This is a genomic window from Microbacterium sp. HD4P20 (genome assembly GCF_019449275.2).
In the GTDB taxonomy this organism is placed as follows: Bacteria; Actinomycetota; Actinomycetes; order Actinomycetales; family Microbacteriaceae; genus Microbacterium.
This window is the reverse complement of sequence record NZ_JAHZQZ020000019.1, coordinates 115,344-161,133: the sequence shown is the minus strand read 5'-3', so window position 1 is coordinate 161,133 and position 45,790 is coordinate 115,344. Positions and strand designations below refer to the sequence as shown.

Genomic DNA, 45,790 nt, shown 5'->3' with positions numbered 1-45,790 from the left:
GGGGGCGGGGGCCGCGGGGCGGGGGCGCGGGGCGGGGGCGGGGCGGGGAGGGAACGGAGGGGGGAGGGAACAAGAGGGATAGCCTGAGGCGCATGGCGCGGGGGCGGAGTGACGAGACGGTGCCCTCGGCGCGACTGTCGGACGGGACGCTCGCACGAGTCCTACCCTCGACCTTCGGCGGCGGGTTCGAGCTCGAGGTCGACGGCACACCTCAGTCGCACATCGACCTCGACGATCCCACCCACCTGCACTTCGAATACGTCGCGCGCATGGGCGCGGTCATCGACAGACTCCGGATGCCGGGGCAGCCGCTCACCGCGATCCACCTGGGAGCGGGCGCACTGACCCTTCCGCGGTACGTCGAGGCGACCCGGCCGGGCTCGCGGCAACAGGTCGTCGAGCTCGAGCCGGCTCTGTGGGATCTCGTGCGCGAGAACCTTCCACTGCCCCGTGGCGCCTCGATCCGGATGCGGATCGGCGATGCGCGCGAGGTGCTGGCGCGCTTGCCCGCCGGCCTCGTCGGCGCCGCCGACCTGGTCGTGTCGGACGTGTACTCGGGGGCGCAGACCCCCGCGCACCTGACCACGGTGGAGTTCTTCACCGCCGCGGCGCGCTTCCTCGCCCCCGACGGCGTGCTGCTGGTCAACGTCGCCGACGGCGCCGGGCTGGCATTCGCCCGCCGCCAGGTCGCCACCGTGCAGGCGGTGCTCGATCATGTCATCGTCCTCGCCGAGGTGCAGACCCTCAAGGGGCGCCGCTTCGGCAACCTCGTGGTCGCGGCATCCCGAGCCCCGCTGCCGACGGAGTGGCTCCCGCGGCTCCTCGCGGCCGGGCCGCACCCGGCGAAGGTCGCGGAGGGGCGCGAGCTGGACGACTTCGCGCGCGGCGCGCGCGTCGCCACCGACGCCGACGCGACGCCTTCACCCCGGCCGGCGGCATCCGTCTTCGACCGCTGACCGGCGTGGCACGACCGGCACCGGGCGTGCCAGCGGGCACACTGGAAGGGCGATCGGCAGCGCGTGTGAAGGGAGTCTTCGTGAGCTACATCAAGGGATACGACCCCGTCACCCTGCACGAGATGGTCGACCCCCGGCAATGCAAGGAGCGGCTCGACGAGATCGGCGATCAACGCAGCCTTCCAGCCCTCCTGGAGCGGGTCTGGCTGTTGAAGGTGCTCGACCGCAGCGAGGACGCGCTCATCATCTCGGAGCAGTCCGTCCGCGTCGCGCGCATGGCGGGTACCCGCAAGGACCTGTTGCGCGCCCGCATCCTGCACGCCACCGTGCTGCAGGCGCGTGGCGCCTTCGCCGCCGCCGAGCAGGAGCTCACCACGTGCGCCGAAGAGGCCGAGGGTCAGGGCTGGGCGAGCATCGCCGCCTTCGCGTATCAGCACCGCGGCAAGGTGAACTTCGACGGCGGCGACTTCGAGTCCGCGCGCAAGGACTTCAAGCGCGCGCTCTTCCTGCGCCAGGACTCCGGCGCGACCGAGGATCAGCTCGAGTCCACGCTGCTCGCCATCGACGCGGCCGACCGGCGCCGGGCCGCGGCATCCGTCGCAAGCTGACGGTGGCTGCGCGAAGCCCGAGTGTCGTAGATATCTTCTAGCCTGACTCCATGTCGGAACTGCATCGCGTGCGGCACTGGGCCGAAGCCCTCATCGACGCCCACCTCGACTCGTCCTGGACCTTCGCGTTCGACAACGCCAAGCGCCGCGCAGGCCTGTGCGACTACACGCACAAGCGCATCAGCGTGTCGCGCTACCTCGCCGCGCGGTACGACGACGACACCAATCACCAGACCCTGCTGCACGAGGTCGCCCACGCCCTGGCAGGCGCCGCGGCCGGCCACGGTCCGCGGTGGAAGGCCGTCGCGCGCGAGCTCGGCTATGTCGGCGGCACCACCCACGGCGGCGAGACCGCCACCGAGCTGGCGCCGTGGATCGGGGTGTGCCCGTCCGGGCACGTCGCCTACCGTCACCGCAAGGCGGTCCGCCCGACGTCGTGCGCGAAGTGCGCGCGCGTCTTCGACGAGCGGTTCCTGTTCACGTGGACCCGGCGCGAGATCACCCCGGCCGTCCGGCTGGCCGCGATGACGCCGCGGTAGCCCGCGCGGATCAGTAGGCGGCGAAGATCCCGTCGCGCAGCACAGGGACGACGGATGCCGCGACCCGCGCGATGCTCGTCGGTCCGGCCGTGCCCGGCGGAGTCTCGCGATGCGCGGGCTCAGCCGCGTCCACCGCTGCGGCGCTCAGCACCTCGTGGCGGGCGCCGCGCTCGATCAGCTCCTGACCAGACCCGCTCGCGGTGAGGAGGTGGCGCATCGCGCCGCGCAGGCCTCGGAAGGACTCGCACGCCGCGGCGGCCTCGGGCGACGTGTGATCGACACCGAGCGCGCCGAGCGCGTCGATGATCGCCCCGGCACCGAGCTGATCCTCGACCGCGAACCGCAGCGGCGCCGAGGGCTCGCGCCCGGCGAGTTCTCCCGCCGCGATGACCGCGATGCTGGTGCGGTCGCCGCGGCGCTGCTGCTCGGCGAGGATCGCGCGAGCAACGGCCGACGCATTGCGCAGGCATCCGAGCATCACGACCGCGTCCGACACGGCTGCCGCTTGCGCGACGGCCGCACCGTTGAGCGAGACCGCATGCGCCGCCGCGTCCAGCGGCACCGTGTCACCGCGGCCGACGGCATCCGTCACCGTCGTGCTGAACCGCAAGACGTCGACCACCACGATCACGTCGGCGGGTGCGAGTCGGACAAGGCCCGCCGCGCCCCACTCGAAGCGGACCTGGTACCGGCGCTGGTCGAACGGGCTCTCGGGCATCGGTCCAGCCTAGATCCGCGCGCCCCGCGCCCGCCGTCGAGACCGCATGTCCTCGCCGAGACCGCACGTCCTCGGCGTCGAGAACCTACGTCCTCGGCGAGACCGCACGTCCTCGACGTTGAGAGCCCGCGCCGCCCAGACCGCACGTCCTCGACGTTGAGAGCCCGCGCCCGTCGAGACCGTACGTGCTCGCCGCGCCCGCACATGCCCCACGTGCCCGCACGTGCCCGCGAGCCCGCACCCGTCGAGACCGTACGTGTTCGCCGAGACCGCACGTCGTCGGCGTCGAGAACCTACGTCCTCGGCGAGACCGTACGTCCTCGACGTTGAGAGCCCGCGCCGGCCGCGCCCGCACATGCCCCGCGTGCCCGCACGTGCCTGCGAGCCCGCACCCGTCGAGACCGTACGTGCTCGCCGAGACCGCACGTCGTCGGCGTCGAGAACCTACGTCCTCGGCGAGACCGCACGTCCTCGACGTTGAGAGCCCGCGCCGGCCCAGACCGTACGTGCTCGCGGCGCCCGCACGTGCTCGCAGAGCCCGCGCCCGTCGAGACCGCACGTCCTCGCCGAGACCGCACGTCCTCGGCGTCGAGAACCTACGTCCTCGGCGAGACCGCACGTCCTCGACGTTGTTGAGAGCCCGCGCCGGCCCAGACCGTACGTGCTCGCCGCACCCGCACGTGCTCGCAGAGCCCGCGCCCGCCGTCGAGACCGCACGTCCTCGACGTTGTGGAGAGCCCGCGCCGGCCGCGCCCGCACATGCCCCACGTGCCCGCACGTGCCCGCGAGCCCGCGCCCGTCGCGACCGTACGTGCTCGACGAGACCGCACGTCCTCGACGTTGTTGAGAGCCCGCGCCGGTCCAGACCGCACGTCCTCGACGAGGGGGGTGGGCCGAGGGAACGGGGTGCGAGACTGGAGCATGCGGATCCTGCTGAAGATCGTGATCGAGTGCGACCCGGATGCTGCCTGGCGGGCGGTGCACTCGCCCCGCGCGGTGGCGCAGCTGTACGGTCCGCTGCTCGGCCTCGAGCCGCTCGTGCCCGACGGCCTGCCGACGGCGTGGAGCCCGGGTGACGACATACCGGTTCAGCTGTCCGCGTTCGGAGCGGTGCCGATGGGTCGCCAGTTGATCCACGCGAGCGAGCGCACCGTGCCGGGGCCTGACGGTGCGGTGCGGATCTTCCGTGACAGCGGCATCCCGCTCACCGGTCCCCTCGCCAGTCTCGACGTGTGGGACCACCAGATGGCGATCTCGCCGGCACCCGGCGAGCCCGCGAAGACGCTGTGGCGTGACCGGCTCGTCATCGGCGGGCCGACGGCGCCCGCGCTGTGGCCGGTGCTGTGGGGCATGTGGCAATGGCGAGCTGCTCGCATCCGCGCGCTCGCGCCGACGTGGGCTCACGACCCCGAGACCCGGCCCGACTCCGAGACTGCGCAGAACCCATCGAGCGAGGCGGCTCCCGCGGGCGAGCGGAATGGGTGACGTCACCGTCCGCACCGCGACCGCCGATGATGCGCTCGCGATCGCGCGGGTGCACGTGGACACGTGGCGCGAGACCTATACCGGCAAGCTCGCCGACGACGTGATCGAGGGGCGACCGATACCCGAGCGCGCGGCGGCTCTCGCGCGCCTGCTCGCCGGCGAATCCACGCTCGGCCCGCAGACGCTCTGGGTCGCCGAGCGCGAGGGCGCGATCGTCGGGTTCGCGTGGGCCGGCGCCTGCCGCGACGCCGATCGCGAGGATACGACCGAGCTGTACTCGATCAACGTGCTGCGGGCGCATCATGGCAGCGGCGCCGGCCAGCTCCTGCTCGACGCCGCGCTCGGTGGCGGCCCGGCATCGCTGTGGGTGCTCGAAGACAACCCCCGTGCCCGCGCCTTCTACGAGCGCAACGGCTTCGCACCCGACGGCACGTCGAAGGACGACGAGCGCCTCGGCGGCGCCCACGAGATCCGCATGGTCCGGGGCGATCGACGGGACGTCAATCGCCGGGGATCACCGTGAGCACCCGTCCGGTGTACTGCAGGAACTTCGCCATGAACGCGCGCAGGAATTCCTCCACCTCAGGATCGGTGACGGTGCCGTCGTCCTCGATCAGCCCCGGCGTGACCTGGATGTAGGCCTCGGGCGAGGTCATCTGGCGGGCATTGAGGTAGCTGAGAGTGCTGCGCAGGGTCTGCTGGGCGACCGCGGTGCCGATCTTGCCGGGCGAGGCGCCGATGACGGCGGTGGGCTTGTCGTCCCACGCGTTGTCGCCGTACGGCCGGCTCCCCCAGTCGATCGCGTTCTTCAGCGGGCCGGGGATCGACCGGTTGTACTCGGGCGTCACGAACATCACGGCGTCTGCGGACTGGATCGCGACCTTGAGGTCGCGTGCCGACTGCGGATAGTCCTCGTCGAGGTCACGGTTGTACAGCGGAAGCTCGCCGTACGTGATCTCGAAGAACTCGAACTCACGCGGTGCGACCCCCTGCAGCGCCGACGCCAGGCGTCTGTTGATGGACTCGCGCGACAGGCTCCCGATGACGATGCCGACGCGATAGGGCGGCTCATGGTCGATGATGTCGATCTCCATGCCCCCACCTTCCTCGGCCTCACCGGCATGCGCACCCCCCTTGCGCGCCGTCGCGAGATGGGTCAGGCGACGGATGCCCCGGCGCGAAGCCTGCGCCGTGTGCCCACGTGCCACGCCCTCTCCATGCAGCGCGCAGCGACGCGTGGAGAGGGCGTGGGGAGCATCCGTCCCCGCCATCCGGCTCAGTCGGCGAGCGCCTCCACCGGCACGACGCGCGTCGCCAGTCGCGTCGGGACGACCGCGGCCACGAGGGTGAGCACCGCGGTGGCGACCACGATGATCACGACCGGGAGCCACGGCACGGCCGGGGCCACGAGGGTCGGCGCCGAGAACGACGGCGGCAGGCGCACCGACCCCAGCACCGACTGCGCGCCCGCCCACCCGTACGCGATGCCGAGCACCAGGCCGGTCGCGGTCGCGGCGATCGTGATGTGCGCGGCCTCGAGCAGCACCATGCGGCGCACCTGGCCGGTCGAGACGCCCAGCGCACGCAGCAGGCCGAGCTCGCGACGACGCTGCACGACGCCGAGCGTCAGCAGGTTCACCAGGCCCACGGCGGCGATCACCGCCGACACGGCGACGAGCCCCATCATGATGCCCGCGAACGTGTCCATGAGCGCCGTCATCTCGTCGGGCAGCGGGCCGTCCGCCGACGCGGCGAACACGGCCTTCACCGTCTCGAGCGCCACGGCGAACATCGTGACCAGCGTGACCCCCATCACCACGCCGATCGCCATGCGGCTCGAGCGCTCCGGATAGCGCAGCGCGTTCTCGGCGGCGAGCCGCGCGGTCGCCGAGCGGCCGAACGCCCGCCCCACCAGCCGCAGCACCGGCGGCATGATGAGCGTCGCCCCCATGGCCAAGCCGGTGAACGAGAAGATGCCACCGAGGAACGCCACCACCACTCCGAGCGGCGTGATCATGCCCAGTGCGATGCCCGCGGCCAGCAGCGCGCCGCCGATCGCGAACAGCGTGATCGCGACGCCGTTGCGGCCGCGACGCGCGGCGAAGGCGTCGTGGGAGGCCTCGACCGAGCCGCCGAGCGCCTGCAACGGCGTGACGGCCAGCACGCGGCGCGAGCCCGCCCAAGCCGCCGCCCACGTGGTGAGCGCGACCACGACCGCGGGAACGACGAGGACCGGCTGCACCACGGCGTACGCGAGATCGTCGATGCCGAGCAGCGCCTCGGCGAGCAGGATGCCCACCCACGACAGGAGCGTTCCGCCGACCAGACCGATGGCGGCGCCGATGACACCGACGACCAGGCCCTGCCGGGCGATCTCGGATCGCTGCGAACGCGCCGATGACCCGATCAGACGCATGAGCGCGATGCGGCGGGTGCGGCCGGCGACGACGGTCGCGAAGGTGTTGGCCGTCACGATCGACGCGACGTACACCGCGACCCCGACGAGGATCACCGACATGAGCGCCAGGACGATCGCGAGCGTTCCGCTGTCGCCGATGTACGGGTCGGCGCGCATGAGCGCGGCGATGTATCCGGTGGCACTGAGCAGCACCGCGCCGAAAGCGCTCGAGATCGCGGCGACCAGGATGCTCGCGCCCATGCCGCGTTCGCGCAGCCAGCCGAGCGGGGCCGCCCTGGGTGAGGTGGGGATGCCGCCCGCCGCAGCCCGCGGCCGCTCCGCTGCGGTCTCGGTGATGAGGCTCACGACGCCACCGCCGCGGCGGTCGTGGAGCCCAGTTCGGAGGCGAGCATGTAAGCCGAGATCTCTTCGGCGCTCTGGCGGGGCTTGTCGGCGACGATGCGGCCGTCGCCGAGGAACAGCACGCGGTCCGCGTGCGATGCGGCGACCGCGTCGTGTGTCACCATCGCGATCGACTGGCCGTGGTCGCGGCTCGCCGCGGCCAGCAGGCCCAGCACCTCACGACCGCTGCGGGAGTCGAGGTTGCCGGTCGGCTCGTCGGCGAACACGAGGTCGGGGGCCGTGGCCAGGGCACGGGCGATCGCGACGCGCTGCTGCTGCCCGCCCGAGAGCTGGTGCGGCCGATGCCCCAGGCGCGCCGTGAGGCCGAGGGTCTCGACGAGGCCGTCGATGCGGGCGCGCTCCAGCGCCGTGGGCCGGCGCCCATCGAGGTCGAACGGCAGCAGGATGTTGCCGAGCGCGTCGAGGGTGGGCACCAGGTTGAAGGCCTGGAACACGAATCCGACGCGACGACGACGAAGGATCGTCAGCTCGAGGTCGGACAGCCCGGTGATGTCGGTGTCGCCGATCCATGCGCGGCCCGCGGTCGGGGCGTCAAGGCCCGCCATGATGTGCATGAGCGTGGACTTGCCCGAGCCGGACGGACCCATGATCGCGGTGAACTCGCCACGGCGGATGCCGACGCTCACGCCGTCGAGCGCGCGCACTGTGCTCTCGCCGGTGCCGTAGGTCTTGGTGAGCTGCTGGACCCGGGCCGCCAGGCCCAGGTCGGTCGATGAAATCTCCATGCCTCCGACGCTACGAACGGGGCGACATCCGCCGCGTCGGCCTGGCGGGGCATCCCGCGTACATCGCAAGGATGATCCTCGTCGCCCCGTTCGCGCCGTCGTCAGGTGGCGTCGGGCGAGGCGGCCTCATCGGAGGTCAGCAGCACGACGTTGCCGTCGGGGTCTTCGACGAGCGCCGCGTAGGGACCGATGGTCCGCGTCGGCGGCATGCGACCCGTATAGCCCGCCTCGACGAGGTCGGTCCACGTGCTGTCGACCACGTCGTCATCGCCGACGTAGAACTCGAGCATCTGCGAATAGCCGCCGCCGGACGGTGGCGTCCAGGTCGGGTCGTAGCGCGACGCGAACGCGGTGGTCAGCAGCAGCGTGACCCCGCTGCCCATCCGGTGCGCGACGACGGTGCCGCCGCCGACGGGATCGGGCATCTCCAGCCCCAGACGCCGGTAGAAGCGAAGCGATGCCTCGATGTCGGCCACTTCCAGCACGACCATGCTCAGCTGCAGTTCCATGCCCCGATTGTGCCGTGCTAGGCCAGGCCGTGCTCGAACGCGAAGACGACCAGCTGCACCCGGTCGCGCAATGCCAGCTTCGTGAGGATCCGGCTGATGTGGGTCTTCACGGTCGCCTCCGCCAGGTACTCCCGCGCCGCGATCTCGGCGTTCGACAGTCCCCGCGCGGCGAGCGCGAAGATCTCGCGCTCGCGCTCGGTCAGGTCGGCGTAGGACGGCGGGATCGGCCGCGGCGCGGCATCCGTGAACCTCTCGAAAAGATCACGAGTGGCGGATGCCGCGATCACCGCCGATCCCGAATACACCGTGCGAATCGCGGCGAGCAGGAACTCGGGGTCGGCGTCCTTCAGCAGGAACCCGCTCGCCCCCTGTCTGATCGCGCGAGCAGCCGCCTCGTCGAGGTCGAAGGTCGTGAGCATGACGATGCGCGGCGGGCTCGGGTCGGTAAGCAGCTCGGCTGTCGCAGCCAGGCCGTCCATGACCGGCATCCGGATATCCATCAGCACGACGTCAGGACGGCTCGCGCGCACCGCGGCGAGCGCCTCGCGGCCGTCGGATGCCTCGGCCACGACTTCGAGGTCGGGCTGGGAGTCCACCAGCATGCGGATGCCGGCGCGGAACAGCGACTGGTCGTCGACGAGCGCGACGCGGATCATGCCGCCCCTCCGATCGGGATGACGGCGGAGACGATGAAGGACCCGCTCGGGTCGGCCCCGGCCTCCAGCCGCCCACCGGCCAGCTGGGCCCGCTCGCGCATGCCGATGATGCCGTGCCCGCGGATCGGATCCGGGGTGACCGGCACTCGTTCGGCAAGACCGTTGCGCACGGCGATCTCGACGCGATCCGGAAACCATGACAGGCGCACGTCGACAGATACGCCCCGCGCCCCGTGGCGCAGCGCGTTCGTGAGCGCCTCCTGCAGGATGCGATAGACCGCGAGCTGTGCCGCCGCCGGCGGCGTGCCCGGCGGCACGGGGTCGACGTCCACCCGCAGCGGCACCCCGGCGGCTCGCACCTGGGCGTACAGCTCCTCGAGATCGGCCAGTGTCGGCTGGGGGCCCTCGCCCTGGCTATGCCGCAGCTGCGTGAGGAGCAGACGCACATCGGCCAGGGCCGCCCCGGCGGTGCTCGAGATGATCTCGAGGGCGCCCACGGCAGCGGCGGGGTCGGCGGCGGCCGCGTAGCGCGCACCGTTGGCCTGGGCGATCACGACGGTGAGCGAATGCGCGACCACGTCGTGCATGTCGCGGGCGATGCGCACACGCTCCTGCTCCGCCGCTGCTTGGATCTCGGCCCGTTCCTGCGCCTCGCGGTTCGCGCGGGCGCGCACCGCCGTGCGCATCAGCGCGCCGACCGTCCACGACAGGCCGAGCGCGAAGGCGGCAGCCACGAGCATCATCAGCGCGTTCGGCAGGGTCTCCCACGACAGTCCGCCGCTGGCGTAGAGCGGCCCGGTGGTCAGGTACAGCGTGATCACGACCGCGCCCAGGATGGCCGAGGCGAATCCCGTCCAGTACACGCGCGTCGACCCGTAGGCGGCGGTCGCGTAGAGCACGCCGAAGATCGCGAGATCCGCGAAGCTCGGCGCCCGGCCCAGTCCCACCTGCATCAGCGCGCCAGCCCAGGCCAGACCCAGCGCCAACGCCGGCGAGACCCGGCGCACCCCGAGTGCGCCGCTGAAGAGCACTGCGATCACGATGGCGGCCAGCACCGTGCCGGGCGGGCCAAGTGCCGCTTCCACCGGGGACTGCCCGTTGATCACGAGCTCGACCGGCGTCGCGATCAGGAAGAAGACGACCGCGATCGAGACGTCGACGACGAGCTGGAAGGGCTTCAGTCGGCGGAACACCGTTTCACGGTACGCGAGAGCGGATGCCGCAGCATCCGTCGTGCGATGTATCCGCCTCGCGGCGTTAAGGTCTGCCGGTCCAACCATTGCCTCTCGCGGCCGGAGGCTTTACTGTCGCGTCACAGGGCGAAACCGACGAGAAACGTCGAGTCGACAGGATCAGGGAACGGGGCTGCTCCATCGATCCGACCCCGTCGGTCCCCGCCCGAGGGACCCAGCTGAGGACGGACGGAGAACCATGACCACGGTACGCGCGGCCATTTCACAGACCACCTGGACCGGCGACAAGGAGTCGATGCTCGACAAGCACGAGCAGTTCGCGCGGGATGCCGCCGCGCAGGGCGCGCACGTCGTGTGCTTCCAGGAGCTGTTCTACGGGCCGTACTTCGGTATCACGCAAGACAAGAAGTACTACCGCTACGCCGAGTCGTCCGACGGACCGATCGTGCAGCGCTTCGCCGCCCTCGCGAAGGAACTCGGGATCGTGACCGTGCTGCCGATCTACGAAGAGGCCGAGACGGGCGTCTACTACAACACCTCGGTGCTCGTCGATGCCGACGGCACCATCCTCGGCAAGTACCGCAAGCACCATCTGCCGCACCTCGACCGGTTCTGGGAGAAGTTCTACTTCCGTCCTGGGAACCTCGGCTACCCGGTGTTCGAGACGGCGGTCGGCCGCGTCGGCATGTACATCTGCTACGACCGTCACTTCCCCGAGGGATGGCGCGAGCTCGGACTCGCCGACGCCCACATCGTCTTCAACCCCAACGCCACCAAGCCGGGCCTGTCGAACCGGCTGTGGGAGGTCGAGGGTCCCGCCGCGGCCGTCGCCAACGGCTACTTCGTGCTGCAGCCCAACCGCGTCGGCCGGGAAGACAACGAGTACGGCGAGTTGGCCGTGGACTTCTACGGCACCAGCCAGGTCATCGACCCGCGCGGCAACTTCGTGGGCGAGCGGGGCTCCGGCGAGCACGAAGAGCTGCTGGTGCGCGACCTCGACCTCGACATGGTGCTCGAGATGCGCGACGACTGGCAGTTCTACCGCGACCGCCGCCCCGACTCGTACACCCGGATCGCGAAGCCGTAGGAGGCGGACATGACCACCACACTGATCACCGGCGGAACCGTCGTGTCGGCGACCGGGCGCGGCGAGGCCGACGTGCTCATCGACGGCGAGACCATCGCCGCGGTGCTGGCCCCCGGCTCCCGGCTTCTCGGGACGGATGTCGCCGCCTCGGTCGATACCGTCATCGACGCCACCGGCAAGTACGTCATTCCGGGGGGCATCGACGCGCACACCCACATGGAGCTGCCCTTCGGCGGCACGGCCGCGTCCGACACGTTCGAGACCGGCACCCGGGCCGCGGCGTGGGGAGGCACCACGAGCATCATCGACTTCGCCGTGCAGCGCTACGGCGAGCGTGTGCAGGACGGCCTGGCCGCGTGGCACGACAAGGCCGCCGGCAACTGCGCGATCGACTACGGATTCCACCAGATCGTCGGCGGCGTCGACGACGACTCGCTCGCCGCGATGCGCGGCCTCCTGGACGAAGGGGTCTCGAGCTTCAAGCTCTTCATGGCCTACCCGGGCGTGTTCTACTCCGACGACGCGCAGGTGCTGAAGGCGATGCAGGTGTCGGCCGAGACCGGCCTGCTCACGATGATGCACGCCGAGAACGGGCCGGCCATCGACGTGCTGGCGGCGCAGCTCGCCGAAGCCGGCAAGAAGGCGCCGTACTACCACGGCATCGCACGGGCCTGGCAGATGGAGGAAGAGGCCACGCACCGCGCGATCATGCTCGCCAACCTCACCGGCGCTCCCCTGTACACGGTGCACGTCAGCGCGAAGCAGGCGGTCGACCAGATCGCGTGGGCGCGCGACCAGGGCTGGAATGTGTTCGGCGAGACCTGTCCGCAGTACCTGTACCTCTCGCTCGAGGAGCAGCTCGGCGGCTTCAGCGAGGAGTGGGGTCAGTTCGAGGGCGCGAAGTGGGTCTGCTCCACACCGCTGCGCAGCCGCAAAGAGGGTCACCAGCACCACATGTGGCAAGCGCTGCGCACGAACGACATCCAGATGGTCTCGACCGACCACTGCCCGTTCTGCATGAAGGGGCAGAAGGAACTGGGCCTCGACGATTTCCGCGCGATCCCCAACGGCATCGGCTCGGTCGAGCACCGCATGGACCTGATGTACCAGGGGGTGGTGACGGGCAAGATCACCCTCGAGCGTTGGGTCGAGCTCACGAGCACGACACCGGCCCGCATGTTCGGCCTCTACGGCCGCAAGGGGGTCATCCAGCCCGGCGCCGACGGTGACGTCGTGGTGTACGACCCGAACGGGCACACCTCGATCTCTGCGGCATCCCACCACATGAACATGGACCACTCCGCGTGGGAGGGCTTCGAGGTCGACGGGCACGTCGACACCGTGATCTCACGGGGCAAGGTGATCGTCGACGGCGGCACTTATCACGGCGCGAAGGGCGACGGCCGCTTCCTCAAGCGCGGTCTGAGTCAGTACCTGATCTGAGAGAGAATCCATGGACTTCGGCGTCGTTCTGCAGACCAATCCGCCCGCCGCGCGCACCGTGCAGCTGGCCACGCTCGCCGAGGCCCACGGCTTCAGCCACGTGTGGACCTTCGACTCGCACCTGCTGTGGCAGGAGCCCTACGTCATCCACTCGGCGATCCTCGCCGAGACCAAGCGGGTGACCGTCGGCCCGTTCGTCACGAACCCGGCGACCCGGGACTGGACGGTCACGGCATCCGTCTTCGCCACGCTCAACGAGATGTACGGCAACCGCACGGTCTGCGGCATCGGCCGCGGCGACTCGGCGGTGCGCGTGACCAACGGCAAGCCGGTGTCGATGGCCGAGCTGCGCGAGTCGATCCACGTGATCCGCGAGCTCGCCAACTCGCGGCCCGTGGAGTACAAGGGCGCGACGCTGCAGTTCCCGTGGAGCCGGGGATCGGAGCTCGAGGTGTGGGTCGCGGCCTACGGCCCGATGGCTCTCAAGCTGACCGGAGAGGTGGGCGACGGCTTCATCCTGCAGCTCGCGGACGTCGACATCGCCGCGTGGATGATCAAGACGGTGAAGGATGCCGCGGCCGCCGCCGGCCGTGACCCCGAGTCCCTGTCGTTCTGCGTCGCAGCACCCATGTACATCGGCGAGGACTGGGAGCACATGCGCGAGCAGTGCCGCTGGTTCGGCGGCATGGTCGGCAACCATGTGGCCGACATCGTCGCCAAGTACGGCGAGCACGCCGCGGTCCCCGACGCGCTGACCGACTACATCGCCGGGCGGCAGGGCTACGACTACAACACCCACGGCAGGGCCGACAACGACCACGTCGACTTCGTGCCCGACGAGATCGTCGATCGGTTCTGCATCCTCGGCTCGGCATCCGACCACATCGCGAAGCTGGAGCAGCTGCGTGAGCTGGGCGTCACCCAGTTCGCCGGCTACCTGCAGCACGACAACAAGGAAGAGACCATGCGGGTCTACGGTGAGACCGTCATCCCGGCGCTGCAGACCCACGTGGACGCGAAGCGGTGACCGCACCTCCCGGAGCCGACACGACGGTCTCGCGCCCACCGGCGACCGCAGACCCGCCGCGCCCGGGGCGCGTGCGTCGCCAGAGACCGGCGCGTTCGGCGTCGGCCTGGCTGTGGGGCGCCGTGGGGGTCGCGGCGGTCCTGGTGCTGTGGGAGCTGTACAAGCTGCTCGCGCCGGCGGACGGCGTGAGCGTGGCGGGCATGCGCGTGCTGCCGCGCACGAGCGATCTGGCGATGCCGCACGTGTGGGACATGGCCGCACGCCTGCTCGCGCCGGTGACGCGCCAGGAGGGGTCCCCGCCGCTGTGGGGCGTCATCGCCCTGGGCGCACTCACCACACTCGGCATCGCGGCCGTGGGCTGGCTCGTCGGCATGGTCGTCGGCTTCGCCTTCGCGCTGGTCATGCAGCGCTGGCGCCTGGCGGAATGGGCTCTCCTGCCGTGGATCATCCTCAGCCAGACCGTGCCGCTCATCGCCTTCGCGCCGATCGTGAAGAGCTGGGGCTCGCGCATCGAGATCGGCGGATTCGAGTGGCAGGACTGGATGTCGGTCGCCCTGATCGCGTCGTACCTCGCCTTCTTCCCGATCGCCGTCGGCGCGCTGCGCGGTCTGCAGTCCCCCGACCGCATTCACACCGAGCTGATGCGCACTTATGCCGCCGGCTACTGGTCGACACTGCTCAGGCTCAGGCTCCCGGCATCCGTTCCGTATCTGCTGCCGGCCCTGCGCCTGGGGGCTGCCAACGCCGTGATCGGGGCGGTCGTGGCCGAGGTCTCGACCGGGCTGCAGGGGGGGATCGGACGACTGCTGATCCAGTTCGCCGGACAGGCGTCGGGCGACCCCGCCAAAGCATGGGGCCCCATCTTCGGAGCCGTCGCTCTGGGGCTGGTGGCCGCCGGCTCGGTGGCGCTGCTCGGCGTGCTGCTGAAGGACTACCGACGAGGAGAGACGACGTGATGACCGATGCCGCGACGACCACGAGCACGGACACAGACGCGGTGACCGTGCGCGGCGCCGCCAAGGTGTTCTCCTCCAAGGCCGGAGACGTCACAGCACTGGACGGCATCGACCTGACCGTCGCGGCGGGCGAGTTCGTGTCGCTCATCGGACCTTCCGGATGCGGCAAATCCACCCTGCTGCGACTCATCGCCGACCTCGACACGGCCACCTCCGGCACCGTAGAGGTGTTCGGCAAGCCCGCGCAGCGGGCCCGGCGCGACCAGGACTACGGCATCGCGTTCCAGCAGGCCGGGCTCCTGCCGTGGCGGACCGTCGCCGCGAACATCGCCCTGCCGCTCGAGATCCACGGCGTGGGAGCGGCCGAGCGCAAGGCCCGGGTCACCGAGCTCGCGGAACTCGTGGGGCTGTCGGACTTCGCCCAGCGGCATCCCGACCAGCTCTCGGGCGGTATGCAGCAGCGCGTCGCGATCGCGCGGGCCCTGGCCGAGCGGCCGCGGCTGCTGCTGATGGACGAGCCGTTCGGGGCGCTGGACGAGATGACGCGCGAGCGCATGCAGGCCGAGCTCTCGCGGATCGCCGCCGAGACCGGGGCAGCGGTGGTGTTCGTGACCCACTCGATCCCCGAGGCGGTGTTCCTCTCGGACCGCGTCGTGGTGATGTCGCCGCGGCCAGGACGGATCACCGCCGTCATCGAGACCGGCTTCGGTGCCCGGCGCGATGACGCGCTGCGTGAGACGCCGGCGTTCTTCGCGCGGGTGACGCAGGTGCGCGAGGCGCTTCACGGCGCCCCCGCCCCGAGCACGCGCGGCGCGGAGGAACGATGACCGTCCGCCCCGCACCGACCGACGTCGCCGGGACTCGGTCCGTCCGGCCGGCCCGGCGCGAATGGAGCACCGCCACCGAGCAGCGGCTGCGCATCCTCGCGCCGATCGTCGTCGGCGTGCTCGGACTCGCGGTGTGGCAGTTCCTGGTGAGCGTGGTGGGCGTGTCGGACTATCTGCTGCCGAGTCCGGCCGCGATCCTCCAGCAGCTGGTCGAGTTCTGGCCCGCGATCTTCCAGGCATCCCTCGTCACCGGTCTGAACGCACTGATCGGTCTCGTCGTCGGCACCGTCGTCGCGATCGTGCTCGCCGCGCTCGCTGCGCGCTGGCACGCCATCGACGGGATGTCGGCCCCTCTCGTCGCCTCACTCGCGGTCGTTCCCATCGTCGCTCTCGCCCCCGTGCTGAACTCGATGTTCGGCGCAGACAGCCAGTTCGGACGTCAGGCGATCGCGGGCCTCGCGGCGTTCGTGCCGGTCTTTCTGAACACCCTGCGAGGACTCCGCCAGACTCGGCCGGTCCATCGCGATCTGATGCGCAGTTATGCCGCCACCGGCTCCCAGGCGTTCCGCACCGTGACGCTCCCGACCGCCGTGCCGTACCTCATGACCGGCATCCGCATCGCCAGCTCGCTCGCCGTGATCTCGGCCCTCGTGGCGGAGTATTTCGGCGGCCCCCGTGGTGGCCTCGGCACCTTCATCGCCACCTCCGCCGCGACGAGCGCCTACGCACGGGCGTGGGCGTACGTCGCCGCCGCGATCGCCGTCGGCCTCGTCTTCTACCTCGCCACGGCGCTCCTCGAGCGACTGGTGCTGCGCCGCATCCCGACCGGAGGCGCGCGATGACGCGCGCCCTCACACCGCGTCCTCCTCGCGAGGCCGGCCATGCACCACCGCAGCAAGACATGAAAGGAACGACATGAAGCACAGCACACGTCGCGTTCTCGCGACCGGAGCGTTCGCCCTGTCGGCCGCCGTCCTTCTCGCCGGTTGCGCCGGTGGGGGCGACGGCGACCCCACCGACGCCGGGGGAGGTGGAGACGCGGGCGAACTCACCCCCGTCAAACTGCAGCTGCAGTGGTTGCCTCAGGCCCAGTTCGCCGGCTACTTCGCCGCGATCGACCAAGGGTTCTTCGAGGAGGAGGGGCTGGAGGTCGAGATCATCCCCTCCGGCGGTGACATCGTGCCGCAGGACGCCCTCGCCAACGGCGACGTCGACTTCGCGATCGCGTGGGTGCCCAAGGTGCTCGGCTCGATCGAGGCCGGCGCGAATCTCACCGACATCGCGCAGATCTTCCAGCGATCGGGCACCCTGCAGGTGTCGTGGGCCGACTCGGGCATCGACTCGGTCGCCGATTTCGAAGGCAAGACCATCGGCTCGTGGGGTTTCGGAAACGAATGGGAGATCTTCGCGGCCATGGCCGACGAGGGCCTGGACTCCACCACCGTGCAGATCATCACGCAGGACTTCAACATGAACGCCTTCCTGCAGGGCGACATCGACGCGGCACAGGCGATGACCTACAACGAGTACGCGCAGCTGCTCGAGACGGTGAATCCCGAGACGGGCGAGCTCTACCAGCCGGAGGACTTCAACGTCATCAGCTACGAAGACACCGCCGGCGCCATGCTCCAGGACGCGATCTGGGCCGACACGGAACGGCTCGAGAGCGATGAGGAATACGCCGAGACCGCCGTCGCCTTCCTCAAGGCGGTCGTGAAGGGCTGGGTGTTCGCTCGCGACAATCCGGAGCAGGCGGCCGAGATCACCCTCGCGAACGGCTCCGCCTGGGGCCCGAGCCATGAGCTGTGGATGATGAACGAGACCAACAAGCTGATCTGGCCCTCGCCCGAGGGCATCGGCATCATCGACGAGGCCGCATGGCAGCAGACCGTTGACGGCGCCCTGGCCGCCGTCAACGAGACGGGCGCGCACCTGATCACCGAGGAGCCGCCCGCCACCGCATGGTCGAACGAGTACATCCAGCAGGCGCTGGACGAGCTCACCGACGAAGGCATCGACCTGACCGGCGAGAGCTTCGAGCCGATCGAGGTCGTGCTGCAGGAGGGCGGCAACTAGGGCGTGAGGTCCGGGCGGCCGGTCGACCGGCCGTCCGGACGTTCCGTCTCGCTTCGCCCGCTCAACGACCGGGATCGTCGGTTGACCCCTGGCCGTCGAGCGACGAACGTAGCGAGTGCACGGCACGCCTCGACCCAGGGAGCACAATGACGCACGACCGCGACGCTCTCGCAACGCAGCTCGACCGCGACCACGTCTTCCACTCGTGGTCGGCGCAGGCCGGTCTCGACCTGCCCGTGATCGCGGGCGGCGACGGCACCGTGGTGTGGGACCACGCCGGCAACCGCATGCTCGACTTCGCCAGTCAGCTGGTGAACGTGAACATCGGGCACCAGCATCCGGCCGTCGTCGAAGCGATCCGCGCGCAGGCGGCGGAGCTGGCGACGATCGGCCCGGCGACGGCGAACCTGAAGCGCGGTGAGGCGGCCGCGCGCATCTTGTCGAAGGCCCCGGACGGCTTCGCGAAGATCTTCTTCACCAACGGCGGGGCGGATGCCGTCGAGAACGCGATCCGCATGGCCAGGCTCCATACGGGCAGAGACACGGTGCTCTCGACGTACCGCTCGTATCACGGCAACACCGGGGCGGCCATCGTCGCGACCGGCGATTGGCGGCGGATGCCGAATCAGTACGCCCGCGGACACGTGCACTTCTTCGGGCCCTATCTGTACCGCAGCGAGTTCTGGGCGAGCACGCCCGAGCAGGAGTCGGAGCGAGCGCTGCATCACCTCGAGCGCGTGATCCAGTCCGAGGGCGCCTCGACCATCGCCGCGATCCTCCTGGAGTCGGTGCCGGGAACGGCGGGAATCCTCGTGCCGCCGCCCGGCTACCTCGCGGGAGTCCGAGCCCTGTGCGACCGGTACGGCATCGTGCTGATCCTCGATGAGGTGATGTGCGGCTTCGGCCGCACCGGGCGCTGGTTCGCGTTCCAGGGACACGACGTGGTGCCCGACCTCATCACTTTCGCGAAGGGCGTGAACTCCGGGTACGTGCCGGTCGGCGGCGTGATCATCTCGCCGGCGATCTCGGCGACTTTCGACGATCGGGTCTTCCCGGGCGGGCTCACGTACTCCGGGCATCCGCTGGCCGCGGCATCCATCGTCGCCTCGATCGACGCTATGCAGGCCGAGGGGATCGTCGAGAACGCCCGCCGCGTGGGCGAACAGTCGATCGGCCCCGGACTGCGCGCCCTGGCCGAACGCCACCGACTCATCGGCGAGGTGCGCGGCGAAGGCGTGTTCTGGGCGATCGAGCTGATCGCCGACGCCGACACGCGCGAACCGGTGGGCCCGGAGGTCATCGGCCGGCTCAAGAAGGCCCTCACCTCGCGCGGACTGCTGCCCTTCACCGCCGAGAACCGCATCCACGTCGTGCCTCCCTGCGTGGTCACCGACGGGGAGGTGGATCAGGCGATGTCGATCTACGATGAGGCTCTGACGAGCGTCGAAGCCGATCTCGCCTGACGTTCCCTTACGAGGGGGACTTCCAAAGGAGGAAGACGACATGACAGACACCACGACAGCGGCCCCGCCCACGGCGGAGGCCGAGACCACGGTCCTCGATCACTGGGTCGACGGGGCAGGCTGGGCCGGGGCATCCGATCGCACCGGACAGGTGTTCAACCCCGCACTCGGCACCGTGCAGAAGCAGGTGCGCTTCGCCTCGACGTCGGACGTGGACCACGCGGTCGGGGTCGCCACGCGGGCGTGGGCGCAGTGGCGTGACACCTCGATCGCCAAGCGCCAAGCGGTGATGTTCGCCTTCCGCGAGCTGCTGAACCAGCGCAAGGGCGAGCTGGCCGAGATCCTGACGTTGGAGCACGGAAAGGTGCTCTCTGACGCACTGGGCGAGATCGCCCGCGGCATGGAGGTCGTCGAGTTCGCTTGCGGCGTCGGCCACCTCACCAAGGGCGCGTACACCGAGAACGCCTCGAGCGGCATCGACGTCTACACGATGAAGCAGCCCCTCGGGGTCGTGGGCATCATCAGCCCCTTCAACTTCCCGGCCATGGTGCCGCTGTGGTTCTTCTCGGTCGCGCTCGCGGCCGGCAACGCCGTGATCCTCAAGCCCTCTGAGAAGGACCCGACGGCCGCCAACTGGATGGCGGCGCTGCTCACCGAGGCGGGGCTGCCGGCCGGTGTCTTCAATGTGGTGCACGGCGACAAGGAAGCCGTGGACGCACTGCTGGAGCATCCCGATGTGCGCGCGATCTCGTTCGTGGGCTCCACCCCGATCGCGAAGTACGTGTACGAGACGGCGACTTCCCACGGCAAGCGCGTGCAGGCCTTCGGCGGCGCGAAGAACCACATGCTGGTGCTGCCGGATGCCGACCTCGACCTCGCCGCGGATGCCGCGGTCAACGCCGGCTTCGGCTCGGCGGGCGAGCGCTGCATGGCGATCTCGGTCGTCCTCGCCGTCGACACGGTGGCGGATGAGTTCGTGCGCAAGGTCTCGGAGCGCATGAAGACGCTCCGCACGGGCGACGGCATGCGCGGCTGCGACATGGGTCCGCTGATCACCGGGCAGCATCGCGACAAGGTGACGTCGTACATCGACGTCGCGGCCGGGGACGGCGCCGCGGTGGTCGTCGACGGCCGCGAGGTCGAGATCGACGGCGACCCGAACGGGTTCTGGCTCGGCCCGACCCTCATCGACAACGTGCCCACGTCTTCGTCGGTCTACGCCGACGAAGTGTTCGGCCCGGTGCTGTCGGTCGTGCGCGTCGAGGGCTACGAAGAGGGCCTGGGCATCATCAACGCCAGCCCGTACGGCAACGGCACCGCGATCTTCACCAACGACGGCGGCGCTGCACGGCGGTTCCAGAACGAGGCCACGGTCGGCATGATCGGCATCAACGTGCCGATCCCGGTTCCCGTCGCATACCACTCGTTCGGCGGCTGGAAGGCCTCTCACTTCGGCGACACCAAGGCGTACGGCCCGCACGCGTTCGAGTTCTTCACCGCCGAGAAGGCGGTCACCTCGCGCTGGCTCGACCCGTCGCACGGCGGCTTGAACCTGGGCTTCCCGCAGCACACGTGACCCCGGCCGGATCGCGATCCGCGGTCACACCTCGCGCGGTGGCACGAAGACCGTCACCGCGCGAGGGACGGCAGCGCAGCGCAGCGTGAACTCGTCGCCCGGTTCCTCTTCGAGCTCGCCGTCGTGGACGAAGACCGACGGATGCCCCGGCCCGGGGCGAACCGTCAGCTCGAAGTCCGAGACGACCAGGCGCTCGAGATCGGACCGCGGCGGCATGAGGCGCAGTGTCCTCAGCACGGCGGCGGTGCGCCGGCCGAACGCGAGCGAGGCGATCGCGCGCAAGCGCGTGCCGCGCGCGTGGTGGATGCGCACGTCGAGCACGGGCTCTTCGAGGTGGGCGCGCTGCATCGTCGCGACGCGACCGGGATCGTTAGTGCCGACGCCGACGAACACCGACCACACGCGGGCACGGCGGCCGTCGCGCACGATGACCAGCGGCGCCGCCTCGCCCAGGGCGTGCCACGCGGCGACGATGCCGCCCAGCCACTTGCCGAGCTTGGGGCGATGCTGCTCACGTTCGTCGATGAGCTCGGGATAGGCGCCGACCGAGACCGCGTTGAGAGCGAGGATCGCTGCGCCGTCCGCGGTCGTCACCTCGACCGCGCTGACCTCGATCGTGGTCCCCGCCTGGAAGGCGTCGATCGCGGTCTCCACATCGGTCAGCCCGGCCGAGCCCGCGAAGTGATTGAACGTGCCCCCCGGCAGCACCAGCAGCGGCCGTCCATAGCGCCGGGCGAGTTGGGCCATGCGCGACACCGACCCGTCGCCGCCGTAGACGCCCAGAACGGCGGGGGCGGTTGGGCCCACGCGCCCGGAGGCTCCGGGCGACGCGCCAGCGGCGCCTGGAGGGGGCGTGGGGACCGCCTCCATCGCCTCCTCGACGATCGCGTCGAGGTCGTCACCCTCCCCGAGCTCGCGCACGACGGCATCGGGCAGCCGCTCGGCGAACAGCGCCGCCGGGTCGCTGCGGATCACCGCGGTGCCCGACTGCGCGTTGCGCACGATGAACAGGCCGCGGCCGGTGGCGGCGGGAAGTGGCGGCGGCGCAGACGGCATGGCCCGAGGCTACCCCGCCCGCACCCGCGCGGCCCCGGTTCCCCGTGCATCGCTCACAGGCTTCGCAGAATCCCGCGGATCTCGCAGCGAATCGCCGGATATCTGCGAGCTTGGCGTAGATCCGCGAAGTCTGTGAGCCTCGCTCGGCACCTCACGCGGGCAGGATCGGCCGGTTCTCGTAGAAGGTCTGCAGCACGACCGTCGTACGCGTGTTGACCGACGCGGCGAGACGGATGTCGCGGATGAGCGTCTCGAGATGCCGGGGCGATGCCACCCGCACGAAGAGCATGTAGCTCGCGTCGCCGGCGATCGAGTGACACGCCTCGATCTCGGCGAGGTGCTCGAGCAGTTCAGGCGCGTTGTCGGGCTGCGCCGGATCCAGCGGCGTGATCTCGATGAACGCCGACAGCGGTTTGCCGACCGCCTCGGGATCCACCGCGGCGCGGTAGCCGGTGATGACACCGCGCGTCTCGAGCCGACGCAGCCGCGTCTGCACGGCCGAGACCGACAGGCCGATCGCGGCCGAGAGCTCGGCGAGAGTTGCCCGGGCGTTGAGCGAGACCTCGTGCACGATCCGCTGATCGACAGCATCCTCCATACGTGGAAGAATACCTGTACCAGTCAGCTTTGGCCGGAAAGATTCCTGTTGGCACCCTCTTCCTCGAAGATCGGAGGTTCCCATGTCCATGACCGCGCACAACGCGAAGTCCATCGTCGGAGAGCCCGAGGTCCTCGAGGACGCCGGGCTCGAGAACTCATCCGCCTGGCTCTCGTTGAAGACGGCCGCGACGGCGCTCCAGTCCTTGCAAGCCCAGGACGGATCGATTCCGGATGCCGCGTCCCACGCCGCCGCCCGGACCCACGTCGCAGCGATCACCGCGGCCATCGCCGAACTGCGACCCCTCTTCCCTCACGACGACGCCTACCTCGAGGCATCCGTCCGCGACTTCGAGCGCTGGGCCGACGGCGGCTTCGGCGTGCCCGACTTCCTCGAGTCGCTCGTGGCGTTCCAGCCGCAGCAGCACCGGGTCGACGGCATCCGTCATCTCGTCGTCTTTCCGATGTACACGCAGAACGGCTCGTCGAACCGGTTCGTCGAGGCGGTGCTGGTCGAGGTGATCTGGCCCGAGTTCATCGCGCAGCTGGAGGCCGACTACACCAACCGGCTGTTCGTGTCGCTGCGGTTCCTCGATTTCACGCCCGGCTACGACACCAACAGTGCCGTGCTTTTCCCCGAGACCGTCGGCATGCGCGAGATCCCGCCGTTCACGTGGGGCGCGATCTTCCAGGACCGCGAGGCCGCGCGCTACCGCCGCGTCGTCCGTGCGGCGGCCGAGATCACCAAGCTCGATCTGCCCGCCGACGCCGCGCGCATGCTCGATGACCAGGAGCTCACCGAGAAGACGTTCGTGATGTGGGACATCATCCACGACCGCACCCACATGCGCGGCGACCTGCCGTTCGACCCGTTCATGATCAAGCAGCGGATGCCGTACTTCCTGTATTCGCTGGAAGAGCTGCGATGCGACCTCACGGCGTTCCGCGAATGCGTCGCGATCGCGGCGCGGCTGTCGGCGCGCGACGACCTCGGCGCCGCCGAGCGCGAGACGCTCGAGCACGCGCAGCTTGTGCAGTACGCGGTGATCTTCGACCGGATCTTCCGGTTCGCGATCACCGGGTCGCGCGTGCGCAACTACGACGGGCTCGGCGGTCAGCTGCTATTCGCATGGCTGCACCAGCGCGGTGTGCTGCACTGGACCGACACGTCGCTCGCGTTCGACTGGGACGAGGTGCCGGCCGCGGTGGTCGCTCTCGCCGACGCGATCGACGAGCTGTACTGGCGCTCGATCGATCGCCCGAAGAAGGCGCACTGGCTGGCCGCGTACGAGCTGGTCCGCTCGACCCTGACGCCGAACCCGGCCTCGGCGTGGGCGCGCGGGCTCGCCGACGATGTTCTCGCTGGACCGCCGAAGGGCTACACCGACGCGATGCTGGACGACGAGTTCCCGCTGTCGATGTTCTACGAGGCGCTGGAGAAGAAGATGAAGCCGGTCATCGAGTCGACGACCGGTATCACCGGACGCGCCGACGCCTGAGCCCGCTCCACGCCGGAGCCCGCTCCACGCCGGAGCCCGCTCCACGCCGGAGCCCGTTCCACATGCGTCGAGACCGTGCGTCCTCGCCGAGCACGCATGCTCCCGACGCCGGTAGCGTGGTCGTTCGGCGAGGTGATACGTATTCGACGCAAGAGGGGGCGAGGAGAAGCATGAGCGTGACCGGCAGAACGGTGCTGCTGGCGGGTGCGACAAGCGCCTCCGGGCTGGCGGCCGCGCGCGTCCTCGCCGGCGGCGGCGCCCGCGTCGTGGCGGTGGGTCGTGACGAGGCGCGCTTCGACGCGATCCGCTCCCTCAACGAGCAGCTGGCCGATCAGGGCCGCGACGAGGTGCGCCTCGAGGTGTGCGATCTCACCGACGAAGCGGCGGTCGCGGCACTCGCCGAACGGGTGCACGCGGGTGCGGGCCCGGTCGACGGCGTGCTGCACCTCGTGGGCGGCTGGCGCGGAGGCGGCGGGCTCGCCGGGCAGATCGACGAGGACTTCCGCGTGCTCGAGCGCTCGTTCACGGCGCTTCGCCACGTCAGCCGTGCGTTCGACGCGGATCTGCGCGCGTCGGATGCCGGACGGCTGGCGGTGGTGTCGTCGACCGCGGTGACACGTCCGCTCGCCGGCGGCGCGAACTACGCCGCGGTCAAGGCCGCGACAGAGGCGTGGGCGCGAGCGGTCGCACAGGGCTTCGCGAAAGCGGCACGGGATGCCGAGCAGCCGCTGCGTGCGGCATCCGTCATCTTCCGCGTCAAGAGCCTGTCCGGACTCGAGGATGCCCTCGCGCAGGGATTCGCCGACCTCTTCGCCTCGGCGGCCGACGACATCAACGACACCGTCGTCGAGCTCACCGACCGGTCACTCTGACCCCACCGTCGCGGCGGCTGAAGAACGCCCGCCGAACTAGATTGGACCCCCGTGACCACACTCCACGACCCGAACCTTCGCGGTTTCGCCTCCGACAACTACTCCGGCATCCACCCCGAGGTGCTCGCGGCCATCGCCGCCGCCAACGACGGCCACCAGGTCGCGTACGGCGACGACATCTACACCGAGCGGCTGCAGGCGGTCTTCGCGCGTCACTTCGGCGAGGGCGTCGAAGCCTTCCCCGTGTTCAACGGCACCGGAGCCAACGTCGTGGGCCTGCAGTCGATGCTGCCGCGGTGGGGCGCCGTGATCGCGGCCGGCACCGCGCACATCAACGTCGACGAGGGCGGAGCCCCCGAGCGGGTGGCCGGCATCAAGCTGCTGACCGTGCCGACCGACGACGGCAAGCTCACTCCCGAGCTGATCGATCGCGAGGCATGGGGCTGGGGCGACGAGCATCGCGCCCAGCCGCTCGCCGTGTCGATCACGCAGTCGACGGAGCTCGGCACGCTGTACACCGTGGACGAGGTCACGGCGATCGCCGACCACGCCCACGAGCGGGGCATGCGCGTGCACATGGACGGTTCGCGGCTCTCCAACGCCGCGGCATCCCTCGGCGTGCCCTTCCGCGCCTTCACGCGCGACGCCGGAGTCGACGTGCTGAGCTTCGGCGGCACCAAGAACGGCGCGATGCTCGGCGAGGCGGTCGTGGTGCTGAACCCGGAGGCCTCGACCGGCCTGAAGTTCCTGCGCAAGCTCGACATGCAGCTGGCGTCGAAGATGCGGTTCGTCTCGGCTCAGCTGATCGCGCTGCTGGACGACGACCTGTGGCTGCGCAACGCGTCGCACTCCAACGCGATGGCGCAGCGCCTGCGGGCAGGAGTCGAGGCCGGCATCTCCGACGGGTCGATCCGCGGCGTCGCCTTCACGCAGCCCACGCAGTCCAACGGCGTGTTCGCGACCCTGCCCGACGGGGTGGCCGACCGGCTGCGCGAGTCGTTCCGGTTCTACGACTGGGATGCCTCGAAGAACGAGGTGCGCTGGATGTGCAGCTTCGACACCTCCGAGAACGACATCGACGCGTTCCTCGCCGCGATCGCCCGCGAGACCACCGCCACGTCGTAGCGGGCGGCCTCGGGCGCCGGCTCAGGACTCGGTGCGCTCGACCTCGTCGTGCGACTTTCCGTCTTCTTCGGCGGCCTCCACGAGTTCGGCCAGCTCGGCGTCCACGTCGTCGACGGTGACCTCCTCGAGCGAACCGTCCTCGGGCTCGTCCGCGTCGGCGTCGCCGTCGTCTTCGGTCCCGGCCTCGTCGCTCGATGACTCCGAGCCCTCGGGCTGCTGCTCCGGATCGTCCGTTGAGCCTGTCTCCTCGTCCCGCTCCGGGTCGGCGCCGGCGTCGGGCGCGGCATCCTCTGCTCGGCTGTCGGCATCGACCGGCGCGTCGGCATCGACCGGCGCGTCGGCATCGGCCGGCGCGTCGGCCTCCACTGTCGCGTCGGGCGCTTCATCGGCATCGCCGGGTGCCTCGACCGCGGCGGCGAGGGGAGCCTCGGGGCGGATGAGCTCCTTGACCTCGGCCATGAAGCTGGTGAGCTGGTGCTGCTGCCACCGCAGCTGGCGGGTGCGGTCCTCGGCGTCGCGCAGCACGGCCTGGGAGTGGGTCGTGACGAGTTCCATGATCCGCTCGGCCTTCGCCCTCGCCTGATCGAGGTGCTCGCGGGCGCGGAGGCGGGCGTCGGCGTCGATCTGCTGGGCCTGCGCCCGCATCAGCCGTTCGAAGTCCTCTGCCTTGCCGGCCACGCGCTGAGCGTGCTCCACCGATGCGGCGACCTGCTCGTTGGCGTCCTGCGTGATGCGCTCGGCGTGCGCGACGGCCTGGTTGTGCAGCACCAGGAACTCCTGGTGGGCATCGTCCTGCCGACGGGTCAGCGACGCCTCGAACTCGAGGGCCCGCACACGCAGTTCGCGCACGGCCTCTTCGGCCTCGGACCGGTCGCGCGCCGTCTCGCGGGCGACCATCGACCGCAGCGCCGCGGCCCCCTTCTCGGCCTCGGAACGGATCGCGGCGGCCTCGCGCTCGGCCTGCGAGAGCTTCTCGGCCGCGTGGGCGCCTTCGCGTTCGAGGCGGGCCTCGTGCGCCGTGAGTTCGGTGTCGATCCGCAGCCGCACCTGCTGCGCCTCGTGCTGCGCCTGCGAGATGATGCCCTCGGCTTCGGCCTGCGCCGACCTGCGGCGATTCTCGATCTCTTCGCGCGCCGCCTCGAGCAGGCGGTCACCCTGCACGCTCGCGTTGCGGATCAGCACGCTCGCCTGCTCTTCGGCGACGCGCAGCACCTCTTCGAACTGGTGACGGTTCGGCGTTTCGGTCGTCGCGCCGGAGAGCTCATCCGACAGCGCCTGCACCTGTGCCTCGGCGTTCGCCAGCCGCGCGTGGGCGGCTGCGAGCTCTGCTTTGAGCTGCTCCGCCTCGTCGGCGCCTTCGGTCCGTGTCGCCGCGGCGTCTGCGCGGAGTCGCTCGAGCTCGTCGCCGAGCCGTTGGACCTCGTCACGGTGGCGCGCCTCGGCCGCGGCGACCTCTGCTTCGAGTTCGGCCCGCACCTCGGCTGCCAGCTGCTCTGCCTCGTCACTGCGCTGCGCGCGAGCGGCCTCGAGCTCGGTCTCGAGCCGCTCAGCCTTCGCCCGGCTCTGGGCGACAGCGGCGCCCGCGCGCCGCTGATGCTGCTTCAGCTGGGCGATCTCGTCGGTGGCGGCGCGCACGCGCGCGGTCAGCTCGGCGACGGCGGCGTCGACGTCATCCTTGTCGTAGCCGCGGAATGTCGTGGCGAAGCCCGGGTCGGCCACGGGGACGCCCGCGTCGCCGATGAGGCTGTCGAACGGGCTCGTGTCGTCGGTCGGGTTGTCGTCGGCCGGTGCGGCATGGTCGGACATCGTGTGTCTCCGCTTCCTGAGTCAGCTGTGCCGGCGTGCGCGGTCGCGCCAACGGCTCCCGCCGGCGGCCACCTATGGTGCGAAGGCAACGGAGACCAGGGAGGACCGCATCCCTCGACGACACCAGGGGCCCTGTCGCGGGGATGGCTGCACGCGGGTAGTCGAACTTTACCCTTCCCGACTATGTGCGGGGAACAGCGAATTCCGCACGCGACTCCCCGAGCCATTCCCGGTACGCCTCGAACGAGTAGGGGCGTCCCAGGAACCCCTCGACCAGGTCCTTCGCGTCCTGCGATCCGCCCGGCTCGAGGATGTGCCGGCGATAGCGCAGGGCATCCGTCTCGTCCATCAGTCCGTCCGCGAAGCCGGTGAGCAGGTCGCGCGCGATCACGAGGCTCCACTGGTAGGTGTAGTAGCACGCACCGTAGCCCGTCAGGTGGCCGAAGCCCGCGTACGGGTGCAGCCCGGGCAGGGGTCTCACCGGGCTGCTGGACGCGTAGAGCCGCTCCGTCTCGGCCTGCAGATCGGCCGGGCGGCTCACGTGCAGGCGGTACGACACGTTCGCGTGACCCAGCTGTCGCCGCACCTCGAGGGCACGCCCGAACGCATCCGCGGTGCGCATCTTGCGCACGAGCTCGGCGGGGATCGCCTCACCGTCGGCGTTGGCCGTGAACGAGGCCAGCACCTCCGGGTCCCACGCCCATTCCTCCAGCAGCTGGCTGGGAGCCTCGACGAAGTCCCACTCCGCCTGCACACCGGCGAACCGGGCGAAGCGCTGATGGCCGCCGAGGATCTCGTGCACCAGATGGCCGAACTCGTGGAAGAACGTCACCACCTGGTCGTGCTCGAGCAGGCCCCGCGAGAAGTTGCACAGCAGGGCGGCCTCGGGAACGACCCGCCCGGCGATCCCCGGCGCGAGCGGGAAGCAGGCCGCGTGGCTGAACTTGCCCTCCCGCGGGTGAAGATCCAGATGGATGCGGCCCAGTCGCACGCCGTCGCGCACGACGTCATGCGAGCGCACGTCCTCGTGCCACGCGTGCGCATGGACGGGCTCGTACTGCACCTGCAGCAGCCGGCCGGTCACCTCCAGCACGCCCGGCAGCACCCGTTCGAACGGGAAGTAGGAGCGCACCACCTGCGGGTCGACGTCGAACCGCTCCGCCTTGACCACGCTGAGCAGGTGCCAGAAGTCAGCGATCGTGACCTCCTCCGCCGTGGGCATATCGCGCCGCAGCCGATCGCGCAGCATGGCGTACTCGGTCTGGGCGGCGTCGAGGGATGCTTCGTCCAGCCGCGCCAGGAACGTGCGGATCTCGGCCCCGCTGCCGATCATCCGCGTCTCGGTCTCGAAGTCGGCCCAGTCCTCGTAGCCCAGCAGCGACGCCCGCTCGGCGCGCACCTCGAGCAGTTCGGCGAGCACGGCCTCGTTCTCGGGCCACGCCAGGTCGTTGTAGGCGCCGATGAGGGCGTGGCGGGTGGCGCGATCGGTCGCATATTCGCGAACGGGCATGAGATCGGGGTAGTCGGTCGACAGCGTGACCATGCCGTTGTCGTCGGCGGGGTGCGCATCGACGAAGTCCTGCGGCATCCCCGCGAGGCCGGCGCGGGGCACGGCGACCTCGCGACGACCGTCACGGATGTTGCGTGAGAAGGTCAGCGACAGCTCGGTATCGCGTTCGGCCAGCCATCGAACGCGCTCGCGCTCGGCATCTGGCAGGTGCACCCCGCCGCGACGGAAATCGCGCAGCAGGTGTTCGAGCAGCCGGGCTTGATCCTGATCCAGCCCATCGGCGGATCTTGCGGAGAACGCCGCCCACAGGTCGCGGTCGAGCAGGCGCTGCGAGGTGATCGACTCCACCGCCTGCACCTGCTCTTCGGCGAGCTCCCGCACCGCGACGTCGGGGTGCGCCTCGCTGATCACATATGCCTCGCTGAGCGCCTCGTGCAGCGCGATCTCGGCGTCGTTCCACAGCTCGAGCCGCTCCACCGTCGACAGGTCGGGCTCGGACGTGAGGCGGGCGTCGATCTCACGCACGCGGGCGATCCGCTCCGTGGGACGCTCGGCGGCGAAGGCCGCCCACCCTGCGGCGTCGGTGGGGAAGGAGAGAGGCTCGATGGTCACGGGTCGAGCCTACGGCGACGACCCGACAGACGGATGCCGGTAGCTCCGAGAAACCTCCTCCGTCAGCGCAGCGCGCCGACGCTCGCGAGAGCAAGGCGGATCAGCGTGCCGCGCCCACCCTCCATCTCGGCGGCGAGCGCATCGGATGCGGCCTCCTGGGGTGACATCCACGTCACCTCGAGTGCGTCCTGCCGCGGCTCGCACGTGCCGGTGACGGGCACTACGAACGCGAGCGAGACCGCATGCTGCCGGTCGTCGTGGAAGGCGCTGACGCCCGGCATCGGAAAGTACTCGGCCACGGTGAAGGGCGTCGGCTCAGTGGGCAGCAGCGGGAAGGCCATCGGACCCAGGTCGTTCTCGAGATGCCGGAACAGCGCATCGCGGACAGTCTCGGCGTAGCGCACGCGTCCCGAGACGATCGTCCGGGTCATCTCGCCCAGCGGGGTGGCGCGCAGCAGGATGCCGACCTCGATCACCTGACCCATGCCGTCGGTGCGCACCGGTACGGCTTCGACGTAGAGCATGGGCAGGCGTCGACGGGCCTCCTCGAGCTCGATGTCGCTCAGCCAGGCCGGATTCGAGACGTTGCCCGACGGCGGGCCGAACGGCTCGTCACCGGAGGGTTCGGGGTCGGGAGTTCGCACGGACATGACTCCTGTATACCCTCCCCGACCCGACGCGCCACCGATTCCCCGTGCAAACCGGCGCCGATCGGTACGCTGACGGACAGATCTCAGAGGAGCGCCATGTCGAACGACGGACCGCAGACAACGTTCAGCCGCGTCCAGGACATCGTGGGCGTCTTCCTGCTGTCGATCACGGCGGTGCTGACCGCCTGGTGCGGCTTCGAGTCGTCCAAGTGGGGCGGCGAGATGTCGATCGCGTTCAGCGAGGCGTCCGGGGCGCGCATCCAGGCGGCGAGCGCCGAGGGAGAGGCGCGTGCGTCGCAGCAGTTCGACCTCTCGATCTACGCACAGTGGGTGATCGCGAACGCCGACGGTGACACCGAACTGGCGCAGTACATCCAGGACCGGTTCACCCCGCACTTCGCCGAGGCGTTCGATGCGTGGCAGGCCGACGGGATGCAGGAGAACGGTCCGTTCGCCCGTGAGGAGTACGTGCCGCCCGGCCAGGTCGAGGCCGCCGAGCTCTCGGCGAGGGCCGACGCGAAGTTCGAAGAGGCGCTTGCGAGCAATCAGCGGGGCGACAACTACTCGCTGCTCACCGTGCTCTTCGCCCTCGTCCTCTTCCTGACGGCGATGTCGCAGCGCGACGTGCGGACGTGGATCGGCCGCGTGCTGCTGGGCCTGGCGGTCGTGGTCGCGATCATCGGCATAGGCATCCTCGCCACGTTCCCGATCAAGATCTGATGCACAACGTTCGCGTGCGGCATTGCAGGATGGAGTGGTGAGCTCTCACCAGCCGCTGGATTCCGACACCGTCCTGTGGTCGGCCGCCGCGGAGGACCGCGCCGGCCGGCCTCTCCTGGTACTGCTCCACGGGTACGGCTCCGACGAGCGCGATCTGTTCGCCCTGGTGCCGCACCTGCCGGAGGAGTTCGTCATCGCCGCGGTGCGGGCGCCACTCGCGCCGCCCTTCCCGACGCCCGGCTACTCGTGGTACGCGATCGACGATCTGGATGGTCGCGATCCCGCCCACGTGACGGCGTCCGCGCACCGGCTGCTGGCCTGGACGGATGCCGTGGCCGGGCCGGTCGGCTCCGAACCGGGGCCCACTCGCACGGCCGTCGGCCTCCTCGGCTTCTCGCAAGGCGGCGCGGTGGCGCTGCAGGCGATGCGCCTGGACCCTCACCGGTTCGCGTTCGCCGTGAACCTCTCGGGCTACGCGACGCCCGGGGCCCTGCCGCGGGACGCCGAACTCGCCGAGGTGCGGCCGCCGGTGTTCTGGGGCCGCGGCACCCAGGACGACGTGATCCCGTCCTTCCTCGTGGAGCACACCATCGAATGGCTCCCTCGCCATACCGATCTGAGCGGACGCGTCTACCCGGGGCTCACCCACAGCGTCTCGGAGCAGGAGCTGGCCGACGTGCGGGTGTTCCTCGAGAAGCGGCTGGCCGACCTCGCACCCCCATCCGCGTGAGCGGACGTAGAGACAACCGCCCATGGCATCCGCTATGGTGTCTCTCGGCTTTGTTCCCGACGTGAGGAAATCCGTTGAAGCTCATCGACGCGACCGCGCTGTAATCGCGCTGCTCCGTCGACTCTCGACGTCAGCGCATCCGATTCCGCGCTGACCGTCGATCCGCCGCCCTCCCGTGGCTCCGCGCTTTCGAGCGCCGGCGCATCGGGCGTCCGCGGCCTCGGTGTCAGCGCATGACTGACACAGGAGGCCCACATGCCTGCACACACCCTCACCCCTGCCGTCCTCCTCGACCAGGTCACGTTCTCGTGGGCCGACGGCACCACCGCCCTCTCCGATGTCTCGGGCTCGTTCGGCGCCGGCCGCACCGGTCTTGTCGGCCGCAACGGCTCCGGCAAATCCACCCTGCTGCGGCTGGTGGCCGGCGAGCTCACGCCGACGGCGGGGAACGTCGTCACCACGGCGGATGCCGCGTACCTGCCGCAGCGGCTGACGCTGGACGTCACGCGTCCCGTCGCCGACCTGCTCGGCGTCGGCGCGACGCTCCGTGCCCTGCGCGCGATCGAGTCCGGCGATGCCGACCCGCGTCACTTCGACGCGGTGGGCGACGACTGGGATGTCGAGGCCCGGTCGCACGCGGCACTGGCCGAGGCCGGGCTCGCACCCGACATGCTCGACCGCAGCGTCGGGCAGCTGTCGGGCGGTGAGGCGGTGCTCACCGCGATCGCCGGCATCCGGCTTGCCGGTGCCACTCAGCATAGTGCCCGGATCGCGCTGCTCGACGAGCCGACCAACAACCTCGACCGCGAGGCCCGGGTCCGGCTGTACGACATGGTGCGCTCGTGGCGTGGCGCCCTCGTCGTGGTCAGCCACGACGTCGCGCTGCTGGAACTGATGGATGACACCGCTGAGCTCTATGACAACGAGCTCTCGGTGTTCGGCGGCCCGTACTCGGAGTGGCAGGCATGGTTGCAGACGGAGCAGGACGCCGCGCGCCAGGCCGAGACCGCCGCGAAGCAGGTCGTGCGACGCGAGAAGCGGGAGCGGATCGCGGCTGAGCTGACCATCGCGACACGACAACAGATGGGCCGCAAGGCGCAGCTCGAGAAGCGCGTGCCCAAGATCGTCGCCGGCGGGCGGAAGATGGCCGCCCAGGTGTCGGCCGGAAAGCTCCGCGGCGAGAAGGCCGAACGTGAGGCGACCGCGCGCGCCGCGCTGGATGCCGCCGAGCGGCGGGTGCGCGACGACGACACCGTGAAGATCGACCTGCCCGATCCTGGAGTGCCCGCGGGCCGCCGGATCGCCGCACTCGGCGACGCCGAGCGCTCGTGGATCATTCAGGGCCCGGAGCGCGTGGCTCTCATCGGCCCGAACGGCGCCGGCAAGACGACGCTGCTCGACCGCTTGGTCGGTGCTGCCGTACCGTTCTCAGGACCGGAGCACCCGCTCATCGATCCCGGGCCCGGAATCACGCGCGAGCCCGACGATCTACCGCCGGCGATCCTGAGAACGGTACACACCGAGCTGCATACCGACCGCGTCGGGTACCTGCCGCAGCGCGTGGACGGGCTCGACGACACCGGGTCGGTGCTCGAGAACATCGCCGCCGCCGCGCCGGGCGTGAGCACCGCGGAGTTGCGCAACCGGCTCGCGCGGTTCCTCATCCGAGGGGCCGCCGTCGACCGGCCCGTGGCGACCCTGTCGGGCGGCGAGCGCTTTCGCGTGGCACTCGCGCGGCTGCTTTTGGCCGACCCGCCGCCGCAGCTGCTGGTCTTCGACGAGCCGACGAACAACCTCGACCTCGACACGGTCGCGCAGTTCGTCGATGCTCTCGCGGCCTATCGCGGCGCGGTGCTCGTCGTCAGCCACGACGACGCGTTCCTCGAGCGCATCGGTGTGAACCTCGTGCTCGAGCTCGACCGCGACGGCTCGTTGTCCGAGAGGTGACGGTGGGCTGCGGCATCCGTTCTCTCGCGGATCGGATGCCGCAGCCCCCGCGCGGGCTCGGGGGCCTTCCCCCGTGCGCTCGAGGTCGGTGGGCGGGAGGATGGAGCCATGAACGAACTCGTAAGACCTCGCCGAGGGCGCTGGCTGGCAGGGGTCTGCCTCGCCGTCGCCAACCGATTCGGGTGGAGCGTCGCGCTCGTCCGCGTCCTCGCGATCGTCGCGGTGGTGCTCTTCGGGCTGTCGCTGTGGGCGTACATCCTGCTCTGGATCGTCATACCGACCGAGCGCTGACCGCTCGTCAACCCCGCCCCGATGTCGGTGCGACCGAGCAAGATGGAGAGGTGAGCGACGTCCTCGAGCGGTTCGGTCCTGCCACGCAGGACTGGTTCCGAGGCGCGTTCGCCGCTCCGACGAACGCGCAGATCGGTGCGTGGGAGGCGATCTCCGCCGGAAAGCACGCACTGGTGGTCGCTCCGACCGGATCGGGCAAGACGCTCTCGGCGTTCCTGTGGGCGATCGACCGCGTGTTCCACGAGCCCTTCGACACGGTCGCAGAGCGACCTGCTCAGGGACCGTCGCGCCCCCGGAGTAGACGATCCGCCGACGCGCGGATGCGCACGCGGATCCTCTACATCTCGCCGCTCAAGGCCCTCGGCGTCGACGTCGAGCGCAACCTGCGTTCACCCCTGGTGGGCATCGGCCAGTCCGCCCGGCGCCTCGGCGTCACGGTGCCGGAGGTGACGGTCGGCGTCCGCTCCGGCGACACGACCTCCAGCGACCGACGCAAGCTGGTCGCGACACCGCCCGACATCCTCATCACGACGCCAGAGTCGCTGTACCTGATGCTCACGAGCCAGGCCGGCGAGACGTTGCGCGACGTGCACACGGTGATCGTCGACGAGGTCCACGCGGTCGCCGCGACCAAGCGCGGGGCGCACCTCGCGGTCAGCCTCGAGCGGCTCGATGCGCTCCGGCGGTCGTTCTCTCCCGAAGCTCCGCCGGCGCAGCGCATCGGCTTGTCGGCGACCGTTCGTCCGATCGACGAGGTGGCGCGATTCCTCGGCGGCGCCGAGCCGGTCGAGATCGTGGCGCCGCGGTCGACGAAGGCGTTCGACATGAAGGTCGTCGTCCCGATCGACGATATGCTCAACCCCCCGCCCCCGCCGAGCGCGTGGACGAGCGCCGACGGCGACGCGGCCCCCACCGCCGAGGCCCCCACCGCCGAGGCCACGCCCGAAGCCGCCGAGGACTGGTTCGCGGACGGCTCCGCCGGCGCGCGCGCAAGCGGTGCCGGCGAGACCGAGGTCACAGGCTCGGTATGGCCGCACGTCGAAGAGGCCATCGTCGACCGCATCCTGCAGCATCGATCGACCATCGTGTTCTGCAATTCGCGGCGCCTCGCCGAGCGGCTCACCGGTCGCCTCAACGAGATCTACTCCGAGCGGCTCGGGCTCGATCTGCCCGAGCAGACCGTGCCCGCAGCCATGATGGCGCAGGCCGGCGCCACAGCGGGGGCAGATCCGGTCCTGGCGAAGGCCCATCATGGTTCCGTCTCGAAAGAGCAGCGCGCCCAGGTCGAGGAAGAGCTGAAGTCCGGCATCCTGCGCTGCGTCGTCGCGACGTCGAGCCTCGAGCTCGGCATCGACATGGGCGCAGTCGATCTCGTGATCCAGGTCGAGGCGCCGCCGAGCGCCGCCTCGGGCCTGCAGCGCATCGGGCGCGCCGGGCATCAGGTGGGCGAGGTCAGCCGCGCCGCCCTCTTCCCCAAGCATCGCGGCGATGTGCTGCACACCGCGATCGTCACCGAGCGGATGCTGGCGGGCCAGATCGAGGCGATCGCGGTTCCGCAGAACCCGCTCGACATCCTCGCCCAGCACACCGTCGCGGCAGCCTCCATCGCGCCGGTCGACGTCGAGGACTGGTACGACACCCTCAAGCGCAGTGCACCGTTCCGGTCGCTGCCGCGCTCGGCCTACGAGGCGACGCTCGACCTGCTCGCCGGCCGCTTCCCGTCCGACGAGTTCGCCGAGCTGCGACCGCGCGTGGTGTGGGACCGCGACCTCGGCGTGCTGACGGGCCGCCCGGGAGCGCAGCGGATCGCCGTCACGAGCGGCGGAACAATCCCCGATCGCGGTCTGTTCGGCGTGTTCGTCGCCGGCGAGTCGTCGAACGCGCGCGTCGGCGAGCTCGACGAAGAGATGGTGTACGAATCGCGGGTCAACGATGTGTTCACGCTCGGCACGACCAGCTGGCGCATCGTCGAGATCACGCACGATCGCGTCAATGTGGTGCCGGCCTTCGGGCAGCCCGGCAAAGTGCCGTTCTGGCACGGTGACGGCATCGGCCGACCGGCGGAGCTGGGTGAGGCACTCGGCAAGTTCTCGCGCGAGGTGTCCACCGCCGCACCCGAGAAGGCCGAGGCGCGGCTGCGCGACGCGGGGCTCGACGACAACGCGCAGGACAACCTCCTGGCCTATCTCGCCGAGCAGCGGGAAGCGACCGGCACGCTGCCGACCGACCGCCAGCTCACTGTCGAGCGCGGTCGCGACGAGGTGGGCGACTGGCGCGTGATCCTCCATTCCCCGTACGGCATGCAGGTGCACGCGCCGTGGGCTCTCGCGGTCAACGCCCGGATCCGCGAGCGACTGGGGGTGGAGGGGTCGGCGGTCGCGAGCGACGACGGCATCATCGCCAGAGTTCCGGATGCCACGGCCGAGCCGCCCGGCGCCGACCTGTTCGTCTTCGATCCCGACGAGCTCGAGCAGATCGTCACCGAGGAGGTAGGCGGTTCGGCGCTGTTCGCATCGAGGTTCCGGGAGTGCGCCGCCCGCGCACTGCTCATGCCGCGGAGAAACCCGGGCAAGCGCACGCCGCTGTGGCAGCAGCGCCAGCGCTCGGCGCAGCTTCTCGAGGTCGCCCGACGCTATCCGACCTTCCCGATCATCCTCGAGACGTTGCGCGAGGTGCTGCAGGACGTCTACGACGTGCCGTCTCTGCTGCGCATCGTCCGCAGCATCGGCGAGCGCCGCGTCCGGCTGGTCGAGACTGAGCCGGCGCAGCCGTCACCCTTCGCGCGCGACCTGCTCTTCGGATATGTCGGTGCGTTCATGTACGAGGGCGACTCGCCTCTCGCCGAACGACGGGCGGCCGCGCTCTCTGTCGACCCGGCCCTGCTGAGCGAGCTGCTCGGCAAGATCGAGATGCGGGAGCTGCTCGATCCCGCCGTCATCGCGCAGTTCGAGCGCGAGGTCCAGCGCCTCGACCCCGAGCGTCGCGTTCGCGACGTGGAAGGTGTCGCGGATCTGCTGCGACTCCTGGGTCCGCTCGACGCCGCCGAGGTCGCCGCCCGCCTCGTGGCCGCCGATCCCGCCGGCCACGCGAGCGAGGCCGAGGCATCCGCTCTGCTGGAAGAACTAGTCACGACGCGTCGAGCCGTCCCGGTGACCATCGCCGGCACGGCTCGTGTGGCCGCGATAGAGGACTCCGGGCGTCTGCGCGACGGACTCGGGGTGGCGCTCCCTGTCGGCATTCCGACGGCGTTCCTCGAACCGCTCGCCGATCCGCTCGGCGACCTCGTGGCGCGCTATGCCCGCACACACGGACCGTTCACGGCGGATGCCGCGGCCGAGCGCCTCGGCATCGGCGTCGCCGTCGCTCGTCACACCCTGCAGCGCCTCGAGTCGCAGGGCCGCATAGCGAGCGGGTTCTTCCTACCCGAGGCATCAGCCGAGACCCGCGCCGGTTCGGACGATCTCGAGTGGTGCGACGCCGAGGTGCTCCGGCGGCTGCGGATGCGGTCGCTCGCGGCCATCCGCGGCAGCGTCGAGCCGGTTCCGCAAGAGGCGTACGCGCGATTCCTGCCGGTCTGGCAGCACGCGACCCGTCCGCTCGAGGGGCTCGACGGGGTCGCGGCCGTCGTCGAGCAACTCGCAGGCGTGCCGATTCCGGCCAGCGCGTGGGAGTCGCTCATCCTGCCCGCCCGGGTGACGGACTACACCCCGGGCATGCTCGACGAGCTCACGGCGACGGGCGAGGTGGTGTGGTCAGGGCACGGGAGCCTGCCGGGTCGCGACGGCTGGGTCGCGCTCCACCCGGCCGATGGGCTGCCACTGACACTCGCGCCGCCCGACGAGGCGGACGAGCCCGCGCCCGGATCGATCGACGCCCAGCTGCTGGCCTCGCTCGAGGCAGGGGGCGCCTTCTTCGCCGCCCAGCTGCGGCAGCTCACGGGTGCCGAGAACGACCAGTCCGTCATCGATGCGCTGTGGCGCCTCACATGGGCGGGGCGCGTCTCGAACGACACCTTCGCGCCCGTCCGGACGCTGGTGTCGGGCGGGTCCCAGGCGCACCGCGTCAGCCGGCGCGCGCCACGGGCTCGCATGTACCGGGGGGCAGCCGTGCGGGCGGTCGGCGGATCCGTTCCTCCCCGTCCGCCCTCGCTCGGCGGCCGCTGGTCGATGCTGCCCGCCCCGGAGCCCGACGCGGCGCTGCGCGCCACCGCGACGGCGAGCCTGCTGCTCGACCGCTACGGCGTGGTGACGCGCGGTGCGGTCCAGGCGGAGGGCGTACCCGGCGGTTTCGCCCAGACCTACCGGGTGCTGGCGGGCTTCGAGGAGGCGGGCCACTGCCGTCGCGGCTACGTCATCGAGAAGCTCGGTGCCGCGCAGTTCGCCGCGTCGGCGACCGTCGACCGGCTCCGCGAGTTCGCGGCCGTCGCCGACCCGCCACCGCTGCGGGCCGTCGCCCTCGCTGCCACCGACCCCGCCAACGCCTACGGCGCGGCGCTGGCCTGGCCACCCCTCGAGGGCATCGGGCATCGACCCGGGCGCAAGGCAGGGGCGCTGGTGGTGCTCGTCGACGGCGCCCTGACGCTCTACGTCGAACGCGGCGGCAAGTCGGCCCTCGCGTTCACCGATGCCGAGCCGGTGCTCGAGGCGGCGGCGCGCGAACTGGTCGCGACGGCGCGGTCGCGCCGGCTCGACACCCTCACCGTCGAGCAGGTCAACGGCGCCTTCGTGTACGGCACCGCGGTGGGCAGGGCGCTCCGGGATGCCGGTTTCGTCGAGTCCACCCGCGGTCTCACGCTCAGACGGCTCACCGCGGGCGACACGCTCCGCCAGGGCGCGGCCGCGCAAGGGTCCGGCGGTCGTGGCTGAGTCCGTGCACAGAATCGGAGAATGTCGGCGACACTCCGCCCGCGATGCGTCGTCGCCGGCGTGTCGCGCAGAACCTCCGATTCTGTGCATGCGACGACCGCCGGAGCGGACTCGTGCCTGAGGGCGACAGCGTCTACCGTGCCGCGCTCAAGCTCGACCGGGTGCTGCACGGGGCCACCGTGACCCGGTTCGAGCTGCGGGTGCCGCAGGCGGCGACCGTCGACTTCCGCGGCGAGACGGTGCATGAAGTCGTGCCGCACGGAAAGCACATTCTGCATCGCATCGGCGCCTACACCCTCCACACACACCTGAAGATGGAGGGCGAGTGGCACGTGTATCGCCGCGGCGAGCGCTGGCGAGCGCCGGCGTTCAGAGCGCGCGCCGTGATCGGCGCGACGGCGCCTGATGCCACCGAGTGGGAGACCGTCGGCTTCGATCTGGCCGACATCGCCGTCGTGCCGACCACCGACGAAGACGACCTCGTGGGATACCTCGGCCCCGACCCGCTCGCTGACTCGTGGGACCCGGCCGAAGCCGCGCGGCGACTCGCCGCGGACCCTCGCCCGGTTCACGTCGCGCTTCAGGATCAGCGCAACGTCGCCGGGTTCGGCAACGAGTACGTCAACGAGATCCTCTTCGTCCGAGGAGTCCTGCCCGCGACCCCCGCATCGCAGACGGATGCCGCAGCCCTCGTCGACGTCGGCTCCCGCATGATCCGCGCCAACCGCGACCGCCCGGGCCGCACCTTCACCGGCGACAGCCGACCGGGACGATCGACGTGGGTGTACCGCCGTGAGGGAAGGCCGTGCCGTCGGTGCGGCACGCCGATCCGGGGCGGATCGCTCGGCGCCGATCCGACCCGCGAGCGCATCGTGTTCTGGTGCCCGGTGTGCCAGCGTTGACCCGACCGCACGGCCAGACCCTGGCGGGGAGCAGCCGCCCCCGTAGGAGGGGGTGAGAGCGACGCAACAGACGATCTGTCGGCGATCGCCGCGACAGCCGCTCGTCGGTGGCGGCGCCTCTGCGAAATGCCGCGGTTTCCTGACCGTTACACAACTCCGGACGAAGTGTCGGCCGGGGCATTCGCGTACCGCGAATCGTCCGGTTCGCCGGGGCGTCCATTGCGGGGGGTGGATGCTGCCATATTGAATACGACTCACATTCGACAAGGCTTCGCATCGTCGCGCGGCCCGTCTCGGGAGGATCTCACGAGTGACCATGTCCACAGGCACGGCGACCCACCCGGAGTCCGCTCCGATCACCCCGTCCTCCCCGGAGGGCGAAGCGGAGCGCGGGGCCGTCGTGCTGTCGGGCATCACGAAGTACTACGGCGATCAGCCCGCCGTCGACGACCTCTCGCTCACGATCCAGCCCGGCGAGTTCATCTCGCTGCTCGGCCCGTCTGGGTGCGGCAAGACCACGACGCTGCGCATGATCGCCGGTTTCGAGCGGCCGGATGCCGGAGAGATCCGCATCTCGGGACGGTCCGTGCGCGGCATCCCGCCCTATCGCCGCGACGTCAACACGGTGTTCCAGGCATACGCCCTGTTCCCGCACCTGTCGGTCGCCGAGAACGTCGCCTACGGACTGCAGCAGCGCCGCACACCGAAGGCTGACGTGCGGGACAAGGTGAGTCAGGCACTGGATCTGGTGCAGATGCGCCGGTTCGGAGACCGCAAGCCGGCACAGCTCTCGGGGGGCCAGCAGCAGCGCATCGCACTCGCCCGCGCCCTGGTGAACCGCCCGGCCGTGCTGCTGCTCGACGAGCCGCTGGGCGCGCTGGACCGCCAGCTGCGCGAAGAGATGCAGCTCGAGCTGAAGCTCCTGCAATCGCGCCTGGGCATCACGTTCGTCTTCGTGACGCACGACCAGGGCGAGGCCCTGTCGATGAGCGACCGCATCGCGATCATGCGTGCGGGCCGCATCGAGCAGCTCGCCGACGCCGACACCGTGTACGCACGGCCCGCGTCGGCCTACGTCGCCGCCTTCGTCGGGCAGCAGAACTTCTTCCGCGGCACCGTGGCAGAAGCGGGCGCCGCGATCGCCTCACCGAACGCGCTGGTTCGTTCCGATTCGCCGACGCTGACCGCGGCCAACCTCGGCGAAGCGGCAGTCCGGCCCGAGTACATCCAGATCGCGCAGGACGACCCGACCGCCGCAGCCGCCCCCAACAGCGCCCGCGGCGAGCTGATCGGCATCTCGCACCTCGGCGACACGATGCAGTACCTCGTGCGCCTGGGCGAGGAGCAGAGCCTCATCGTGCGACGGCCGACTCCCGACGCCCCGGAGCTGACGGTCGGCGACGCGGTCATCTGCACGTGGGCCGCGCATCACGTGCTGCTGTTCCCGGCCGACGACGCCGCGCAGGAGGGCGGCTACATCGCACCGCCCGCGCTGTGAGCGAGCGGATGCCGCGGCACGCGGCATCCGGACCCCTTCTTATTCCCACCCGATGCCGTCCACCCGCCTCACCGGCTCCCGACCCGAATCCAGGAGACACCGATGAACCAGTCCCGCAGCCAGCTCCGCATCCTCGCCTCCGAGGCCGCCGCGCCGGTGATCCTTCGCGAACTCTCGCGTCGGCGCTTCCTCAGCCTCGCCGCGCTCGCCGGTGGTGCCACCGTGCTCGCAGCCTGCGCGCCGGGCGGCGGCGCCTCGCCGGCACCACAGGCCACCGGTGGCGACCTCGAGGGCGACCTGTCGATCTACACGTGGGGCGACTACGACTCGCCCGATGTGGTCTCGGCTTTCACCGCCGACCTGGGGCCGACGGTGACGCTCGACTCGTACTCGTCGAACGAGGAGCTCATCGCCAAGCTCGTCGCCGCGAAGGGGACGTCGGGCTACGACATCGTCGTGCCGACCGGCGTGTTCATCCCGCAGATGATCGAGAACGGCCTGCTGACGCAGTTCAACAAGGACCTGCTGCCCAACCTGTCGAACATGGACCCGGCCTACCTCGGCCGCGCGTGGGACCCGAACAACGACTACTCCGTCTGCAAGGCGTGGGGCACGACCGGCTTCGTGTACGACAAGAACGTCATCACACGGGAGCTGACCACGTGGGGCGACTTCTTCGACGCCGCGCAGAACGAAGCCAGCGGCAGCACGTCGATGTCGGACGACCCGGCCGGCATCATCGGGGCGTACTTCTGGGCGAACGACCTGGACTGGAACACCGAGGACCCCGACCAGCTCGAGGCCTGCCGCCAGTTCCTCGTCGAGACGATCGCGCCGCACATCTCGGCATTCGACTCCTACCCCGGCACCAACGCGATCCCCCAGGGCACGCAGGCGCTCATGCAGTCGTGGAACGGCGACGCGCGGCTGGGACTCATGGAGTCCAGCGAGCCGGAGCGCTGGCAGTGGGTGCTGCCCGGGCCGCAGACCGAGCTGTGGATGGACAACTGGGCGATCGCCGAGGGGGCGCCGCATCCCGAGGCCGCGCACGCGTTCATCAACTTCTCGATGACGCCCGAGAACCTGTTCCTGAACCTCGACTACATCGGCTACAACGTCGGCGGCAAGGACATGGAGCAGGAGGCAGTGGACGCCGGCCTCGCCCTGCCCGAGCTCATCTTCTTCACGCCCGAGCAGCTCGAGACCATGCACGAGCAGGAGCTCAACGACTCGCAGACCGTGCGGGTGGAGATCTGGAACGAGATGAAGGCCGCCGCTGGTGCGTAGCCGCTCGGCCGGAGCCGCGCTCGCGATTCCTGCCTGGGCGTGGCTCCTCCTGTTCTTCGTCGCCCCGGTGGCGATGGTGGTGTGGTTCAGCTTCGGCTACAAACCCGGCGTCTTCGGCACCCACGCGAACGACATCCTGTCGTTCGACCGCTACGTCGAGGCGTTCTCGCCGACGTTCTTCTCGACCTTCCAGAACACGCTGGGGGTCGGCATCATCGGCACCGTGCTGTGCTTCCTCATCGGCGCGCCAGTGGCGTACTGGATGGCGTTCAAGGTCAAGCCGCAGCGCCGCGGCATCCTGATCGCCCTCGTGCTCGTGCCGTTCTGGACCAACTTCCTGGTGCGCACGATCGGGTGGCAGGTGATCATGGCGCCCGAAGGCTGGCTGTCGACGCTGCTGCAGGGCATCGGCGTGCTCGACGGCCCGCTCGACCTGCTGTACACGCGCACCGCGGTCGTCATCGGTGTCGTCTACAACTACCTCCCGCTCATGATCCTGCCGCTGTTCGTCGCGTTCGACCGGGTCGGTCCCGCCCTGCGCGAGGCCTCGAAGGATCTCGGCGCCGGCAAGCTGGCAACCTTCTTCCGCGTCACGCTGCCGCTCTCACGGCCGGGCATCATCGCCGGCGTGCTGCTGGTGTTCATCCCGCTCATGGGCGACTACATCACCGCGACCGTTCTCGGTGGAGCGAAGGGCAACATGGTCGGCCAGCTCGTGGCCAGCCAGTTCCAGACGGCGCAGAACTGGGCGCTCGGCTCGGCGATGGCGGTGCTGCTGATGCTCGTGATCATGCTCACGATCGGCGTCGCCGCGGCGCTGATCTGGCTCGTGACGATGCCGTTCCGCGCGCGGAACCGGCTCGTGCTCGGGCCGGCGATGCCGGCGAAGTCGGATGCCGCGGCCACAGCCCCCGCGGAGGTGACCACGTGACCCGCCCCGAAGTCATGACCCAGACCGAGACGATCCTGCGCGAGCGCCCGAGCGCGGTGCCGCCAGGGCGCATGCCCCGCCGTCGTGCCCACAGGTCGTGGTCGGACGTCGCCTTCACGGTGTGGGGCGTCCTGGTGATGCTGTTCCTGTTCCTGCCGATCATCGTCATCGTCGTGTACTCGTTCAACACCGGACGCCTCCTGGTGTCGTGGGACGGCTTCGGGCTCGACGCCTTCTGGACGATCGTCGAGAAGCCGGCGATCCAGAGCGCGGTGCGGGTCTCTCTCATCACCGCGTTCATCGCGGCGATCATCGCCACCGTGCTGGGCACCCTCGCCGGCATCGCGATGGCACGGCATCCGGGCAAGTGGGTGTGGTGGTTCCTGTCCCTGCTGCTGCTGGTCTCGGTGACTCCCGAGATCGTCGACGCGGTCGCGCTGCTCCCCTGGTTCGTGCTGCTCGGACAGGACTTCGGCCTCGGAATGTTCAACGACGGCATCGTGCGTCTGTCGGTGGGCTCGTCGCTGTTCGCCACCGCGGTCGTCTCGTACATCGTGCGGGCGCGGCTGGTGGGCCAGGACGCGAACCTCGAAGAGGCATCCGCCGATCTCTACGCCACGCCGTTCACGACGTTCCGACGCATCACCCTCGCGCTGGCGATGCCGGCGGTGCTGGCAGGTTTCCTGCTCGCCTTCACGCTGAGTCTCGACAACACCGTCATCGCGGCCTTCGTGCAAGTGTCGGGCACCACGCCGTGGCCGGTGTATGTGCTCTCGGCGGTGCGGTCGGGCCTGCGCCCCGAGATCGCCGCCGTCTCGACGATCATGCTCCTGCTCACTCTCGTGGCTCTCGCCCTGGTGGCGCTGGTGCTCAAGCGCGCCGGCGACTCGGCGACGCAGATCGCCCGGACCATGACCGGCGGCTGAGCGGCCGCATCCGGACAGCCCGCCCGCTGAGCTCCCTGCTCAGCAAGCGAGACGGGACGCCGCAACCGACAGGAGACCCATGGCTCACGCCGACCTCGTGTTCACCGGAGGACCCGTGTTCACCGCCGACACCGTGCGCTCGAGTGCGCGATCGGTCGCCGTCAAGGACGGGCGGATCGTCGCGGTCGGCGGCGACGAGATCGGCGACCTCGTCGGCGCATCGACCGAGATCGTCGACCTGAGAGGCCGGATGCTGGTCCCGGGATTCCAGGATGCTCATGTGCACCCGGTGTGGGGCGGGCTCGACATGCTGCGGTGCGACCTCGCCGCACTGGGCACCTCCCAGGAGTACCTCGATGCCATCGGACGGTACGCCCGGGAGCATCCCGACGACGAATGGATCCTGGGCGGCGGGTGGCAGATGTCTGCGTTCCCGGGCGGCACGCCGACCGCCGCGGCGCTGGATGCCGTGACCGGCGACCTCCCGGCGTTCTTCCCGAACCGCGACGGGCACGGCGCATGGGTCAACTCGGCGGCGCTGCGGCTCGCGGGCATCGACCGCGACACCCCCGATCCCGCCGACGGCCGCATCGAGCGCGACGTTCACGGGCATCCGTCGGGAACTCTCCACGAGGGCGCGATGACCCTCGTGAACCGGCTGCTCCCCGAAGAGCCGCTCGAACGCCTCACCGAGGCGTTGCTCGTGGGGCAGCGCTACCTGCACTCGTTCGGCATCACGGCGTGGCAGGACGCGATCGTCGGCTCGTACGGGGATGCCGGCGACCCCGGTCCCGCCTATCTCGCCGCCGCCGCGGACGGGCGCCTGACCGCGCGCGTCGTGGGCGCGATCTGGTGGGACCGCACCGCGGGGCTGGAGCAGATCCCGTCGATCCTCGAGCGCCGAGACCGGTACCGGGGCGGACGCTTCGCCGCGACATCCGTCAAGGTCATGCAGGACGGGGTCGCCGAGAACTTCACCGCGTCGATGCTGGAGCCTTACTGCGACGGGCACGGCCACTTCACCGACAACTCGGGGATCTCGTTCGTCGCGCCCGAGATCCTGAACGAGGCGGTGCCGATCCTCGACGCCGAGGGCTTCCAGGTGCACTTCCACGCGATCGGCGACCGCGCCGTGCGCGAGTGCCTGGACGCCGTCGAGCACGCCATCGCCCGCAACGGACGGCGCGACAACCGCCACCACATCGCGCATATCCAGGTCGTGCACCCCGAAGACATAGCGCGCTTTCGCGAGCTCGGTGTCGCCGCCAACATGCAGTCGCTGTGGGCCACGTACGAGCCGC

General features: G+C 70.4%; 40 protein-coding genes (1 of these 40 running past the window's edge). 28 read left to right on the top strand and 12 right to left on the bottom strand.

Features of this window, described 5'->3' with window-relative positions; genetic code table 11:
• Window positions 1-92: 92 nt before the first annotated feature.
• From K0817_RS15815 to K0817_RS15805, 3 genes are all read left to right on the top strand, one after another.
• Entirely contained in the window at window positions 93-956 is an 864-nt protein-coding gene (locus K0817_RS15815; RefSeq protein WP_219982604.1) for a spermidine synthase, read from the top strand.
• 80 nt (window positions 957-1,036) lie between these two features.
• Complete coding sequence (locus K0817_RS15810) at window positions 1,037-1,564, top strand: hypothetical protein (protein WP_219982603.1); 528 nt, start codon at window positions 1,037-1,039, stop codon at window positions 1,562-1,564.
• Between the two features lie 50 nt (window positions 1,565-1,614).
• A complete protein-coding gene (locus K0817_RS15805; RefSeq protein WP_219982602.1) occupies window positions 1,615-2,103 on the top strand; it encodes a SprT-like domain-containing protein in 489 nt (162 codons plus the stop codon).
• A 10-nt stretch (window positions 2,104-2,113) separates the two neighbouring features.
• Here the strand turns inward: K0817_RS15805 and K0817_RS15800 are convergent, their stop codons facing one another.
• A complete protein-coding gene (locus K0817_RS15800; RefSeq protein WP_219982601.1) occupies window positions 2,114-2,821 on the bottom strand; it encodes a 2-phosphosulfolactate phosphatase in 708 nt (235 codons plus the stop codon).
• A 921-nt stretch (window positions 2,822-3,742) separates the two neighbouring features.
• Here K0817_RS15800 and K0817_RS15795 point away from each other — a divergent pair.
• Window positions 3,743-4,306 (top strand): hypothetical protein, encoded by a 564-nt coding sequence (locus K0817_RS15795; protein WP_219982600.1) that lies wholly within the window; start codon window positions 3,743-3,745, stop codon window positions 4,304-4,306.
• Window positions 4,299-4,829, top strand: a complete 531-nt coding sequence (locus K0817_RS15790) for a GNAT family N-acetyltransferase (protein WP_219982599.1) — start codon at window positions 4,299-4,301, stop codon at window positions 4,827-4,829. The genes K0817_RS15795 and K0817_RS15790 overlap by 8 nt, the downstream gene beginning before the upstream one ends.
• Here K0817_RS15790 and K0817_RS15785 read toward each other — a convergent pair.
• From K0817_RS15785 to K0817_RS15760, 6 genes are all read right to left on the bottom strand, one after another.
• Window positions 4,807-5,400: an NADPH-dependent FMN reductase gene (locus K0817_RS15785; protein WP_219982792.1), complete on the bottom strand. Its 594-nt coding sequence runs from the start codon at window positions 5,398-5,400 to the stop codon at window positions 4,807-4,809. The genes K0817_RS15790 and K0817_RS15785 overlap by 23 nt on opposite strands.
• Window positions 5,401-5,582: 182 nt before the next feature.
• Window positions 5,583-6,965, bottom strand: a complete 1,383-nt coding sequence (locus tag K0817_RS15780; protein WP_219982791.1) for an ABC transporter permease — start codon at window positions 6,963-6,965, stop codon at window positions 5,583-5,585.
• Between the two features lie 101 nt (window positions 6,966-7,066).
• A complete protein-coding gene (locus tag K0817_RS15775) occupies window positions 7,067-7,852 on the bottom strand; it encodes an ABC transporter ATP-binding protein (RefSeq protein WP_219982598.1) in 786 nt (261 codons plus the stop codon).
• Window positions 7,853-7,953: 101 nt separating this feature from the next.
• Window positions 7,954-8,361, bottom strand: coding sequence for a VOC family protein (locus K0817_RS15770; protein ID WP_219982597.1), 408 nt, complete (start codon window positions 8,359-8,361; stop codon window positions 7,954-7,956).
• A gap of 17 nt (window positions 8,362-8,378) precedes the next feature.
• The gene (locus K0817_RS15765; protein WP_219982596.1) at window positions 8,379-9,017 is read right to left on the bottom strand and encodes a response regulator transcription factor; all 639 of its coding nucleotides are present in this window, start codon (window positions 9,015-9,017) and stop codon (window positions 8,379-8,381) included.
• Entirely contained in the window at window positions 9,014-10,210 is a 1,197-nt protein-coding gene (locus K0817_RS15760; protein ID WP_219982595.1) for a histidine kinase, read from the bottom strand. The genes K0817_RS15765 and K0817_RS15760 overlap by 4 nt, the downstream gene beginning before the upstream one ends.
• 238 nt (window positions 10,211-10,448) lie before the next feature.
• On the opposite strand from K0817_RS15760, the gene K0817_RS15755 reads away from it, so the two are divergent.
• The 9 genes from K0817_RS15755 to K0817_RS15715 all read left to right on the top strand — a co-directional run bounded on the left by K0817_RS15755 (window position 10,449) and on the right by K0817_RS15715 (window position 20,665).
• Window positions 10,449-11,297: a nitrilase-related carbon-nitrogen hydrolase gene (locus tag K0817_RS15755; protein ID WP_219982594.1), complete on the top strand. Its 849-nt coding sequence runs from the start codon at window positions 10,449-10,451 to the stop codon at window positions 11,295-11,297.
• 9 nt (window positions 11,298-11,306) lie between these two features.
• On the top strand, window positions 11,307-12,740 hold the full coding sequence (gene hydA / locus K0817_RS15750) for a dihydropyrimidinase (protein ID WP_219982593.1): 1,434 nt from the start codon (window positions 11,307-11,309) through the stop codon (window positions 12,738-12,740).
• A gap of 10 nt (window positions 12,741-12,750) precedes the next feature.
• Window positions 12,751-13,767, top strand: coding sequence for a TIGR03842 family LLM class F420-dependent oxidoreductase (locus K0817_RS15745; RefSeq protein ID WP_219982592.1), 1,017 nt, complete (start codon window positions 12,751-12,753; stop codon window positions 13,765-13,767).
• Window positions 13,768-13,907: 140 nt separating this feature from the next.
• Window positions 13,908-14,723 (top strand): ABC transporter permease subunit, encoded by an 816-nt coding sequence (locus K0817_RS15740; RefSeq protein ID WP_219982790.1) that lies wholly within the window; start codon window positions 13,908-13,910, stop codon window positions 14,721-14,723.
• The gene (locus tag K0817_RS15735) at window positions 14,723-15,550 is read left to right on the top strand and encodes an ABC transporter ATP-binding protein (RefSeq protein WP_219982789.1); all 828 of its coding nucleotides are present in this window, start codon (window positions 14,723-14,725) and stop codon (window positions 15,548-15,550) included. Before K0817_RS15740 ends, K0817_RS15735 begins: the two co-directional genes overlap by 1 nt.
• Window positions 15,547-16,392, top strand: a complete 846-nt coding sequence (locus K0817_RS15730; protein WP_219982591.1) for an ABC transporter permease — start codon at window positions 15,547-15,549, stop codon at window positions 16,390-16,392. Before K0817_RS15735 ends, K0817_RS15730 begins: the two co-directional genes overlap by 4 nt.
• A gap of 73 nt (window positions 16,393-16,465) precedes the next feature.
• The gene (locus K0817_RS15725) at window positions 16,466-17,626 is read left to right on the top strand and encodes an ABC transporter substrate-binding protein (RefSeq protein ID WP_219982590.1); all 1,161 of its coding nucleotides are present in this window, start codon (window positions 16,466-16,468) and stop codon (window positions 17,624-17,626) included.
• A gap of 146 nt (window positions 17,627-17,772) precedes the next feature.
• Window positions 17,773-19,089, top strand: a complete 1,317-nt coding sequence (locus tag K0817_RS15720; RefSeq protein ID WP_219982589.1) for an aspartate aminotransferase family protein — start codon at window positions 17,773-17,775, stop codon at window positions 19,087-19,089.
• 40 nt (window positions 19,090-19,129) lie between these two features.
• Window positions 19,130-20,665 carry a CoA-acylating methylmalonate-semialdehyde dehydrogenase gene (locus K0817_RS15715; protein ID WP_219982588.1) on the top strand — a complete coding sequence of 512 codons (1,536 nt, stop codon included), beginning with the start codon at window positions 19,130-19,132 and terminating at the stop codon, window positions 20,663-20,665.
• A 24-nt stretch (window positions 20,666-20,689) separates the two neighbouring features.
• Here the strand turns inward: K0817_RS15715 and K0817_RS15710 are convergent, their stop codons facing one another.
• Together K0817_RS15710 and K0817_RS15705 are read right to left on the bottom strand one after the other, a co-directional pair.
• Entirely contained in the window at window positions 20,690-21,721 is a 1,032-nt protein-coding gene (locus tag K0817_RS15710) for a diacylglycerol kinase family protein (RefSeq protein WP_253735437.1), read from the bottom strand.
• A gap of 151 nt (window positions 21,722-21,872) precedes the next feature.
• Window positions 21,873-22,319 carry an Lrp/AsnC family transcriptional regulator gene (locus K0817_RS15705; protein ID WP_219982587.1) on the bottom strand — a complete coding sequence of 149 codons (447 nt, stop codon included), beginning with the start codon at window positions 22,317-22,319 and terminating at the stop codon, window positions 21,873-21,875.
• 82 nt (window positions 22,320-22,401) lie between these two features.
• Between K0817_RS15705 and K0817_RS15700 the strand changes: the two genes are divergently transcribed.
• The 3 genes from K0817_RS15700 (at window position 22,402) to K0817_RS15690 (ending at window position 25,814) form a co-directional block, all read left to right on the top strand.
• On the top strand, window positions 22,402-23,817 hold the full coding sequence (locus K0817_RS15700; RefSeq protein ID WP_219982586.1) for a DUF6421 family protein: 1,416 nt from the start codon (window positions 22,402-22,404) through the stop codon (window positions 23,815-23,817).
• A gap of 170 nt (window positions 23,818-23,987) precedes the next feature.
• Window positions 23,988-24,689, top strand: coding sequence for an SDR family oxidoreductase (locus tag K0817_RS15695; protein WP_219982585.1), 702 nt, complete (start codon window positions 23,988-23,990; stop codon window positions 24,687-24,689).
• A gap of 51 nt (window positions 24,690-24,740) precedes the next feature.
• Entirely contained in the window at window positions 24,741-25,814 is a 1,074-nt protein-coding gene (locus K0817_RS15690; RefSeq protein ID WP_219982584.1) for a low specificity L-threonine aldolase, read from the top strand.
• A gap of 21 nt (window positions 25,815-25,835) precedes the next feature.
• Here the strand turns inward: K0817_RS15690 and K0817_RS15685 are convergent, their stop codons facing one another.
• The 3 genes from K0817_RS15685 to K0817_RS15675 form a co-directional block, all read right to left on the bottom strand.
• Window positions 25,836-27,620 (bottom strand): hypothetical protein, encoded by a 1,785-nt coding sequence (locus tag K0817_RS15685; RefSeq protein WP_219982583.1) that lies wholly within the window; start codon window positions 27,618-27,620, stop codon window positions 25,836-25,838.
• 181 nt (window positions 27,621-27,801) lie between these two features.
• Window positions 27,802-29,742: a M3 family metallopeptidase gene (locus tag K0817_RS15680; RefSeq protein ID WP_219982582.1), complete on the bottom strand. Its 1,941-nt coding sequence runs from the start codon at window positions 29,740-29,742 to the stop codon at window positions 27,802-27,804.
• A gap of 62 nt (window positions 29,743-29,804) precedes the next feature.
• On the bottom strand, window positions 29,805-30,392 hold the full coding sequence (locus K0817_RS15675) for an NUDIX hydrolase family protein (RefSeq protein WP_219982581.1): 588 nt from the start codon (window positions 30,390-30,392) through the stop codon (window positions 29,805-29,807).
• 96 nt (window positions 30,393-30,488) lie between these two features.
• Between K0817_RS15675 and K0817_RS15670 the strand changes: the two genes are divergently transcribed.
• The 11 genes from K0817_RS15670 to K0817_RS15620 all read left to right on the top strand — a co-directional run.
• The gene (locus K0817_RS15670; RefSeq protein ID WP_219982580.1) at window positions 30,489-31,112 is read left to right on the top strand and encodes a hypothetical protein; all 624 of its coding nucleotides are present in this window, start codon (window positions 30,489-30,491) and stop codon (window positions 31,110-31,112) included.
• 37 nt (window positions 31,113-31,149) lie between these two features.
• Window positions 31,150-31,842, top strand: coding sequence for an alpha/beta hydrolase (locus tag K0817_RS15665; RefSeq protein ID WP_219982579.1), 693 nt, complete (start codon window positions 31,150-31,152; stop codon window positions 31,840-31,842).
• Between the two features lie 255 nt (window positions 31,843-32,097).
• Window positions 32,098-33,789, top strand: a complete 1,692-nt coding sequence (locus tag K0817_RS15660; protein ID WP_219982578.1) for an ABC-F family ATP-binding cassette domain-containing protein — start codon at window positions 32,098-32,100, stop codon at window positions 33,787-33,789.
• 108 nt (window positions 33,790-33,897) lie between these two features.
• Window positions 33,898-34,080 (top strand): PspC domain-containing protein, encoded by a 183-nt coding sequence (locus K0817_RS15655; protein WP_219982577.1) that lies wholly within the window; start codon window positions 33,898-33,900, stop codon window positions 34,078-34,080.
• Between the two features lie 50 nt (window positions 34,081-34,130).
• Window positions 34,131-38,945, top strand: coding sequence for a DEAD/DEAH box helicase (locus K0817_RS15650; protein ID WP_219982576.1), 4,815 nt, complete (start codon window positions 34,131-34,133; stop codon window positions 38,943-38,945).
• A 113-nt stretch (window positions 38,946-39,058) separates the two neighbouring features.
• Window positions 39,059-39,847 carry a DNA-formamidopyrimidine glycosylase family protein gene (locus K0817_RS15645; protein ID WP_219982575.1) on the top strand — a complete coding sequence of 263 codons (789 nt, stop codon included), beginning with the start codon at window positions 39,059-39,061 and terminating at the stop codon, window positions 39,845-39,847.
• A gap of 316 nt (window positions 39,848-40,163) precedes the next feature.
• A complete protein-coding gene (locus tag K0817_RS15640) occupies window positions 40,164-41,345 on the top strand; it encodes an ABC transporter ATP-binding protein (protein ID WP_219982787.1) in 1,182 nt (393 codons plus the stop codon).
• Between the two features lie 102 nt (window positions 41,346-41,447).
• Entirely contained in the window at window positions 41,448-42,632 is a 1,185-nt protein-coding gene (locus tag K0817_RS15635) for a PotD/PotF family extracellular solute-binding protein (protein WP_219982574.1), read from the top strand.
• On the top strand, window positions 42,625-43,563 hold the full coding sequence (locus K0817_RS15630; RefSeq protein WP_219982573.1) for an ABC transporter permease: 939 nt from the start codon (window positions 42,625-42,627) through the stop codon (window positions 43,561-43,563). The genes K0817_RS15635 and K0817_RS15630 overlap by 8 nt, the downstream gene beginning before the upstream one ends.
• Complete coding sequence (locus K0817_RS15625) at window positions 43,560-44,489, top strand: ABC transporter permease (RefSeq protein ID WP_308211910.1); 930 nt, start codon at window positions 43,560-43,562, stop codon at window positions 44,487-44,489. Before K0817_RS15630 ends, K0817_RS15625 begins: the two co-directional genes overlap by 4 nt.
• 79 nt (window positions 44,490-44,568) lie before the next feature.
• On the top strand, window positions 44,569-45,790 hold the 5' portion of the coding sequence (locus K0817_RS15620) for an amidohydrolase (protein ID WP_219982572.1). The gene runs 434 nt beyond the window's last position; only the first 1,222 of its 1,656 coding nucleotides appear in the window; the start codon lies at window positions 44,569-44,571; the stop codon falls past the right edge of the window.

Coding starts and splice junctions, on each gene's coding strand:
- K0817_RS15695 (WP_219982585.1), top strand. CDS start 23,988: ATGAGCGTGACCGGCAGAACGGTGCTGCTGGCGGGTGCGACAAGCGCC.
- hydA (WP_219982593.1), top strand. CDS start 11,307: ATGACCACCACACTGATCACCGGCGGAACCGTCGTGTCGGCGACCGGG.
- K0817_RS15785 (WP_219982792.1), bottom strand. CDS start 5,400: ATGGAGATCGACATCATCGACCATGAGCCGCCCTATCGCGTCGGCATC.
- K0817_RS15685 (WP_219982583.1), bottom strand. CDS start 27,620: ATGTCCGACCATGCCGCACCGGCCGACGACAACCCGACCGACGACACG.
- K0817_RS15805 (WP_219982602.1), top strand. CDS start 1,615: ATGTCGGAACTGCATCGCGTGCGGCACTGGGCCGAAGCCCTCATCGAC.
- K0817_RS15735 (WP_219982789.1), top strand. CDS start 14,723: ATGACCGATGCCGCGACGACCACGAGCACGGACACAGACGCGGTGACC.
- K0817_RS15720 (WP_219982589.1), top strand. CDS start 17,773: ATGACGCACGACCGCGACGCTCTCGCAACGCAGCTCGACCGCGACCAC.
- K0817_RS15780 (WP_219982791.1), bottom strand. CDS start 6,965: ATGGGCGCGAGCATCCTGGTCGCCGCGATCTCGAGCGCTTTCGGCGCG.
- K0817_RS15715 (WP_219982588.1), top strand. CDS start 19,130: ATGACAGACACCACGACAGCGGCCCCGCCCACGGCGGAGGCCGAGACC.
- K0817_RS15675 (WP_219982581.1), bottom strand. CDS start 30,392: ATGTCCGTGCGAACTCCCGACCCCGAACCCTCCGGTGACGAGCCGTTC.
- K0817_RS15700 (WP_219982586.1), top strand. CDS start 22,402: ATGTCCATGACCGCGCACAACGCGAAGTCCATCGTCGGAGAGCCCGAG.
- K0817_RS15660 (WP_219982578.1), top strand. CDS start 32,098: ATGCCTGCACACACCCTCACCCCTGCCGTCCTCCTCGACCAGGTCACG.
- K0817_RS15770 (WP_219982597.1), bottom strand. CDS start 8,361: ATGGAACTGCAGCTGAGCATGGTCGTGCTGGAAGTGGCCGACATCGAG.
- K0817_RS15745 (WP_219982592.1), top strand. CDS start 12,751: ATGGACTTCGGCGTCGTTCTGCAGACCAATCCGCCCGCCGCGCGCACC.
- K0817_RS15795 (WP_219982600.1), top strand. CDS start 3,743: ATGCGGATCCTGCTGAAGATCGTGATCGAGTGCGACCCGGATGCTGCC.
- K0817_RS15670 (WP_219982580.1), top strand. CDS start 30,489: ATGTCGAACGACGGACCGCAGACAACGTTCAGCCGCGTCCAGGACATC.
- K0817_RS15790 (WP_219982599.1), top strand. CDS start 4,299: ATGGGTGACGTCACCGTCCGCACCGCGACCGCCGATGATGCGCTCGCG.
- K0817_RS15730 (WP_219982591.1), top strand. CDS start 15,547: ATGACCGTCCGCCCCGCACCGACCGACGTCGCCGGGACTCGGTCCGTC.
- K0817_RS15705 (WP_219982587.1), bottom strand. CDS start 22,319: ATGGAGGATGCTGTCGATCAGCGGATCGTGCACGAGGTCTCGCTCAAC.
- K0817_RS15710 (WP_253735437.1), bottom strand. CDS start 21,721: ATGCCGTCTGCGCCGCCGCCACTTCCCGCCGCCACCGGCCGCGGCCTG.
- K0817_RS15635 (WP_219982574.1), top strand. CDS start 41,448: ATGAACCAGTCCCGCAGCCAGCTCCGCATCCTCGCCTCCGAGGCCGCC.
- K0817_RS15640 (WP_219982787.1), top strand. CDS start 40,164: ATGTCCACAGGCACGGCGACCCACCCGGAGTCCGCTCCGATCACCCCG.
- K0817_RS15755 (WP_219982594.1), top strand. CDS start 10,449: ATGACCACGGTACGCGCGGCCATTTCACAGACCACCTGGACCGGCGAC.
- K0817_RS15655 (WP_219982577.1), top strand. CDS start 33,898: ATGAACGAACTCGTAAGACCTCGCCGAGGGCGCTGGCTGGCAGGGGTC.
- K0817_RS15775 (WP_219982598.1), bottom strand. CDS start 7,852: ATGGAGATTTCATCGACCGACCTGGGCCTGGCGGCCCGGGTCCAGCAG.
- K0817_RS15725 (WP_219982590.1), top strand. CDS start 16,466: ATGAAGCACAGCACACGTCGCGTTCTCGCGACCGGAGCGTTCGCCCTG.
- K0817_RS15765 (WP_219982596.1), bottom strand. CDS start 9,017: ATGATCCGCGTCGCGCTCGTCGACGACCAGTCGCTGTTCCGCGCCGGC.
- K0817_RS15815 (WP_219982604.1), top strand. CDS start 93: ATGGCGCGGGGGCGGAGTGACGAGACGGTGCCCTCGGCGCGACTGTCG.
- K0817_RS15800 (WP_219982601.1), bottom strand. CDS start 2,821: ATGCCCGAGAGCCCGTTCGACCAGCGCCGGTACCAGGTCCGCTTCGAG.